A 57,671-nucleotide genomic window follows, 5' to 3' on the forward strand; every position below is an offset into this window, starting at 1 on the left:
CGCGCTTCCTGCCGCAGACCGCGCTGGTGTGGAAGGCGACCGACCAGCTCAATGCCTACGCCAGCTACGTGCGGGGCATTTCATTGGGCCAGGAAGCGCCGTTCTGGACCAGCAACGCCGATACCTTCCTGCCGTCGGTGCAGTCGCGGCAGCTGGAAGTGGGCGTGAAGTACGTGCCGGTCGAGGCGCTGACGCTGGGCGCGGCGGTGTTCCGCATTTCGCAGCCGTACCAGTACGCCCAGCCCGACAACAGCGACGCTGGCTATACCTTCGTCGAACAGGGCACGCAGGCCCACACCGGCCTGGAACTGACCGCCAACGGCCAGCTGACCGATGCGCTGCAGATCGTGGCCAGTGCCAGCGTGCTGCAGGCGCGCGCGCGCGACACCGGCACGCCGGCCTATGAAGGCCATCAGCTGGTGAACGTGCCGAAGGTGCGCGCCAGCGTGCACCTGGCCTACGCGCTGCCCTTCGTGCAGGGCCTGGAGGCGACCGGGGGCTGGCGCTATGCCGGTGCCAATGTCGCCCGTGCCGACGGCGGCGTGCGTGCACCGGACTACTCGGTGTTCGATGCCGGCCTGCGTTTCCAGCATCGCCTGCACCAGCGCGCGGTGACCTGGAACCTGTCGGTGGACAACGTGTTCAACCGCTTCTACTGGCGCGATACCGGCAGCAGCGGCGGTGACTACTACCTGTTCCCCGGCGCACCACGACAGGCGCGCCTGTCGGTGACGTTCGCGCTGTGAACGGCGCCGTGCTCGAGTGGACCGCCGCGCTGTGCAGCGTGCTTGGCGTCTGGCTGATGGCCCGGCGCCGGCTGTCGGCATGGCCGGTGGGCCTGCTGTCGGTGACCCTGTACGGGCTGGTGTTCGCCGAGGCCAAGCTGTACTCGGACACCCTGCTGCAGGTCGCCTTCGGCGGTTTCCTGGTCTACGGCTGGCTCAACTGGCGCCAGCATGCCGCCGACGAGGGCAGCATCCGTATCGTGCCGCTGGCGCGCGGCAAGCTGCTGCGCGACCTGGCCATCGGCCTGTGTGGCGGCGTGGCGCTGGGCGCGGCCATGCACACCTTCACCGATGCCGCGCTGCCGTGGCTGGACGCGATGCTGACCGCGCTGAGCCTGGTCGGCCAGTGGTGGCAGGCGCGCCGCCACGTGGCGTGCTGGTGGGTGTGGATCGCAGTGGACGTGGTCTATGTGGGCGCCTACCTGTTCAAGTCGCTGCACGTGACCGCGGCGCTGTACGTGTTCTTCCTCGGCCTGGCCGTGTTCGGCCTGCGCGCGTGGAGCGCGGCCGCGCGCGAGCCACAGGGTGCACCCGTACGTTGATGAGGAGGGCCAGGCTGTGCGCTGGCCATCCACAGTAGAGCCACGCCATGCGTGGCTGAGGGGTCATCAGTAGGCGCATCCACGCAGGGCGTGGCCCTACTTCGGTTCCAGCGCCAGGCCCAGCCGCAGCGGCTGGCGCATGTCCGGCGGTGGCGCCTGCAGGGGTGCGGCCAGCAGCGCCGCGCGCAGATCCGCGTCCACCTGCCGGTCGCCCAGGCTGTCGAATTCCAGTTTCGAGATGCGGCCATCGGCGGCGATCCACACGCTGACCGGCAACGGTGTCGGCGTGTCCGGATGCGCCTGCAGCCATTCCAGCACACGCTGGGCCTGCGGGTCCTGCTCCAGCTGCAGGCGCTGCTGCAGCTGGCCGCCCACGGCGGCGGCGTAGGCCATCCAGTGCGCAGGAGCGTCCTGCGCGGACACGCTGGCACTCCCCAGTGCCAACGCGCCGAACACCGCGGCCAGCGGGCGCCACCAGCGCCGCATGCCGCCCTTGTTCCCTGTCCTGGCCATCGCCTGCCTCCTGCGCTCCCATCCAGCGCGCCATGGTCGGCGTCGTAGATGACAGGCCGATGGCGGAGGGTAGAGTCGAGCTTGCTCGACTGCCTTGGCCTGGTTATGGCGCAGTCGAGCAAGCTCGACTCTACGGCCGCGTAACCGGCGATCAGTCGCCCAGATCGGCCAGCACCTTGCGCGCGGGCGCGAAGAAGGTCACGCCGGTGACGGCGGTGGAGAAGTCCAGGATGCGGTCGTGCAGCGGCGCGGGATTGCCGATGAACATGCGTTCCAGCATCGTCTCGATCACCCACAGGCGGCGCGTGTAGCCGATGAAGTAGGTGCCGTACTCGCCACGGCCCGGCGTGGCAAACGGCATGTTGTCGCGCAGGATCTCGTGCTCGCCGTCGGCGTCCTCGATCGTGCACAGCGTCTTGTGCGACTTCTGCGCATCGGCCGGCGCGTCGTCCAGCTCGATGTTGTCGTGCTTGGTGCGGCCGATGATCGCTTCCTGAGCTTCGGTCTTCTGCGCGCGCCACGCATCGAGGTTGTGCAGGTACTTCTGGACCACCACGTAACTGCCACCCGCGTGGTCCGGATCTTCGTCGCCGACGATGGTTGCCTCAGGCAACGACAGCCCTTCCGGGTTGGCGGTGCCGTCGACGAAGTCGAGCAGGTCACGGCCATCGAAATAGCGGAAACCGGCCACGTCATCAACGGTTTCCACCGCATCGCCGAAGGCCATCAGCAGGTTGCGCTCGAACGCCACGATCAGATCCATCGTGCGTGCGCGGATGTGGTACAGCAGGTCGCCCGGCGTGGAGACCGCAGTGTGGGCGGCTCCCTTGATCTCGCGGAACGGCTTCAGTTCGCGCGGCGGCGCGCTGCCCACCAGCGGCTGCCACACGCGATGGCCGATGGCCACGTTGCAGGTGAAGGTGCGTTCGATCTCGCGGATGGCGGTGTTCTTGATCAGGTCGTCGGTACTGGCCAGCACCTCGCGCACCTTGGCGATGGAATCGGCATCGTCCTTCACCTTCAACACCAGGAACGCGGCCGAGTGGGTCAGCGGCGCGGTGATCTGCTGCGGCTCGTTGTCGAGCGTGTGGTTGAGGGCGGTGATCGGTGCGGGCTGGGAGTTCACGGCGGTTCCTGCTGGCTTGAGGCGGGCGCATCGCGCGTGGCGATGTGCGGGCGATCATAGCGGAACCCCCCTGACAGCGACGGAGCGGTTCTCAGTTCGCCACTACGCAGAAGGGGCAGCGGGCGCGAAGGCGTCGCGCGACTATCCGCGGGTGATCTCGAACTGGTCCGGCCCCCGCCACGCGATGCGCAGCGCCATGGGCCTGCCACCACTGGCCGAGTACAAGGCCATCTTCGCCGGAAGTTACGGCAAGCCGGTGAACTGATTCTACGGCCCGGCTGCAGGCCGCTGGATCAGCCGCTCGAATACCGTACCCAGCAACTCGGCCAGCTCGTCCTCGTCGGCATTGGCAAGGGCCGGCAGCGCGATCATCTGCCGCATCACCTGGAAGCCGGAAATCATCGCCAGGATGAGCGCGGCGCGCTCGGCCCGCTGCGTGCCCTGCAGCGAGGCGGCCACGGTCTCCAGGTGATGCGCGGCGATCTTGTCGCGGCCGATTTCCGCTGCCAGTGGGCTCGATGCGGAATGGAAGGTGATCAGGAATCCATCCATGGGCGTGGCATCGGCGCGCGTCATCTTCACCAGTGCGCGCGCCAGTGCCTTGCCCGGTTCCGGCTGGTCCATGATGCCGCCGGCAATCAGGCTGCCCTGGGTCATGGTGCCTTCCACCACCTCCGCGAACAGCTGCTCCTTCGAGCCGAAGTAGCGGTTGACCATCATCGCCGTCACCCCGGCCCCGGCCGCGATGTCACGCACTCCGGCACCGTCATAGCCGGACAGGGCGAAGGCCCGGCGTGCGGACGCCAGGATCGCCTCGCGGGTCGCTTCGGCATCACGTTGGCGGGGCGTGCGGGTGGTCGGTGCGGCGGGCGTGTCCATGCGTTAAGTATACAGTTGTAGACAATGGCCGACAACGCATGTATACAGCTGTAGACATAGCCACCCACGCCGCCGGATCCGCGTTGGGATGGCCCGCCAATCCCCCCACGTATCTGGAGACTTCCCATGAAAACGACCGTCCTGGTGACCGGTGGCACCGGCTTCATCGCCCAGCACTGCATCCTGGCCTTGCTCGCGGCCGGCTACGACGTCCGCACCACGGTGCGCTCACTGTCGCGCGAAGCGGAGGTGCGCCAACAGCTGAAGGTCGGTGGCGCAGAGCCGGGCGATCGCCTCAGCGTGGTGGTGGCCGACCTCGGTCGCGACGAGGGCTGGGCCGAAGCCGTTGCCGGCTGCAGCCACGTGATGCATGGGGCATCGCCTACACCCACCGGCGAACAGACCAGCGAAGACCAGTGGGTGCGCCCGGCCGTGGATGGCAACCTGCGCGTCCTGCGCGCGGCGCGCGACGCCGGCGTACAGCGGGTGGTGCTGACCTCGGCCTTCGGCGCGATCTGCGCAGGCCACGGCGACATCGGCCGCCCGTTCAACGAGACCGACTGGAGCGATCTGTCCGCTGATGTCTGGCTCTACCAGAAGTCGAAGACGCTCTCCGAGCGTGCTGCGTGGGACTTCATCGCGCGCGAGGGCGGTGGCCTGGAGCTCTCGGTGGTGAACCCTACTGCGGTGCTCGGCCCGGTGCTGGGCAGCGACTATTCGCACTCCATCCGCCTGGTGCGCAATCTGCTCCAGGGCCAGAAGGGATCGCCGAAGATCAATTGCGGATTCGTGGACGTGCGGGACGTGGCAGACCTGCACCTGCGCGCGATGACCCATCCGGCGGCCAGCGGCGAGCGCTTCATCGCCATCGCCGGGGACAGCCTGTGGCTGGGCGAGGTGGCAAAGATCCTGAAGCAGCGCATGGGCGCCTCTGCGGGCAAGGTCAGTACCCGTGTCATTCCCAACTGGGTGATGCGCCTGGGCGCACTGAAGGACCCGGCGCTGCGTGGCTCGATCCCACTTCTGGGCCGCACCATGAACGCAACCAGCGAGAAAGCGCAGCGCATGCTGGGGTGGTCACCGCGTTCGCGCGAGGACGCCATCGTGGCGACCGCCGAAAGCCTGATCCGGCTCGGGCTGGTGCAGAGCCCCGATCACTGAGGCCGGCGATGCCGGTGAACGGGGTGGCCATAAAAGTGAAGCCCGGCGCGAGGCCGGGCTTCGGTTGGCGTGTGGGAGAGAGAGAGAGTCACACGCCAGCACAACACGCACTAACGACAGGCGTTTGTTACCAGGTGAAGCGCGGGCCCACGAACCACTCGCGGTCGCCGGCCTTGGCCAGCTTCACTTCGCCGCTCAGGCCCCAGTTCTGGTTGAACTTGGCGGTGGCACCGACGCGGCCGTAGAACTCGCCGTCCGGGTTGTAGCCGTGCTTCTTGCTGAAATCTTCGTAGCCGGCCATCACATAGCCTTCCACGTACGGGTTGAACGCAGTGCGCACGCCCACTTCGGTGGAGTAGCCGTTGAAGTCCAGCCCGCGCTTCTCGTCGTACTTCTGGTACGCAACGCGCGCCACCAGGTCGGTGTTCGGTGCGATGCCGTAGTTGTAGCCGACACCCAGGCGCCACTGGTCGACGTCATTCTTGAACTTGTCGGTCTCCTGCGCGCTGTAGTCGCCGAAGATGTGGAAGTTCGGGTGCACCGCAACGGAACCCTTCACCTTCCAGCCATCGGCGTCGCCGCCCTTGGCATCGGTGTTCACGTAGCCGCCTTCAACGTAGTTGTACGACAGGCCGTCGGTTGCCGATGCAGCGAACGGCAGAGCAGCCAGAAGACCCAGGGCAAGCAGCGAATTCTTGTTCATCGGGACACACCTTTAATTATTTTGGTTTCGTCGACCGCCTCCCGGGAGGGGGAGAGAGAGGAGGCGATCGACAGGTGTGAATTATCCGTTAGGGGGTCTAATCGACCCTGAATATTGAACTGACTGGTGTATAAATATGGTTCCCGTTCAGGGAACTCGCCATGCGCCATTGGCAGCGGTCGCACTCGCGGGCTGAACGATTCCTTCGGCCATCGCATTTCCCGCGAGTGCGTTGCCCATGCGACGAACAGCCGAGTTGCTGGATGTGCGCTTCGGCAACGCTGCAGCTCTGCCTGACGCAAGCGGGGCTGCGTGTGTCTGCCAAGCGAGGATTCCCGCTTCATGCTGATGAATTGGCGGATATGAAGAGGCGCAAGGCGATCCGCCGGCATGCATCAGTTCGCCTGATCCCGCTTGTTAATGCTGGGTCAGAAGCAGACTTCACAGCCCTTCCACGTATTCAAATTGCAGCTGAAAGCGCTTGTCAGCGCCGGGAACAAACGCCGCTATATTCCAGCTTCCCCAGACGAAGGAGGGAGTGCAATGAACCTGAACCCGCAACACATGAAGTCGGCCCGCGCACTTGCTGTCGCGCTCATCGCTACCGTGAGCCTTGGCGCCTGCGCCTCTTACAAGAACGAGTTTGCAACCATCAACTCGCGTCTCGATCAGCTCGACGTAAAGGTGCAGGGCGCTGCGCAGAGCGCGGAGTCCGCCAACCAGTCCGCACAGCAGGCCAACCAGCGCCTCGACCAGATCGAAGGCCGCGTCCAGCAGCTTGAAAGAGCACCCGCCGGCCGCAAGCCCCGCGGCTGATCGCTCCCTCACCGTTTGAATTGATCCGCTTCTGTATCGGGAACCAGTGGCCTTCGCCGGCCACTGGCATCCTTCCACCCAAGATTGCATTGCAAGGAAAGGAGCCGTCCCATTCGTACCTTCCCCTCCCCTGCACGCCGCGTCCTGGATGCCGCACTGGTCATGGCGCTGGCCGTTGCGTGCAGCGGCGTAGCCAACGCCAGGGACAAGGATGCACCTGCACCACCGGTGGCCGCCGTTGATGAACTTCCGCCTGACCAGAGCGTGTCCGAAACGGTGATCGAACTGGCCGGATGGGTGGTCGCCAGCAAGGACAACCAGGGCTATCCGTTCGCTGTCATGGACAAGGCCGCAGCGCAGGTTCTGGTCTTCAGCGGCGACGGCAAGCTGCGCGGCGCAGCACCGGCGCTGTTCGGATCGGCCATCGGTGATCACTCCGCACCCGGCGTCGCCAAGCTCGCATTGAGCGCGATTCCCGGCCACGACCGCACCACGCCTGCTGGCCGCTTCATTGGTGGCTACGGCCCCTCCGACGATGCCGGGCGCGTGTTGTGGGTGGACTACGATTCTGCCGTGTCGATGCATCCGCTGCCGCCGGGCAGCCCGAAGGAAAAGCGCGCCGAACGGTTGGCCTCGCCCACGCCGGACGACAACCGCGTCACCCACGGCTGCATCAACGTCTCGCCCGCGTTCTACGAGCAGATCGTGCAATCCACGTTCGAGAAGGGCGGCGTGTTCTACATCCTGCCGGACAAGGATTCGATCGCGAAGACGTTCCCGGAATACGCGCAGAGCAGGGGTGACGCAAAGGACGAAGACGAGAAGGGTGCGCGGCGCGCGAGCAAGTAACGCGCGCTAACGAGCGCTGTCCCTGTTCTCCATCACCTGCCCGATGCTGAGTTCATTGCCACTTGGGTCCGCCAGGCGGAAATCGCGCATGCCGTAGGGCCTGTCCCCGATCGGGACGACGATCGTGACACCCGATCCTTCAAGGGTCCGGTAATAGTCGTCGATACCGGATACGACCAGATACGCATGTGCCGCGCCGGCCGGCTTGCTCCCGGACCGTTGGGTGAGGGTGATCTCCACGCCGTCGCGGCAGACGGCAGCAATGTCGGCCGGATCACCCCACGACCACGCCAGTTCGAATCCGAGCGCGCCGCGGTAGAACGCGATCGACTCGGCAAGATGGTCTACGGACAGGATGGGAGAGATGGACTCGATCTTCATGGGCGCGGCAACCCATCCATGTTCGGGTGTTGGCCGATCATAGCGTCCGGCCGGCCTCACGGCCTGGCCCCTTGAATGGTGGACGAGCGCAGCCAGCCAGCGTTGGCATTGTCGATGGGTCGCCCCGGCCGCACTCGTCCGCCGGTTCCGGGTACGACTCCGCCGATCCGGACGCTTTTCCCGCACCTCGCACCCACGCTGGAACCTCCGCCAACACCGAGGTTCCGAGATGCCACACCGCTTTCCCAAGGTTGCCCGCTGGACGGCGGGGCTGGTCTTCGCCCTGCTCTGCGCCGCCGTGGCCGCCTATGCCTTCACCGTGCTGTACGGCCAGCCACACGCGGACAACCCGCTGCAGATGAAGTTTGCGGCGTCGGGCCTGGACGTCCCCGCCCACCTGTTCGGCGGCGGGCTGGCCTTGTTGCTGGCGCCGTTGCAGATGAACGGATGGATCCAGCAGCATGTCCCCCGCCTGCATCGGCTGAGTGGCGGCTTGTATACGGGTGGAGTACTGATTGCCGGGCCGGCCGGCTTGTCCCTGGCATTTCATGCCGAAGGTGGAGCGCCCACCGGTATCGCCTTTGCTCTGCTCGCGCTGGCGTGGCTGGCCACCACCGGCATCGGGATCGGTCACGCGCTGGCCGGCAATCTCGCCAGGCACCGGCAGTGGATGTGGCGCAGCATCGCCCTCACCGCGTCTGCGGTGACGTTCCGTTTGATCCTGGGCATCGGCCTGGGCGTGCTGCATCTGCCCTTCGTCCCTGTCTATCTGGCCGCCGCCTGGGGATGCTGGGTGTTCAACCTGGCACTCTGCGAACTTGTGCTGCGCTGGCCGCGGCGACCGCCGGCCACTGCATCGTCAGCGGCTCGGTGATTCCGGGGTGCCCGCCATCGCATGGCGCTTGCGGAAGGCGCTGGGCGTTTCACCCAGCTGGCGCTTGAACGCCGCGTTGAACGTCGATTTCGACGTGAAGCCGCAGGCATAGGCGATGTCGAGAATGGTCCGGGTGTCAGCGCCATCGGCCAGATGGGAAGCGGCGGCTTCAATCCGCTGGCGGTTGATGTATTCCCAGAAATTCCCGCCGAAGCGGCGGTTGATCACCGCCGACACCAGATATTCGGGGTAGCCGGAGCGTTTGGCCAGCTGGCCGATGGTGAGCGCCGGTTCGCGGTAGAGCTGCTGTTCGGCCATCAGCTGCGAGAGGCGCACCTCGACCTCGGCAACGCGTGCATCGTCGCTGGCCGGTACCACTTCGCGGCTGGGGGGCGCCGGTTCCGCCGCAGGCTCGACCAGCACCGCCGTCTGGGTGAGGCTGAAGTAGCCCATCAGGAATACCCACGCTGCAACGAGGCCGTAGATCAGCGGATAGTCGATCCAGGGAATCCGGACCAGCCATTGCGTGGTGGCAATGAGCCAGATGAGGATCTGCGAGACCGCCATCGCGTCGATCCAGTGCAGCGACATCCGGTCCACATCCGAACGCCGTTGCAACAGCCCACGCCGATAGCGGCCGACCCGCAGCAGACCGGCAATCACATAGGAGAGGCTGTACGCGTACAGCACGATGTTCAGCCGCATCCATTCCAGTTCCGCGATGCCCGGCAACGTTCGCGCCAGCATGCCCTCGGCCGGCACCAACCCACGCAGGAAGAAGCCCGCATGCAGGGCCAGCACGATGAAGAATCCAGACAGATGCACAGCATCACGCCAGCGCGCGGCCCTGGCCTCGGTCAGGACCCGGACGTAGACATAGAACAGGCTGCCGTACAGGAACGGAAACAGGCCGACGAACCGCAGCGCCTTGGTGGGTGCCGGGTAGGACGGATCCCAGTAGATCGCCTTCACCGCCAGATCGACGCCGATCAGCGCGATCCACATCGCCAGCACCCGGTTAGCCCCGGCATTGGCCGGCCGCCGCCACAGGGCCAGGGCAAGCAGCGCGGCCTGCGCGGCGCCAATGGCGAAGACGACGGTCCAGAAAGCCATGGAGGGAGGCCGGTCGGCAACAGGTTGGGGTGGAAGCTTAGCAGCCGGTTTCCGGGCAGAAGAACAGGACGAACGGCCTACGCCCGGCCCAGCATGACCACACTTTCTCCGCCGGCATCACCTCATTCGCAGAGCGCGCTGTCTTCCTTCAATGCGGCGTCATCCAGCGGGCGGAGCTGTTCGATCTGCTTGCGTTGTTCGGCCGTGGGCTCGCCCAGCCACCAGACCCGGCAGCGCGCGGTGAGGCGGCCGACCATCTTCGACTGATCGGGTGAGTACAGCATCGCCAGCGCGGTGCCGGGGCAGTCGTGGGCCTGGCAGGCGGTGTAGAACCACCAGGGTTCGCCCTGAAGCACCAGCAGCTCGCCAGGCCCGCTGGGGCCGCTCAACAGGCGTTCGCGCAGCGAAGGGATGTCCTTGTCGGCGGATTCGGCGGCCTGCGTGCCCTTCATCAATGCATCGAACGCGGCCAGCACCTTCGGGTCCTTGCGGCCACAATCGTCCACCGTGTTGCCGCCCACCAGGGTGAAGAAATGGGTCGCCAACGGGTTGTCCTTGCAGGTGAGCTCACGGCCGACACCGGAGTCTTCCGGCTCGCCTTCGTTGTCCCACACCGACGGATCCACTCCGTCTTCGATGGACGGTTCACTCTCGACCACGGTGGTCGTCGCTGCCGGTGTTCCAGCAGGTGCCGCGGGTGCAACCGCAGGCATCGTTTCGACGGCCTTCTCCGGCGCCTGCCCGCAGGCCGCCAGCAGCGCGATCGTCAGTGCCATCCCTGCAACTTGAATCTTCATTCCCTGTCCTTCTCTGATCTGCGACGCATGGGCCACGCCAGCGGCAGGGTGATTCTAACCAGCAGCGCGCTAGGATGCGTTCGCCGCTCCCGTCATCGCCAGGACCTGGACGCATGCGCCATACACGACTCGCCGTGATCTTCTGCAGTGCCCTACTGCTGGCAACGCCGGCCATCGCCCACGATGCTGAAGGTGCGAAGCCCGCGCCACCATTTCCCGATACAACCCTGCCGACGCCGCTGGATCGCGTGCTGCGCGACTACGAACAGGCGTGGCGCAAGGGGGATGCCAAGGCGCTCGCCCGGCTGTTCGCCGAGGATGGCTTCATCCTGCAGAGCAACCAGGCGCCGGTGCGCGGGCGCAAAGCCATCGAGGCGGCGTATTCCGGCCAGAGCGGCAGCCCGTTGCGGTTGCGCGCGTTGGCCTATGCCGTGGAAGGGAACGTTGGCTACATCATCGGTGCCTACACCTTCGGCAAAAAACTGGAGGACACCGGCAAGTTCACGCTGACGTTGAAGCGCGTGGGCGATGGGCCGTGGATGATTTTCTCGGACATGGACAACGGCAACGCGCCGCCACGGGCGCGGTGATCGGGCGTTGCAGCACATCCACGCCATGCGTGGATATGCAGCGCGCGTGATGCCAAGCAAGCTTGGCCCCACCAGGGCCTGTCTCCGCCCGGCACCCGCAGGGTACTCACTGATGAAAAAACCCCGGCGCATGGCCGGGGTTCTTCGATTCACTTGAACAGCGTGTCCGGATATTCCGGTTTCTGTTCCCGCGCCAGCAGCGCACGCAGGCCTTCTTCCGGCGTCTGTTCGCCATGCAGCACGGCACGCACGCGGTCGGAGATCGGCAGGTCGATGCCATGGCGGCGCGCCTGTCGCATCACTTCGTCGGCGGTCTGCACCGACTCGACCACCTGGCCGATCTCGCGCACGGCATCCTGCAGCGTCTGGCCACGGCCCAGGGCCAGGCCCAGGCGGCGGTTGCGCGACAGGTCGCCGGTGCAGGTCAGCACCAGATCGCCGAGGCCTGCCAGGCCCATCAGCGTTTCCGGCTTGGCGCCGATCGCAGCGGCCAGGCGCAGCATTTCGTTGAGGCCGCGGGTGATCAGGCCGGCACGGGCGTTGAGGCCCAGCTGCATGCCATCGGCCACGCCGGTAGCCACGGCCAGCACGTTCTTCATCGCGCCGCCCAGCTCGGCACCGACCATGTCGTCGCCGGTGTAGGCACGGAACGCCGGGCCGTGCATGGCCTCGGCCACCGACTGCGCGAACTCGGGAACGTCGCCGTGCACGGTGATCGCGGTCGGCAGGCCCTGGGTCACTTCCTTGGCGAACGACGGCCCGGTGACAACGGCCAGGGGCACGTCCTCACCCAGCACTTCGCGCGCCACTTCATGCAGGAAGCGGCCCGAACCGGGCTCGAAGCCCTTGGTGGCCCAGGCCACGCCAGCACCGGCCGGACGCAGCGGCGCCAGCGCGCGCACGGTTTCGCCGAACGCGTGCGACGGGGTCACCACCAGGATCCAGGCCGCGCCTTCCACCGCCGACGCCAGGTCGGTGGTGGCACGCAGGCTGTCCGGCAATGGAATGCCCGGCAGGTAACGCGGGTTCTCGTGGCGCTGGTCGATGGCTTCGACCACGGCCGCGTCGCGCCCCCACAGCACGGTCGGGTGACCGTGCCGTGCGAGCAGGCTGGCCAGCGCGGTTCCCCAGGAACCGGCGCCGAGCACGGCGATCTTGTCAGCGGTAGTGCTCATCCGTGACGTCGCAGCAGGGATCAGGCGTTGCCGGCCGGCTCGGAGTCAGCCAGCGACGGTGCGTCGCCCTGCTCCTGGCGCTGGCGCAGGGTTTCTGCGTACAGGCCTTCGAAGTTGATCGGCTGCAGGAAGAACGGCGGGAAGCCGCCGGCCTGGATCAGGTCGCTGACCAGCTGGCGCACGTACGGGAACAGGATGTTCGGGCACTGGGTGCCGAGCAGCACGTCGATCGACTGCGGGTCCAGGCCGACCAGGCCGAACACGCCGGCCTGCTTCACTTCGGCCACGTAGGCGGTGCGCTCGCCGGCCTGGCAGGTCAGGGTCACGGCCAGCACGACTTCGAAGGCGTTCTCGCCCAGGCGCTGCACCTGCTGGTTCAGGTTCAGCTGCAGCTCCGGCTGCACCTGGTCATTGAAGATGGTCGGAGCGTTCGGCGACTCGAAGGAGACGTCCTTGACGTAGATCTTCTCGACGGTGAAAGCGGGGCCGGTGGCGGCATCGACCGGCGCAGCGGCGCCGTTGGTGATCTCTTCGGACATTTCCAGTAACTCCAGATAAATGCAATGAAAACGAGGGTCGAATTACTGCGATGGGGGCGGCATCAGGCCCATACAAGGCCGGATGCGCCACCTGCGGCAATCAGTTGCGGCCCTTGACCAGCGGCAGCTCGGCCTGCTGCCAGGCGGGAATGCCGCCATCGAGCACGTAGACCTTTTCGAAACCGGCCTTCTTCAGCGCCTTGGCGGCGGTTTCCGAGGCGTTGCCGCTGCGGCATACCAGCACGACCGGCGACTGCTTGGCATTGGCCACCAGCTTGTTGTCCGGGCCGAAGGCACTGGCCTGGGCATTGCGGCTGCCGGCGATGTGGCCCTTCTCGAAGTCACCGCTGGCCGACAGGTCGACCACCACCGTGCCGCCCGCGTTCATCAGCTGGGTCAGTTCGGCGGGTTTGATGCCCTTGAAGCCCCGGAACAGGCGGCGGATCTCGGTGACGATGATGGCCACGGTCAGGCCGACCAGGGCCGCGGACAGCATCGGGTTTCGGCCTGCAAAGGCCAGCAACTCTTCGTAATTCACTCAGGTCACGGGTCGATTAAGCGGGCGCCGATTGTCGCACAAGCCGGACGCGGCCCGTCACTGCCCCTTCCACAGGTCCGGCAGGCCGGCGGACTGCCACCAGCGCTTGGCCTCCGGGTCCCAGCGCCAGCGCTCGACCACGACCACGGTGCGTTCGGCCTGGGTGTTCTGGTTGATCACCCCGATTTCGACGCGGCGCTCGACCTCGCCCCCTTCCAGCGAGGCGCTGCTGCGCTCGCGATAGGACGACACGCGCAGCTGCGCGTAGCGGTTGAGCTCGAACTCGGTCGGCGGCTTTTCCTTGCGAAGCTTGGGGTCGAGGTAGCCGATGGCATCGTCCATGCTGCCCCAGCGGATGGTCGCCCCGTAGGCGATCTGGGTCTCTTCCAGCAGCTTGCGCTGCTTGCGGCTGAGGTCGTCGGCCGAGGCCACGGCGCTGACCAGCAGCAGGGAACAGATCAGGAACTGGATGAGGCGGCGCATCGGTGGATTCCCCAGAACGTCAGCCTGCCATCCTACCCTTTGGCGAAGGCAACAAAGCGACCGCTGAACTCGGCAGCAGGCTTGCCGTCGGCACCGGGCTGGGTGGCGATGATGCTGATGCGGGCCTTGCGGCGCTGGCGGAAGGTATTCAGGAAGGCGTCCCAGCCGCTCGCTTCGGCGGCTTCGGCGTGGGCATGCAGGTCTTCGTAGACCGGTGCCAGGTAGCGCAGGTTGCTGTCGGCCACGTAGACCTCGGCATCGTGGCCGGCCAGGCGCAGGCGCAGGCTGACCAGCGCCCAGCCGGACAGGGTCAGTACCGAGGCCAGGCTGCCACCGAAGGCGTTGCCCTTGTCGTTGACGTTGGCAGCCAGCGGCGCGGTGATGCGCAGCACGCCATCGGCATAGCCGTCGAGCTGGATCTGCATGGCGCGGACCGCCGGCATGCAGTCCAGCACGTCCTGCAGGGCGGCCAACGAGGAAGTCAGGGCATCAACGGACATCGGAGCAGCGACCACGACAACGAAGGGCCCGCATAATGCAGGCAATGGCCGACCATACGATACCCACTGGCGCCGCTGGCTCCGACGCGGCCTGGACCCTGATTTCACTGCGCCCGCAAGGCCAGCATGCAGCGCTGCGCCGCGCCGTTGCTGGGCTGGGCGGGCATGTGCTGGCCCTTTCACCGTGGCGGTTGCAGCGCCTGCACGGCACGCCCGTGGTGCGCCAGCTGCAACGCACGCTGAACTGCGATCGCGTGGTGTTCACCAGCCCGGCTGCGGTTGCTGCGGCCGCTTCCCTGCTGACGCTGGCCGCAGCGCAACGCAGCCCGTGGCTGACGGTAGGCGAAGGCACTGCGCGCGCGCTGCAGGCACACGGCATTTCCGAGGTGCATGCACCGCAGCGGATGGACAGCGAAGGCTTGCTGGCGCTGCCGGTACTGGCCGACGTGCAGGGCCTGCGCATCGGCCTGGTGACCGCGCCCGGTGGCCGCGGCCTGATTGCCGCGCAGCTGCAGGCGGCCGGTGCCCGCATCGAACGCGCCGACGTCTACCAGCGGCGCCTGCTGCGCCTGGCGCCGCGCACGCTGGCGCGACTGCCGCATTCAGCCTTTCCGTGGGTGCTGGCGGTCAGCAGTGGCGAAGCGCTGCAGCATTTCTGGCAGCAGCTGCCGCCCGCATTGCAGCAGCGCCTGCAGGCGCACGCGACTGCCGTGGTGGCCAGTGATCGCCTGGGTGAACAGGCGCGGGCGCTGGGCCTGCAACACGTCGTGCGCGCGGCCGGTCCCACCACCGCACAGCTGGTAGCGGCTGCACACGCCACGCTCACCGTCCCGGCAGCGACCTGAACAGGGACGTGGGTCACGCTTGCCGCTGTCGTCGGCAACAGTGATGCTGTGCTCAACGCGGCCTGCCGGTCCCCCCACCGGCGACGGTGCCGACAAGGAAGCCTGATGAACGACACTCCGCCCGTTTCTCCACCCCGTCGCTCCGCACGCTGGCTGCTGCCGCTGGCCGGTGTGGCCGTGCTCGGCGCGGGCGGCTACGCGGGCTGGTACTTCTGGCAGCAACAGCAGAGCGAACAGGCGGCGCAGGCGCAGACCACCGCGGTGCAGCTGCAGGGCCTGGAGGCCACGCTGGATGCGCTTCGCCGCGACCAGCGAGCGACCAGCCAGCGCCTGCAGGACGCAGCCACCACCAACCGCGTGCTGCGCGACGAGATGCTCGGCCTGTCCCAACGCAGTGCACTGCTGGAAGAGAACCTTGCCAAGCTAGCCGACAGTGCCAACCAGGGCCGGCAGGCGGTGCAGCGCGACGAGGCCGAATTGCTGCTGACCCAGGCCGCGCAGCGCCTGAACTACGCCGACGATGTGGATGGCGCACGCCGCCTGTATGCCCAGGCCGCCACTGCGCTGGCCGATCTGCCCGACAGCGATGGCCTGAACCTGCGCCAGGCGCTGGTGCAGGAACGCGATGCACTGGATGCGCTCGGCGCCGGCCCGCGCGTGCAATCGTTGCAGCGCCTGGATGCATTGGCCAAGGCCCTGCAGGGGCTGCCCTCGCAGGTGACCGGCAACGCTGCGCCACCGACCGCCAGAGCCTGGTGGCAGGCCACGCTGGCACCGTTCGTGGACATCACCCCGAGCCGTCAGAACGGCCCACTGACGGCCGCCGAACGCCGCAATGCCGACGATGCGCTTCAGTTGGAACTGACCCTGGCGCGCGCCGCGATCGAGCGTGGCGACCGTGCTGGCCGTGATACCGCGTTGGTACGCGTGGAGCATTGGGCGCAGCGACGCTGGCCGGATTCACCGGCCCTGCGCGCACAACGTGCTGAACTGAAGGCCTTGCGCGAGCTTCCGCTGCAGGCCAGCAACACCGTTCTTGGCAGCACCCTGCAGCAACTGCGCACCCAGACCGACCGGAGGTAATCCCGCATGAAACCCCTGCAATCCCTGGTCGTGCTGTTGCTGGCCGTGGCCATCGGCGTAGTCGCCGCGCAATGGCTCGGCGCCGATGACCTCAACCGATTCGGCGAAGTGATCCTGCGATACGGCGGCTATGACTACCACAGCAACCTGCCGAAGGTCGCGTTGCTGGCGGTGATCGCGGTGCTGGTGCTGTGGCTGCTGTGGAGCCTGATTGCCGCGCCGTTCCGGGCGTGGGGTCGCTACCGCCGCAAGCAGGGCCGGGTGCGCCTGATCGACGGCCTGCAGGCTTACGAGCACGGCCAGTGGCAGCGTGCGGAGAAGCTGCTGGACGGCGCCGCCAAGGACCCCGAAGTGAGCGCGGTGGCGCTGGCCAACGCCGTGCGCAGTGCACAGGCACGGGCCGACGGCCCCGCCGGCGAAGCACTGCTGCAGCGTCTGGGCGAAAGCGATGCCACCCTGCAGGCGCTGCTGCGTGCCGAACAGCTGCTGGCCCGCGAGCTGCCGGTGGATGCGATCAACGCGTTGGATGTGGCGGCGATCCAACCGCTGCCGCCGCGTGGCCTGTGGCTGCGTACCGAGGCACTGGCGCAGGCCGGGCGCGCGCACGAGGCCTATGGGCAGCTGGGCGCGCTGCGGCAGAGCAAGGTGCTGCCGACCGATGCCAGCAGCGAACTGGAAGCACGCCTGGCAGCGCAGGCGCTGCTGGAAGCGGCCGACGTCAATGCGCTGGCCGCGCAGTGGGAAGCCACGCCGAAGGCACTGCGGCCGACGCCGGACGTGGTGGGTGCCTATGCCAGCCGAGCGGTGGCCCTGAACTGGGATGAGCCGGCCCTGCTGGCGCTGGAACAGGCGCTGGACCAGCGCTGGGATGATGAACTGGTGGCGCTGTATGGCCGCCTCCCGGCCGAGCGCCTGGCCACCCGACAGGCCAACCTGCAGCGCTGGCGCAACGTGCATGACGGCTCGGCCGCGCTGCGCCTGGCGCAGGGCCGCGTAGCACTGGCGCAGCAGCAGTGGGAGGCCGCCGACGCGTTCCTGCATGAGGCGATCGCCAGTGGCGCCGGGGCACCGGCATGGGAAGCGCTGGGTGAACTGTTCGCCCAGCGTGGCGAGCACGCACTGGCCGCGCAGTGCCTGGCCAATGCGCTGCGCCTGCAGCGCGGCGAGGACAGCGTGGCGCTGCTACGCGGCAGCGAAGCGCCGCCGCGTGCCACGGTGGAAGAGCAACCGATTGCGGTGCAGCCGCCGGTGTATGACGCCAATGAAGAGCGCGACGAGTTCGGTAATCCGCGGTTGCCGTAAGCATGGCTGTGGCTGAGGTGTGCCGACCAACGGTCGGCACCCACCAGAGAAAAAAACGCCGCCCGATGGGCGGCGTTTTTTGTTGTTCGATGGATGCGATCAGCGTTCGACGATCGCCACCACGCCCATGCCGCCGGCGGTGCAGATCGAGACCAGCGCGCGGCCACCGCCGCGTTCGGCCAGCTGCTTGGCGGCGGTGGCAATCACGCGTGCGCCGGTGGCGGCAAACGGGTGGCCAGTGGCCAGCGATGAACCCAGCAGGTTGATCTTGTCCGGGTCGATGCGGCCCAGCGGTGCATCCAGGCCCAGGCGGTTGCGGCAGTAGTCCTCGCTCTCCCACGCACGCAGCGTGCACAGCACCTGCGCGGCGAAGGCTTCGTGGATCTCGTAGATGTCGAAGTCCTGCAGGGTCAGGCCATTGCGCTTGAGCATCTCCGGCACGGCGATGGTCGGTGCCATCAGCAGGCCCTCGCCATGCACGAAGTCCACCGCCGCCACGTGCGCATCACGCAGGTAGGCCTGCGGCTCGTGGCCGTGCGCGCGCGCCCACTCTTCGCTGGCCAGCAGCACCGCAGCGGCACCGTCGGTCAGCGGCGTGGAGTTGGCGGCGGTCAGGGTGCCGCGGCCGGACACCTTGTCGAACGCCGGCTTCAGCGTGGCCAGCTTTTCCAGCGAGGTATCCGGGCGCAGGATGTTGTCACGCTCGACACCACGGAACGGGGCGATCAGGTCGTTGAAGAAGCCGCGCTCATAGGCCGCGGCCAGCTTCTTGTGCGAGGACACCGCCCACTCGTCCTGCGAGTCGCGCGAGATGTTCCATTCCTTGGCCATGTCCTCGCAATGGTCGCCCATGCTCTTGCCGGTGCGCGGCTCGGCCACGCCCGGGAATTCGGGCTTCAGTTCGGAGAACTTGAAGCCGGAGGCGAGCGCGCGGATCTTGTCGCCGGTGCTCTTGGCACGGTTGGCAGCCAGCAGGCGCGCGCGCAGCTTCTTGCCGTAGACGATCGGCACGTCGGAGGTGGTGTCCGAACCACCGCCGATGCCCGATTCGATCTGGCCCAGCGCGATCTTGTTGGCCACGGTGATGATGCTGTCCAGCGAGGTGCCGCAGGCGCGCTGCAGGGTGATGCCCGGGGTCAGCGGCGACAGGCCGGAGGACAGCGTGGCTTCGCGGCCCAGGTTCCAGTCGCTGGAGTGCTTGATCACCGCACCCATCGCCACTTCACCGAGCTGCTGGCCGTGCAGGCCGAAACGTTCGACCAGCGCGCCCAGCGTACGGACCGACATGCCGAGGTTGCCGACATCCGAATACGCGGTGTTCTGGCGGCAGAACGGAATGCGGACGCCACCGAGGATGGCGACGGGACGAGCGTTGGGCATGGAGATACCTGGCATGGATGAGGGTGTCTGCAACATGGCCTGCACGACGGAGCAGGCATAATGGAGCCAAGTGTAGCTGCCGCCCTGTGATGGGCCAACCGTGGAACCATGAGCAAACCCGACCCCGCGATGAATGCCCTTGGCGTGCTGGCCCTGGAACTGGCCGGCGGCGAAATCCCCCGCCAGGCGGTACTCAGCGCCGAACAGGCCGGTGAACTGGCCGAACGCGTCGGCCGCGACCTGTCCAAGCTGGTGCCGCAGGTGGCCGAGCTGGACCTGGTGTTCGCCGCCGCGCATTTCGACCCGGCCGAAGTACTGCGCCCGGGCTGGCCGATCCACCGCCGCCTGGAAGAACTGCAGATGCGTGCGCCGGGCCGCAACCAGGGCCCGCGCCTGCTGGCGTTCGGCACCGATGCCAACGGCGACGTGCCGCTGCCGTTCCAGGCCGATGCCAGCCTGGTGGGCGGCGGCCTGCGCGTGGTGCCGTTCCTGCTGACCGGCAGCGATGTGGCCACCACCAACGCGGTCGCCAATGCGCTGGAAGAAACCCTGCTGGCCAACGGCATGGCGCACGCCGATACCGCATTGATGGCGCAGAACACCTTCGGCGCCCGCATCGAGCATGCGCGCTATTTCACCGTGAACGACCTGGCTGCGATGATGTCGATGCAGTACGACAACCAGGGCCTGGCCGCGCTGTGGCCGCTGATCGAGACCGCGATCATGGCGCCGGGCGAGGACGAATGGCTCAATGCCGCGCCCGAGCCGCTGCTGCGCTACACCCATGGCGAGGCGCGCATGGCGCTGTTCGATCCGGCCGGCTGGTGCGCGCACTACAACCACAGCAACAACGACTGTGACCGCCTGAAGGGCATCTACGAGCAGTTCCTGATGCGCCAGCGGCAGATGGCCGCGGTGCTGGAAGCGCACGGCGTGCCGGTGCTGTTCGTGCACTGCGAGGCCGGGCAGGACGCGCGCGGGCTGCTGGCGCGCTGATGGGAGTGCCGGCCGCGGGCCGGCAATCGCAGATCCGAGAGTTGCCGGCCAGCGGCCGGCACTACCGCTCAGGAAAAACGCCGGCTTGCGCCGGCGTTTTCCATTTCCAGCAGGACCGCGCTTACGGCGCCTTCTGGATCACCGCACACGCCAGGCGCGCACCGGCATTGCCGGTCGGCTGGGTCTTGTAGTCGTCCGCGTCGGCGTGGACGATCAGGCCGCGGCCGATGATGTCGAAGTCATCACCCTTGCCGATGTTGACGTTGCTCGACACCGGGCCATCGATGGTGGCCACGCCCTTGTCGTCGGCCTTGATGTTGGGCATGTCGCCGCCGTGGTGCGGATCGGTGGCGACGTTGCCGTGATCCTGATGGCCCGGGTTGAAGTGGCCGCCGGCGCTCATGCCGTCCGGCGCGCTGCAGTCGCCCTTCTCGTGGATATGGAAGCCGTGCTCGCTGCCCGGCTTCAGGCCGGTGATCTGGCCGGTCACATGGACCTTGCCGTCGACCAGCTTGAAGGTGACGCTGCCCTTGGCCTCGTTGCCCTGGGTCGGCGCCAGTTCGGCGGTGGCCGAAGCATCGGCCGCGGGTGCAGCTGCCGGTGCGGGGGTTGCGGCCGGTTCGGTGGTGGCGCCCTCGGCCGGAGCGGCGGGCGGGGTTTCAGCCTGCGGCGCGGCAGGCTGCTGGCCGCAGGCCGCCAGGCCCAGCGCGGCGATGGCGGCGAACAGCGAAGTATGGATCAGACGCATGCAATCTCTCCCTGGATGAAGCCTGCAGTGATCAGCGGACAACCCGGATCACGCCACAGGCGATGCGGACGCCGGCATTGCCGGCGGGCTGGCTGCGATAGTCGTCGGCGTTGGCATGCACGACCAGTGCACGTCCGGCGATATCGGTGGCGGCGCCTCCGCCAAGGGTAACGCCCTTGAGGTGGATATCGACGTTGGCGCGGCCCTGGGCGTCGGCACGCAGGTTATCCATGTCGCCCAGGTGGTGCTTGCCGGTGCCGGCGCGGCCATGCGCAGCGCCACCGGGGTTGAAGTGGTTGCCGGCGCTGCTGGCATCCACCGCGCTGCAGTCACCGCGCTCGTGGATGTGGAAACCGGCCTGCTGCATCGGCTGCAGGCCACCGATCAGGCCGGTGATGTGGATGCCACCGGGCTCCACCATCAGCGCGATGCGGCCACTGACGATGCTGGCCGAAGCCGGCGACAGATTGGCCTCGGCCTGCTTGGCGGCACTGACCACGGTCGGCGGCGGCGGGGTGGGCTCGGCCTTCTTCGGTGCACTGCCACAGGCAGACAGCAGCGCGGCGGTGGACAACGGCAGGATGGCAAAGGACAGGCGCATCGAAGACTCCTTGCAGATAACACTAAGGACGGCATCGTCCATGAACGATCAACGGTTCGGCAAGCGGGCGCGAGGATCGCGTGCAGGGACCGTTCAATGGCCCCCGCGGCGGCGCCCGGCGCCCAGCTTGCGGGTCAGGGTATTGCGGCCGAGGCCCAGGCGGGCAGCGGCCTCGGCGCGGCGACCGTGGGTGATCTGCAGGGCGGCCTCCAGCAGGGCATGGTCGACCCGCTCGCGCACCTGCGCATGCAGCCCTTCCACGCCTTCGGCCAGCTGACGGCGCGCCCATTCGGCCAGCAGCGCTTCCCACTGCCCCGGGTCGGTCGCACTGGCACTGTTGCGGCGGCCCCGCGTGCGGTTGAGTGCGGTATCGACGTCGGCCACGCCGATGGTGTCGGCGGCGGCCAGCGCGGCCATCCGCCAGCACACGTTCTCCAGTTCGCGCACGTTGCCCGGCCAGTCGTGCTCGCGCAGCGCCTGCAGGGCGGCAGCGGTCAGGCGTTTCGGCGGTGTATCGAGCTTGCGTGCGGCGGCGGCCAGGAAGGTGCTGGCCAGCTGCGCGATGTCCTCGCGGCGCTCGCGCAGCGGCGGCAGCTGCAGGCGCACCACGTCCAGGCGGTGCAGCAGATCGGCACGGAACTTTCCTTGTGCGACCAGCCCTTCCAGGTCCTGGTGGGTGGCAGCGACCACACGTACATCCACGCGGATCAGCTCGCGGCCACCGACGCGGAAGAATTCACCCTGGGCCAGCACGCGCAGCAGGCGGGTCTGCAGCGGCAGCGGCATGTCGCCGATCTCATCGAGGAACAGCGTGCCGCCGTTGGCCTGCTCGAAGCGGCCGATGTGGCGGCGCTGTGCACCGGTGAAGGCGCCGGCTTCGTGGCCGAACAACTCGCTTTCCAGCAGTTCGGCCGGGATCGCGGCGGTATTGAGCGCGACGAACGGACCCTGCGCGCGCGGCGATTCGCGATGCAGCGCATTGGCCACCAGCTCCTTGCCAGTGCCGGTCTCGCCGGTAATCAGCACCGCCAGCGGCGCCTGTGCCAGGCGACCGATGGCGCGGAACAGCGCGCGCATCGGCGGGGTATCGCCCACCAGTTGCGGCGGCTGGTCGCTCGGCGTTTCGGCGGCGGGCGTGGGCGTTGCCATGGCCGGTGCCACCGCCGGCAGCACGCGTTGCGCCAGCGCCACCGCATCGTCCAGGTCGAATGGCTTGGACAGGAACTCATGCGCGCCACCGCGGAACGCGCCGGCGGTGCTGGCCACATCGGTGTAGGCCGACATCACCACCACCGGCAGCTGCGGCAGCGCGGCCTTGAGCTTGTCCAGCAGCACCAGGCCGTCGTCACCCGGCATGCGCACGTCGGTGAACAGCAGTGCCGGCGGCGGACCCTCGCCCAGCGCCTGCAACGCCGGGGCGGCGCTGTCGAAATCAACGACCTGGTAGCCCGCTTCGCGCAGCGCGGTGCACAGCACGAAGCGCACGGCGCGGTCATCGTCGACCACCCAGATGCGTTGTGCGGCGGTGGAGAAGTCAGACATCGCGCGGGGCCTCCTCGGCCGGGGCGGCGCCATTGCCGATCGGCAGCAGCAGGGTGAACACGGTATGGCCCGGGCGCGAGCGGTAGGTCAGCGTGCCGCGATGCTCGCGCGCCACCTGCTGGGCCAGCGCCAGGCCCAGGCCAGTGCCTTCGGCGCGGCCACTGACCAGCGGCAGGAACAGGTGTTCGGCCAGTTCCTCCGGCACGCCCCGGCCGTCGTCGGCGATCTCCAGGCGCAGCGCCAGCGTGTGCAGCTGTTCGGCGATGCGCACGCCATGCTCCACGCGGGTGCGCAGGGTGATGCTGCCGGCGCCGGCCTGGATCGCGTTGCGCACCAGGTTCCATACCGCCTGGGTGAGGCGGTCGGCGTCGCCGTGGAATTCGGGAATGCTGGGGTCGTAGTCGCGCTGCAGGCGTACCGCCCAGCCGGCCTCGTTCTCGGCCAGGCGCAGCACGCGCTCCAGCGCGGCATGGATGTTCAGTTCGGCATGCGGCGCGGCCGGGGCCGGCGACAGCAGCTGGTCGAGCAGGCCATTGAGGCGCTCGATCTCCGAGCCGATCAGCTCGATCAGCTCACGTTCGCTGGCATCGCGCTGGGCCGCGCGGCGGGCCAGCAGCTGGGCCGCGCCCTTCAAACCGGCCAGCGGGTTGCGCAGCTCGTGGGCCAGCCCCTTCAGCGCCGCGCTGAGCGCGCTGGGCAGGGCCTGGGTCGGGTCCAACCCGGGGAACTCATCGACCGGGTGCGCCTCCAGCAGCCAGCCGCCATCGTCGCGGCGGCTCATCCAGCCCTCGGCGAAGCGCGGCGCCTCGCCGGGCACGGCCAGCGCCAGCCGGTTCAGGCGCAGGCTGTCGCGCTCGTCACGGGCCAGGAAATGGGCCAGTGCCTCGCCCTGCACTTCCAGTGCGGCCAGCGGTCGACCCAGCAGGCGCCGCGCACTGACGCCCAGCCAGCGGGCGAAGGCCGGATTGCAGCCGGCAATGCAGCCATCGGCGCCGGCCCAGGCCAGCGGCGTGCCCAAGGCATCGAGGGACGGCGGGGGTGCGGGGTCGGACATTGCACCAATGTAGTGCAAAACGCGGGTCCAGCATCAGATCGCATCGAATGCGTCGCCAGCCGTCGCGCCCAGGAATTACACCTATGCTTGCCGAGGCGATACTAACGTCTTACGATACTATCGCCACACGTTACCAACATGCCGATCCAATCATTTGCCTGCAAACGTACGCAGGCACTGTTTGATGGCCATCGCGTGCAGAGATGGCGCCACATTGAAGCTGCCGCGCTGCGAAAGCTGGCCATGCTCAATGTGGCAGCCGATCTGCGGGATCTGCGTCTGCCGCCAGCGAACAGACTGGAATCGCTGCATGGGGACCGGCGCGGCCAGTACAGCATCCGCATCAATGACCGGTTCCGGCTGTGCTTTGTCTGGTCCCGGGAAGGTCCTGCCGAGGTCGAAATTGTCGATTACCACTGAAGGAGTCGTGCGAGTGCGAACCGTCCCCTATCCCGCTCCCGGCGAGATCCTGTTGCATGAATTCCTGGAGCCTTTGGGTATCACCCAATACCGGCTGGCCAAGGCAATTGGCGTCTCACAACGCCGGATCGGCGAGATTGTCTCCGGGGATCGCGCAGTCACTGCGGACACCGGGCTGCGCCTGTCCCGTTACTTCGGCGTCTCGGACAAGTTCTGGATCGGCCTGCAGGCCGACTTCGATGCCGCGATGACCAAGGAAAAGCTGGCCGACGTGCTTGCCCGGATAGAACCCTACAACGCGGCTGCCTGAGGCTTGGCCCGGGGTCAGAGCCCTTTCCCTTCGGAAAGGGAGCCGATCCCGGGCAGGCAGCGTTACACCGGGTAGCCGGTGGCTTCCCGGGCCTTCTTCCATGCGCTTTCGAATTCGCGCGCGGAGATTTCGTCGTCCTCGTCGAAATCCAGGAACGACACCGGCTGGTCGGCCAGCAGGAAGCGGTCGTCGCTGTGGGCATGCTCGTCGGCCCAGACCATCTTGGTGCCGTAGATCTCCACCTGGCGCACGATCTTCTCGCCACGGGCTTCCATCAGCACGTTGCCCTTGCCCAGGCCCGATTCGGCCCAGTGCTTGTAGTACTTCTTGGCGGCGGATTTCGCGCCGGATCTTGCGTTGTGCTTTGCGTAGGTCATTGCAGGGGTCCTGGCCGCAGGTGCGGCCGGAAAGTTCGGAATGGCGCCATTATCAGGCATCCGGGGCTCAGATCCCTGCCAACCTACTGCGGCAGCGCTACGCCCTTCGGCCACAGCATCCAGATGTTGCCCTTCTGCTTCATGTCACCGGCCAGCTTGCCGGCGGCATCGCCACTGCCCCAGTACAGGTCCGCGCGCACTTCGCCGGCAATGGCGCCGCCGGTGTCCTGCGCAGCCACCGGGCGCACCACGGGCGTGCCGTCCGGGCGGGTGGTGGACAGCCACAGCAGGCTGCCCAGCGGCACCACGGTGCGGTCCACGGCCACGCTGTAACCGGCGGTGAGCGGCACGTTCAACGAGCCACGCGGGCCTTCCGGGCTGTCCGGGTTGCGCACGAAGAACACGTAGCTGGGGTTGCTGCGCAGTAGTTCCGGCACGCGCGCGGGGTTGGCCCGGGCCCAGGCACGGATCGCGTCAATGGTGACGTCTTCCTTCTTCAACTGGCCCTGGTCGACCAGCCAGCGCCCGATCGCACGGTAGGGATGACCATTCTGTTCCGCATAGGCCAACCGTACCTGCGTGCCGTCAGCCAGGCGCACCCGGCCGGACCCCTGGATCTGCAGCAGTTGCAGGTCCATCGGATCGGTCAGCCAGGCCAAGACTGGCGCCTTGGCCCCTTTGCTGGCAATCGTGCCGGCGTCGTCATACGGCTTGAGCACCTTGCCGTCGACACGGCCGCGCAGGCGCTTGCCCTTCAACTCGGGGTAGAGGCTGTCCAGCTGCACCACGACCAGGTCATCGGGCGTGCCGTACACCGGCACCGTCGCGGTGGCCGTGCGGGTGAGGCTGCCGGCGTAGATCGGTTCGTAGTAGCCGGTGATCAGGCCATCGGCCTGGTGGCCCCCGGCGCGCAGCGCGTAGACATCGAGGTCGCGCTGCAGGAACTGGCGGATCGCGGCCGCGTCCTTGTCTGAAACCGCCGCTGCCGTGGCGCAGGGCCTGGCCCAGACGGCATCGGTCTTCAGGCGGGTGCAGCTGCTGCGCCAGGCAACGAAGCCGGCCTGCAGATCGCTGTCGGAGACCGGCGGCAGTGCGCTCCATGCGGCCTTGGCATAGGTGGCCGCTGGCGGCGTGGGCGGCGTTGGGGCGTCGGAGCCCGTGCGGGGAGCGGTGGTGGAGCAGCCGGCGAGCACGGCCGCGGCCAGCAGGACACAGTGCTTGCGCTTGAAGAAGGTGGCGGAATCGATCATGCCGCCATGGTGGCGGGCCGGCCGCTGGGCGGCAACCCAGCGCGGGGTCAAGCGTTCATGCGCCGGGTCACGGCATCTGCAGCAGCAGCGAATGCAGGATGCGGGCGTCTTCAGCATCCAGCGTCTTCGGCAGGTCGTCGCGGCCACGGAAGCGGCGATGGAACGCGGCGACGGTGGCTTCACGATTGTCCAGCGGATAGCCGAAGCGGGCCAGCGCGTTCCACGCATCGAAGCCTTCCGGTGCGGCACCATCGGCCGCGCGCGGCCAGACGCCGAAACCGGCCTCGGCCAGCTGTTGCCAGGGGAAGAAGCGGCTCGGATCCTGCTTGCGCGTCGGCGCCAGGTCGGCATGTCCGATCACCTGGCGCGACGGAATGTTGAGGCGGGTGGTGAGATCGCGCAGCAGCACGATCAGCGATTCGATCTGCGCCGCACTGAACGGGCTGCGGCCATCGTTGTCGAGCTCGATGCCGATCGAGGCTGAATTGAGATCGGTAATGGTGCCCCAGCGCCCGGCCCCTGCGTGCCAGGCGCGGCGCTCGTCGGCCACCAGCTGGTAGCGATGGCCATCGGCGCCGATCAGGTAATGCGCACTGACCGGCCCGCCGCTGTTGGCGGTACGCAACGTATGCAGGCTCTGCTGCACCGATTTCTGCTCGGTGTGGTGGATGACGATGATGACCGGCGTGCGCGCGTTCTGGTTGGGTGATGGCACCCAGGTGGCAAGCGGATTGTGCTGCACGGGCGCGGTGGCGGTGCAGGCCGCCAGGGCCAATGCCAGCAGTGTGGAAACCAGAGGGCGGGGGCTGATCATGGGCAGAGTGTAACCATGGACCGCGGCCGTCGTTCGACTGCGGATGCCTGACGACATTGCCGGTGGCTCCGCAGTCCGCGTGATGATGGCAGTGCCTGATCATGACGATGTAGCGGATCACATGAAAAGAGCGAAGCGGCACTATGGGGCAGCAGGGCTCGGCATCATCCTGCACTGGAGCGCGGACGGCTTCTGCTGCACGGTCAGATCAGCCGGAACGAGAATTACAAGCGTTCCGCGCTCACTAACCTTCTCACCTGCGTTGCCAGCAGCTCCTTACGTAGTGGTCTTTCTGTCTGCAAGCGCATCGCGACTGCGACTCCCACTGGATGCCTTGCTGCCTGATGCGGCGCCAGTAGACGGGTTTATTCCCAGCCTCCCGGTTACCGGCAGAAGTCCAGTCTTTCCGGCTGCCACCGCGCCAGCTATCAGCGCGATGTTCCCAGCGGTCATGGTAAGGGCGTAGCGAGCATCATCGCTCAACCCTGCCGCCGTGCCGAACAGATATGCGCCGCTGGTCAGGAGGCCTGCGATCTGTGCGTCAAGCAGCGCGACGTCGCGCCCTTGCCTCTTCGCAGTCGGAAGCAGATCTTCCGATCGCCAGATCTGCAAGCCCGACTTGACGCTAGCCTCGTTGTGGATTGCTTCATTGATACCCTGCGGCCTCCAGATGGATCACTCGAAGGCAGGGAAGTTCCCATCCGCGTGCTGCCGCCTGTCGATTGACAGACCGGAGCATGGGAACTCACTTGCTTTGCGGAATCGCCCAGCAACAGGGGCGGCAGCCGCGTCGGCTCCATTCTGTTGTGCGTAACTACCCCCGTTCCACCGACCTCAATCACAAAGCCGTACTGACCTTCATCAGTCGTCCAATCCGCGGCCAGATCAACATGTAGCAGGCACCCACGGCCAACCCGATGAAAAGCATGACACCAGCACGCCTGGGAGCCCACTCAAACCAAAAGGAAGGACTGGTCCAGACCATGCTCCAAGCGCCGGGAGAGAAGGCACCCTCGAACGCGAGCCACGCCAACAATGCACAGATTGGTGCAGCTACAACATGACGAGCTTTGAACCTCGGAAGAAATCTATCCACAAGCATCACCCCAGGCACACCGAAGATGAGGCCCAACACAGCGGCTATGGCACAAACCAGTGATATGAAAATTGCAGCCTGGGAAAAACTGCCTATTCGAGAACTCAGCGGAATGGCGATGAATAGAATCCCGCCAAGCACGGAACTGGCAATCACGGAAACAATCTTTGCCCCCAATTCACGCTCACTCACTGGCAGACCTCCACCATCTTTCCATCAGGACCCCGGTAGCTCATGCATTTCTGCTTTGAGGGGAAGGTACTCCAAGGCCACTGCAATTTGCCAACTTCGCTACCAATATCGCGCGTATTGGGGCTCCACACCTGTCTATCAGCCCACGAATTCGAGTTGAACATTGGACTCGAGCCCGTACCCCAGCCTCTGGTTGACACTGAGAATCCACCGAATCCATCCGGAAGCACCTGTCGGATCACAAAGCCCGGATCCAATGCATGTGCTCCAGGCACAGTGATGTTGATCAGACTACTGGTACTGGGATCGACAAGGTGCGTTACGTAACCTAGAGACAGGCCCATGATGGAAAGATAGCTCACCACGCCGTTGTCGGCCAAACCCTTGCCATCGGTACCGGGTCCTGCATACCGCCTGAGCGCGTTGTACTGGGCGACTGCATCGCCACATGAGCTTGTATAGCTCACTGCACATGCAACCGAAGTCGTCGAATACTCATGTGGCTGCTTGGTGGATCCCAATGCCCATTCATAAGCGCCAAAAATTGACTGGAAGGTAGTGCCAGGCACGCCAACAGTATATTCAAGTCCCTTCACGGAATTAATGAATTCCTTCCGATCAACACTGCCGTCAAGATACTTCGGCATTCCAGCCGACATGTTGGCCGCCAGCAGAAGGGCATACGTTTCAATGTCAGATATCGAGCCAAATGCGAGCTTCTTCGCATTGTCCTTCGCAGCATCCGCTGCATAGAGCACGTTGAAATCCCGCACTCCGTTGAATATCTCAGGAATCAACCCGTCCACGCATTCCTTCGTAGTACACGCAAGCAATCTCTCCGAGTTCGCGTTACTGCGCTCGCTCGCTTCTTTCACTACTGCGGCACGGCACGCTTCATCACTGGCGGAACACTGTTTCAACTTGTCGCCAAGCACCCGAACATCGTGTTTGCTTAGGAAGTTATTCTCAACCGAATTCTTGGCAATCCCCGCATTCAACGCGATCCCAGCCAGATCCTGTCCCGACAGCCCACCCGCCAGCGCACCCACCGCCTGTGACAGCGCCAGCACCATCTCCTTCTGCTCTGGGCTCAGCTTGGAGGGGTCTCCGCCGGTCAACGTATTGGTCAGTACCTTCGCGGCCAACTCGCCGCCGGCCGCGGACACCGCTCCGGTTCCCGCGCTGCCACCATTGGCTTCCGCCAGAAGCGCACCCAACACCGCATGCGACAGCAATTGCAGAGTCGCATTGGGATCGCTGCCGTGGCTCGGGTCCAGCCTGCTGCCGATGAAGTAAGCGGCATAGGGCGCCAGCGCATTGGACGCGACCTGGCCAGCGCCCTGTCCCGCCACACCACCCACCAGCGCCGTCGTCACCGCGTTCAGTGCACGGTTGTAGTCTCCGCCCGTGCCCCACTTCTTCGCATTGTCGTAGTCCGGGCTGTTTGCAGTCAGTACCGCATCGCGTTGTTCCGCGCTGAGCGCGTTGAACGCCTTCTTCTGTTCCGTTGACAGGCCGTCGTAGTAGGTCTGGGCTGCCTTGTTGCTCTGATAGGCCTGCACATCCGCGGCAACCTGCTTGCTGGTGGCAAGAACCGTGCTGGCCGCGTTCGCCATCGCCTGCTGGTCGGCCAACAGCTTGTTGGCATCAGGCATCTCCTCCAGCGCACGGTGTGCCGCCGCCGCATCGGTATTGACGCCCAGCTCGGCGGCTGTGGTCTTCCTGCCGCCGATGGTGATGTTGCCCTCGGTCAACGTCGCTCGCGTGCTGGAGCTGTCGCTGCCGCTTTCATGCATCGGCAGCCCACCACCCAATGAAACGCCGGTCGGCCCTTCCAGCTTGCTGGACGCGATGCTGCTGCCGATGTCCTTCAGCTGCTCACCCGCTCCCACGCCCTTGCCGGCCGGGCCGGTGCCCGCGTTGCCGAAGCCCCCACTGATGCTGCCCGACGTGGACTTGTAGTCCATGTGGTTCTGCAGGTCGGTGAACGTCAGCGAATCCGCAGTCAGTTCACTGTTGCCCGCATGGGTGCTGGCAATCGCCCCGCCCACCAGATTCACGTGACCTGCATCGACGTGGTACCCGCCATTGCCGGCAAACAGGCCGCTCTGCTGGCCAACACCCTGATAGCTGCCGTTGGCCTTGCCTGCACTGGCGTAGCCGTCGGCATTCCACGCGGTGCCGAACGACACCTGCACGCGACCGCCCACCTGGCTGTTCTTGGACATGCTCTCGGCGATGTCCTGCAGCGACTCGATCGTCAGCGTGCCGCCGGTCTTGACGTCGATGCGGTCTGCGGTCGCCGTGGCGCCGCGCAGCGTGGTATCACCCTCGGCCTTCATCGAGATGTTCTTGCCGGTCAGCGTGGTGTTCTGCCAGGTGCTGCTCTCGGCATTGGACTTGCTGCTGCCGACGCTCGCTTCGGCATAGACATACACGCCGGTCTGCGCGCCCACAGCCACACCCACGCCCACCTCAGCACCCGCATTGCGGCTCTTGCTGCGGTCGGCCACATGCGCCTGGCCCGCTTCGAGCAGGATGTCACCGGCCGAATCCAGGCTGAGCGTGTTGCCTGCACTCACATTGCCCTGCACCACATGGATGTCGCCCTGGGTGCTGGTCAGGTTGACGTTGCCGCCGCCCTGGATGGTCGAACCGCGCGAGACCTGGCTGCTGCCATCGGCACTGCTGCTGGAGGTCTTGAAGCCGACCCCGGCCTCGGCACTGAGCAGCGCACCGCCCCCGGCCTTGCCGGCCATGCTGGAGATGGCACTGGCGGCCTGATAGGCATTGGCACCAGCGGCAAGGCCCTGCATCTTCTGCAGGCGGTCGTCGGACTTGCGGGCAGCGTCAACATTGTTGAGCAGGTCGATCAACGGCGACTTCACCCGCGCGAAGGCACCGATCTTCAGGTCCTTGTCGCTCTGCGAGTAATGACCACTTTCATCGGCGGTCAGCAGTTCGATCTCGGCGGCAGTGATGTTCACGTCCTTGGCGGCCACCACATTGCTGGCGCTCTGCGTGTACTTGCCACCTGCGGTGAGGTTGACATTGCCGCCGAGGCTGCCGACGGTGCTGGCCACCTGTGAGACCTGCGCGCTGTCATCGCGATGCTGTTCGCGATGCCAGCCGGAGAACTTCTCGGTATCGGAGATCTGCACGGTGCCGATCGCCTTGCTGTCCGAACGATTCGCGTTGCTGACCGTGTCCTGCCCGCTACGGATCGTCAGGTCGCCCGCAGCGCGGATGTTGACGTCCTTCTCGGCCGCGATGTTGGCGGCGGTCAGGCTGATATCACCCTCGGTGGTGGCCATGCGCACGCCTCCACCCACCGACAGCTGGGTACCGGTGATGGTGTCGCTCTGTCCGGCGCCATCGCTGCGCGAGTTGTTGGTGCCGAACGGCAACCCGGCCGAGTTTGTGGCGATACCCCAGCCCTTGCCACGACTGTCGCTGTCACTGCGCTCGGTGTTGTGGGCCACATCGAACACGATGTCCTTGGTCGCCAGCAGCAAGGCATTGCCCTCGGCCGACATCTGCGCGCCTTGGCTGGTGATCGAGCCGCCGTCGGCGATCAGCGAGAGATTGCCGCCTGCATTGAGGTGGCTGACCCGGGCATCACTGCTGGAGTGGCTCTGGTTGCTGTTCGAGCGCTGGCTGCCGGCGGTGATTCCCGGCAGCACGGCCGCCACGCCGGCCGCCACGCCTTCGGCGGTACGCGTGATCCGGCCCATCATCGTGCCGCTGTCGGCCATGCCTTCGGTGGCCTTGTCGCGGGCGGTGCGGTACGCCTTGGCCGGGTCGTAGGTGACACCCAGCGAGAAGCCGCTGGACTTGCTCGACTGGCTGGACTGGGTGTCCACGGTATCCTGGCGGGCAATCAGGTTGATGTCCTTGCCAACCAGGGTCAGGTCCTTGCCGGCGACCACGTCGGACGCGGCGATCGTAAGCTGATTGCCTGCATTGATCAGCACGTTGCCTTCGCGCGAGGCGATGGCCGAACCGACCTGGGCGGTCGACTGTTCGGCGGTGCTGCTGCTGGTCTTCGAGCTGCCATAGCCGATCGATGCAGTGCCATTGGAGAAGCCACCGGTGAAGCCGGACTTCTTCCTGCTCTGGCTGGACTCGCTGCTGTGATGATCTTCCGCGGAGGTGATCAGCACATTGTTGCCGGCGCCGAGAACCACCGTACCGGTGGCATCGACCACCGCACCCACCGCGGTCAGGTCACGGCCGGCGGTGACGCTCACGCTCTCGCCCATCAGCCCGGTGCCGATCGCGTAGCTGTTGCTGCTCTCGGCGTGGCGAGTGGTGGTGGTGCTCGACAGGGTCTTCTTTTTCTTCTCGTAGCTGTCCAGGCTGAAGTCATGCGTCTCGTTGGCGGAGAGCAGATTGACATCACGGCCAGCCGAAACACTCAGCGTGCCATCCGAGCTGGCGACCTGGGTGGCGATCAGATTGACATCGCGGTTCGCTCTCACCAGCACGTTTTCGGCCGCCGACAGCTGGCTGCCGCGCACGGTCTCATCACTCTGGCTGATCTGCAGCGAGCTGCGCTTGCCACCGGCATTGAAGTCGCTGCTGCGGCTGTCCACCAGCACCTGGCTGTTGATGTCCCCACCGGCCTGCAGGGCCAGGCCACCGCCAGCGTTGATGCGGGTGGCGGCCAGGGTGATGTCCTTGCCTGCAGCCAGCACTACGTCGCCAGCACCTTCAATTGAAGACACCGCATGCGTGGTCTGGCTGTTGCTGGTGTGGTTGCGACTGTCGTGGTTCAGCGCGGTGCTTTGGCCCAGCGTCTGTGCGCCGAGATCCAGGTTGCCACCGGCAACGAGCTGGGTGATGCCATTCTTGCCGGCGTTACGGATCTCCGCCGCCTTGAGGCCGATGTCACCGCCGGCCACCACCGACAGCACGCCGTCGCCACTGGGGTTGGTGACATACAGGCCGGCCACGCGATCGAGCGTGGTCGTCTGCTGCGACAGGCGATCGCCCTGATCCTTCCATTCGGAGGTGGTCGAGGCGATGATGATGTTGCCCCCGGCCTTCAGTGCCAGCGCATCGGTGGCCTTCACGGTACTGCCGATGATGTCGATGTCGTGCCGCGCCGACAGGCCCACCTGCTCACCGCTGATCTGGCCACCGGCCAGGTTGCGGATGTTGCCGGCCTCGATGCTGACCAGCTGGCGGCCGGCAATCGTGCCGCTGTTGACCAGGTCACCGCGCAGCTTGACGTCCACCTCCGCGCCGGCCAGCAACGCACCATCGTTGCCGAGGTCGCCCGGCATCACCCGCAGGTAGACCTGTGGGACCAGCGCACGGACCACTGAGCCATCGGCCAGGGTGACGTCCTTTTCCACCAGCCAGACGATGTCGCTGGTCAGTCGCGCCATCTGTTCGGCGGTCAGCCCCACGCCCGGTCGCAGGCCCCATTCACTGGCGACCGTAGCGCCGGCTTCCAGCAGGGCGCGGTACTGATCCTCATCACTTGCATGGCCGGTAAGGAAGCGGCGCCCGGTGAGCTCACCGATCTGCTCGCGCACCAGCTTCTGCTCGTAGAAGCCGTCGCCCAGGCGCTTCTGCGTCTGCGAGGGTTCGAAGCCTGCGCGCTGCAGCAGGTAATCCGAACTGAGCCAATCGCGGTAGCTGGCAAAGCGTGGGTCGGTTTCCACGATGTGGTTGCCACGGTTGGCGTCCACATTGAACAGGCTGGCAGTGGGCGCACTGGCATTCGGGCTGGTGGTCACCACCACGCGCGGGTCAGAACCGGCCGTCGTGGTGGCCTGCTTGCCGTCCACGGCGCCATTGCCACCACTGCCGGCATGCTCCCCGGTGCGGACCGCGGCCGGACCGTTGGCATTGGTCTGCCCGGCCTGTGCCGCACTGATGTCCTGCGCCGTGCCGGCGCCCGCACCGGCGTTGCCAGCCTGGCCGGGGCCCTGCACGCCGGCCGTGTCCGCCCGCGTACCTTCGGCCTTGGCCACCGCCTGCTGTTGGCTGCCGCTGGCACCCTGCGCAGCGCCGGCCGTGCCGGGCCCCTGTGCGTCGACGCTACCCGCACCCTGGCCCACACTCTGGCCAGGGCCCTGCACGCTGCCAGCCCCAGGCCCCACCGAGCCTGCGCCATGGCCTGCGGTATCCAGCTGCGCCGTGCCCTTGCCGCCTCCGGCATTGGGGTTGCTGCCACCGGTGTTGTCGTTGCGCAGGTTGCCGACATCGATGGTGAGCTTGCCGCCCGCAGTGATCGCCGAGCCCAGCGCACCGGTCTTTTCGGTGATGGGGGCGGCCTTCCAGCGACTGGAGGAACCACCGTAGGTGATGGACACGTTGTCGAAGGTACTGGTGCGGGTCAGCTGTTCGGCCGCGTTGATCACTTCGGACTGATCGCGGTTCAGGCCGACGATGGCCAGGTCACGACCCGCGGCGATGTTGGCGAAGCGGTTCTCCAGCCGATCGGTGCTGATCCGCATGTTGCCGCCGGCATTGATCACGGCGTTGTCGCCCGCCGAGACCACCACGTCTTCCACCGTGGTACGGGTGGCGATGCGGGTCTTCTCGTTCCCGCTGGTCTCCTGGGGGTGGCGCTGCATGTTGATCAGCGTCGATTCCGGGTTGTCATAGTCCGGATAGGTGATGATCTGCACGCAGGTGGTGGTGCAGGTACCGTAGGCCGCGTTGTAGTTGAGGGTGTCGGTCACGTACTCCATCGGCGGCGCGCCCGCACCACGGGTGCTCAGATCACGGAATGGATCCTCTGCGCCCGCACCGAGCTGGTCGGGGTTGTTGCGGTTGTCGGCACGGGCGAAGTAGTAGATCGTGACCGTGCCATCCTGCACGTTCAGGCGTTCGCGCGAGGCGCGCGCGCCGTGCACGCCGCCACGCGCGAAGGCGTAGGCGCTGGTGTTGCTGGTCAGCCGGATGACCGCCTTGCGGATCTGCTGGCCATCCGGGGTGACATACGGCGTGTCTTCAAGGATGTCGGCCGGATTGAGATAGTAGATCTCGTACGGCTGGTAGTTCGAGGTTGCCCTGAAATCGCGGTTGTTGTTGGTGGCGTTCTTGAACCAGCCGGGCTGCTCCAGCCGGACCGGCGCATGCACGGTGGTGACCTTCTCCACGACCACGTTGTCGCGGATGTTGTTTACCGCCAGCGCGGACAGGTCCAGGTTGCCACTGATCTCGATGGTGGAACCGAGGTTGTCCACCTTCTGCGCACTACCGACTGCGCCCAGGCCATTCAGGGCGCCGCCGATGGCAGCGTCGCCATCGCTGAAGATCAGGCTCCTGCCACTGTTGGTCAGCGTGCCGACGCCCAGGTCGAGGCGCTGCCGCGCGGCGATGGTGCCGGCGCGGTCCACGCCGCCGATGTTGGCCGCCACGTTGTTGAGAGCACCTGCCTGGACGGCGACGCGGTCACCGTAGATGCGGCCACTGCCGATGTTGTCGACGCTGCCGGCTGTGATATGGGTGACGTTGCCGTCCAGCAGGCCGTAATTGACCAGTGCACTGCCGGCATCCAGGCGGGTCAGGCCGATGCTGCTGATCTCACCGGTGCTCGCATTGGTGATGTTGCCCGCATGGATGCTGACGTTGGCGCCGGCCAGCTTGCCGGTGTTGTCCAGGTTGCCCTGGACGGACAGGCTGAGCGTACCGTTGGCCACCATCTCGCCGCGATTGGTGTGGCTCTGGCCCAGTTCCAGGGTCATGTCGCCCTGCGACATCAGCCGGCCGTCACCGACGATCTCGCGGGTGCGGAGGGTCTGCTGCCTGCCGGCCACCAGCGTACCTCCGCTGTTGACCAGAGTATCGGCACGCACATCGGAGGTCAGTGCCGCCGAGATCTGGCCACCGCTGTTGTCCAGGCGCTGGTTCACCTGCAGCTGCAGGTCGTCGGCCAGCAACTGGCCGTTCTGGTTGTCCAGATTGCCGGTGGTCACCCGCAGGTTCCTGCCCTGCAAGCCCAGCGCAGGACCATTGCCCTGGCTGAGCGTGTTGCGGTTGTCGATGTAGCCTGCCTGCAGGTCAAGGCGGCCGGTCGCTGCCAGCAGGCCGCCGCTGTTGAGCAGGGCGCCCTGCAAGCCGATGTCGGCACTGCCACCGGCGGTCACGTTGCCACCGCTGTTTGCCAGCTGCTGCGCCCGCAGCAGCAGGTCGGCGGCACTCACCAGCGAGCCGCCGCCGCCGTTGTCGATGTTGATGGCCTGCACATCGGCACCGGCCTTGGCGAACACCGAGCCGCCTCGATTATCCAGATCGCCACTGCGGATCTGCAGCGTGCCGCTGCTGACGATGCCGTTGCCATTGGAGGCGGCATTGGTCAGCTGCTGTCCGGAGGTGTCGATGCTGAGCGCCGCCGCCGACTGCAGCAGGCCACCGGTGTTGTCCAGCGCACCACTGCGCAGCGTTGCATCTCCGGACAGGCTGGCAAGGATGCCGCTGCGGTTGTCCAGCGCCTGCCCGCGGGTATCCAGCTGCAGGTCGTTGGCGATGATCCGGCCACTGGTGTTGTTCAGACCGCCGGCCGAGGCCTGCAGGTGCTTGCCGGCCTGGATCAGGCCACCGCCATTGCGCAGCAGATCGGTGCTGGTCAGGCGCAGATCCTGCCCCGCAGCCACGGTACCGCCGCTGTTGTCGATGGCCTGTGCCTCGGCCAGCAGCGCGCCTCCCGCAGACAGAGTGCCCTTGTCGCTGTTGTCGAGCAGGCCGTCCACGCGAACGGTCAGTGCGCTGTTGCCATCGCTGTGCACGGTGCCGCCGCGATTGTCGAGCGTGCCCGCGCGGAGGCCTGCATCACCTGTGGTCAGGATGCGACCACCGCGATTCTCCAGCGCATGGGTGATCGCCAGGGTGCTGCTGCCGCTGCCGGCGGCTTGTATGGTGCCCAGGTTGTTGAGCAGCTGCGCGCTGCGCAGATCCAGCGAGCCGTTGCCGGCCAGCGTGCCCCCGCTGTTGTCCAGCCGGTCGCGCGCGGACACCTTCAATGTATCGGTGCCGGAGGCGATGATCGACCCGCCCGCATTGAGCAGCGTGCCGGTGTCCACGGCGATGCGGGCAGCGGCCAGCGTGCCGTCGCGCAGGTCGGTGGTTTCGCCGGTCAGCTGCAGGGCGCCATTGCTGAGCAGCTTGCCGGCCTGGCCATTCAAGGTGTGCGCGTTGATCGCCAGCGTGCCAGTGCCGGCCTGCTGCACGGTACCGCCGGCATTGCCGAACAGTGCACTGGTCAGGGTCAGGTCGCCATTGCTGGCGATCAGGCCGTTGCCGCCGTTGTCCAGCGAGGTGGTGGCCTGCACGGTACTGGCCTGCGTGCCCGTCGCCAGCAGCTTGCCGCTCTGGTTGTCGAAGCGGTCGGCGTTGACGGTGAAGTGATCGGCATTGAGCGTGGCACCGCGATGGTCCACGGTCACCGCATCCAGCTGCAATGCGCCCGCCGTGGCGATACTTCCGCCGGCTCCCTCCAGCTGGGTTGCCTGCACCTTCAGCACGCCCTTGCCTGCATGGACGATGCTGCCGGCCACGTTGAGCAGCTGCACCGCGTCCAGTCGAAGGTTGCCGGCGTTGCTGGCCAGGGTGCCACGACTGTTGTCGAAGCGGCCGGCGACGTTGATCCGCGTATCGGACGTACCTGCCGAGCTCAACGTGCCACCCACGTTGGACAGCGAACCGGCGCTGATCTGCTGTGCGCCGTTGGCGGCGAGGGTGCCGCCGTCATTGCCGAGCGCGCCGCGCACCTGCAGCGACATCGCCTGGTTGCCGGTGGCGTTCAGCGTACCGCCTGTGTTGTCCAGCTGGCCGGCCTCGATGCTGACCTGCTGCGCGGCGGTGGTGCCTGCGCTGAGATCCAGCGTCTCACCCTTCAGTTGCAGCTCGCCGTTGCTGACGATGCGCCCGCCGTGGCCCTGCAGCGTGATGGCATCGATCTGCAACAGGCCGTCACCCGCCTGCTCGATGCTGCCGCTGCGGTTGTCCAGCGCCGCCGCCGCCACCTGCATGCCCGCGCCGCTGGCGATGACACCCTTGTTGCTGTTGTCGAGCAGGCCGTCGGCCTTGACCACCAGCCGTGCGGCGCTGTGCAGCGTGCCGCCCTGGTTGTCGATGCTGCCGGAGCTGATGCCAAGCCCACCATTGGCCAGGATGCGGCCGCCGCGGTTGTTGATGTCCTGGCCGATGATCAGCTGGCTGGGCGCTGTACCCGCGGACTGCAACGTGCCGCCCGCGTTGACCAGCGCAACACTGCGCAGGTCCAGCCCGCCGTTGCTGGACACGGTACCGCCGCTGTTGTCGACGCGTTCGCGCGCGCTCAGGCGCAGCATGTCATTGCCGGTGGCGGTGAGCGTGCCGCCGGCGGTGATCAGGGAGCCGGTGTCGATCTCGATCCGCTTGGAGGAGGTGACACCTGCCCGCAGGTCGGTGGTGGTGCCCTTGAGCAACAGGCTGCCATTGCTGACCAGTGTGCCGCCGGTGCCGTTGAGCGTGCCGGCGTCGATCGACAGAACGCCTTCGCCGGCGTGCTGTACGGTGCCGCCAGCATTGCCGAACACCGCCGCCAGGATGCCGAGGTCACCGTTGCTGGCCAGCAGGCCGCCCTCGCCGTTGTCCAGCGTGCCGACCACGTCGATCCGGCTGCCCTCGGCACCGGTCGCGATGACCTTGCCGGCCCGGTTGTCGAACGACTGTACGTCCAGTGCGATGCGCTCGGCCTGCAGGGTGGCGCCGCGATGGTCCACGCTGCCCGCCTGCAGGGTGATGCCGCCTGCGCTGGCGATGCTGCCACCCTGGCCGTCCAGTTGCCCGGTGCGCAGCAGCAGGCCCTGGGTGCCGGAATGGCTGAGCGTGCCCTTCACATTGGCCATGTGGCCGGCATCGATCTTCAGCGCGGCGCCGTTGCTGGCGAGCACGCCGTTGCTGTTGTCGAACAGGCCTGCTACCTGCAGCTCGGTAGTGGCGCTGCCTGCCAAACTGAGCGTGCCACCTCGGTTGGAGAGTTCGCCGGCTTCGATGCGCTGCGCACCGTTGCTGGCGATGGTGCCCGCGTCGTTGGCCAAGCGGCCGCTTACCTGCAGTGCCAGCGTCCCGCTGCCGGTTGCGCGCAGCGCACCCGCACTGTTGTCCAGGCTGTCGGCCACGATGTCGAGCTGCTCGGCCGCCACGCTGCCGCCGCGGAGGTCCAGCGCCCCTCCCTGCAGCGCCAGTGCGCGGGCAGCACCGATGTTGCCGCCTTGGCCCGACAGCACTTCCGCCTCGATGTGCAGGTTGCCGTTGGCAGAGATCGAGCCGCTGCGGTTCTCCAGCTGTGCGGCCCGGATCGCAGAGGCCGCTTCACCCGCTGCAATCAGCGTGCCGTGGTCGTTGACGAAGCGCCCAGCACGCACGTTGATGGCGCCATTGCTGCCCAGCGTTCCGCCGGTGTTGTCGAGCAGGCTGCGGGCCTGCAGCTGCAGCGCCTGGGTGCCAAGCGCACTCAGCTTGCCGCCCGCGGTGATCACGCTGTCGCCGTCGATGCTGATGCGTTGCGCGGTCGTGGTGCCGTCGCGCAGGTCGAGGGTGTCGCCCTGCAGGTCCAGCGAACCGTTGCTGAGCAGGGTGCCACCGGCGCCGGCCAGGTCCTGCGTGGTGATGGCCAGGCTGCCGGAACCGGCCTGCTGCACGGTTCCGCCGGCATTGCCGAAGGTGCACGCGTGGATGTCGAGGTTGCCATTGCTGGCGAGGGTGCCGCCATTACCGTTGTCCAGCGCGCCCTGCACGCGCAGGGTATTGCCACCGGTACCGGTGGCGATGATGCGCCCGCCGCGGTTGTCCAACCCGGTCGCCGTGATATCCAGCTGCGCGGCAGCCAGCGACGCGCCCTGGTGGTCGACCTCGGCCGCCGTGAGCTGCAGGGCACCGGCAGTGGCGATCTGTCCCTTCGCCCCATCCAGGCGCCCGGTGTCGATGACCAGGCCGGCGCTGCCCGCATGGCTGAGGGTACCGTTGGCATTGACCAGCGCGCCGCTCTTCAGCTGCAGGTTGCCGGCATTGCTGGCGATGCTGCCACTGCTGTTGTCGAGCGTGCCGTCGACCCGGATCTGCGAAGCTGCAGTGCCGGCCGAAGTGAGCGCACCGCCACGGTTGGACAGCGTCCCCGCCTGGATCTGCTGCGCGCCATTGGCGCTGATGCTGCCACCGTCGTTGCGCAGCAGGCCCTGCACCTGCAGTTGCATCGCGTTGTTGCCCAATGCCAGCAGGCTGCCGCCGCTGGTGTCCAGGCCCGTGGCCGTGATCTTCACGTCACGGGCGCGGGTGCTGCCCTTCTGCAGGTCCAGCTGCTGTCCGCTCAACTGCAGCTGGCCGTTGCTGGCGATGCTGCCGCCAGCCCCCTGCAGGGCAGTCGCATCGATCTGCAGCGTGCCGGTGCCAGCGTGGTCGATGCTGCCGCCCTCATTCAGCAAGCCCTCGGCGTTGATCTCCAGGTCGCCGTTGGCGGACAGCAGACCGCGCTGGTTCTGCATCTGTTGGCGGGCATGGATACGGCTGGTGCCGGTACCTGCGGCGATCAGTTTGCCGCCGTCGTTGATGAGGATGCCGCCGTTGATGTCCAGCGCACCATTGGCGCCAACGGTGCCGCCGCTGTTGTCCAGGGTGCGCGATACCTGCAGCTGCAGCGCGTCGCTGCCCGTCGAGGTCAGCATGCCACCGGCGGTGGTCAGGTCGCCAGCGCGCACATCGATGCGCTGCGCGGCGGTGGTGCCGTTGCGCAGGTTCAGGGTATCGCCGTGCAGCTGCAGGGTGCCATTGCTGAGAACGGTGCCGCCCGGGCCCTGCAGGCTGGCGGTGGTGATGCGCAGGTTGCCGGTGCTCGCCTGCTGCACGGTGCCGGCGGCATTGCCGAAGGATGCTGCGTCGATCTGCAGGTCGGCATTGCTGGCCAGCAGGCCGCCGTCGCTGTTGTCCAGATGATCGCGGACGTTGAGCGTACTGGCCTGCTGCCCGGTGGACAGCACGCGCCCGCCACGGTTGTCGAAGTCCTGTGCGGTCAGCTCAAGCTGGCGGGCGACCAGCTGCGCACCGCGGTGGTCGGCGCGGCCCAGCAGCAGGTTGGCCGCACCACCGGTCGCAATGCTGCCCTGCGTGCCCTCCAGTACCTGCGCACGCAGCAGCAGTCCGTCACTGCCGGCGTGGTTGATGCTGCCCCGCGTGTTGATCACGGTGCCGACATCGAGGCCAAGTCGCGCGGCATTGCTGGAGATGCTGCCTTCGCTGTTGTCGAGCCGGCCGATCGTCCAGTTCGTTTCGGCATTGCCGCCGTGGGCAAGGCTGCCGCCGCGGTTCGACACCGATTGCGCCTGCAGTTCAAAGCCACGCGCGAACGTCATGCGTCCGCTGCTGTTGTCCAGCTGCAGCACCTGCGCGCTGGCCGCCCCCTGCACCTGCAGCGTGCCACGGGCATTGCGCAGCGCCTGTCCCTGCACCTGCAGGCTGCTCGCGCCCAACGTACCGTCGCTGTTGTCCAGGCTGTTGCGGGCGCTGAGCTGCAGATCGCCGGTGGCTTCAATGCGACCGCCGTCGTTGTCCAGTGTTCCGGCAATGTTGAGCAGGCCGGTTGCCAGCGGCGGCGTGACCGGTGCGGTACCACCGGTGCCCGGCGTACCCGTACCTGGCGTGCCGGTGCCTGGCGTGCCTGTTCCCGGAGTGCCCGTTCCCGGAGTGCCCGTTCCCGGCGTGGTACCGCTGCCGTCACCATTGCCGGTACCCGGCGACGTACTGGCCACATTGCCGATGCGGCCCTGCAGGTTGCTGAGGTCGGCGGCCTGCAGCTGAAGCACCTGCGCGCCAAGCTGTTCGATGCTGCCGCTGCGGTTGCGCAGCGCATCGGCGTTCACTTCGATGCGACGCGCGTTGAGCGTGCCGCCACTGTTGTCGACATCCTGCGGGGTCTGCAGGCGCAGCTCGCGCTCGGCACTGAGCGTGCCGGCATTGGCGATGCCACCGCTGGCATCGATGCGCAGGTCCTGCTGCGCATGCATTGCGCCGATGTTCTGCAGCCGGCCATCGGCGGTGACCACCAGCTCGCCAGCCTGTGCACCGATCCTGCCGGCATTGCGCACGCCGACGCCATGCTCGTTGCCGACCAGCCAGATGCGGTTGGCGTACATGCCACCGAGCGCGCCCACGTCCAACGCGAACACCGGTGCTGCGGTGGCAGCGGGCTGTACCTGCACGCTGCCGTGATCGGCGCTGACCACGTTGCTGCCCAGGCTGGCCTGCAGCTGGTTGGCCCAGATGCCAGCGTTGACCTGCAGGGAGCGCGTGATGATGTCGGTGTAGTCGGCGCGGCTGGTATCCAGGCCGGCGCCACCGACACCGATGCTGCCACCTTCCACGCGATAGCCCTCCAGCACGCCATTGCTGACGATCGGCGTGCCGGTGGTCAGCGTGACACGGCTGGCGTTGAGGAAGCCGGCGCCATTGACCTGGATGCCGGCCGGATTGGCGATGACCACCTGCGCCCGGGCCCCGGCCACTTCCACATAGCCGTTGAGGTGGCTGGGATTGCTGCTGTTGACCTCGTTGAGGATGACGCGTGCGGTGCCGGTCGCCAACCACGGATTGCCCTGCACCCAGCCGCCGAGCTGGGTCTGCACGTCGCCGCGCGAGTTGTTGAGGATGACACCCTGCTGGCCAACGTCGAACTGCTGGTAGGTATTGCGCGACACCCCACCCGCACTGGGCGTGGTGATGTTCACCTGCGGCGTGCCATTGGCCGAAGTGACCACGGTCGGGCGCTGGTTGGCCGGTGCGCCCGGGTCGGCGGCAATCCGGCCCGGGTCGGTCGGCGCCTGCTGTGCGGACAGCGGCTGCACCAGTCCCACCCATCCCAGCACCAGCCACAGCGCGAAGCTGATCGGCTGCAGGGTACCGACCGTCCGGCCGCCGCGGTGATCGATACCCCCCTGGGCAGCGCAGACCAGTTCGGACGCAACCTGCATGACACCCAACGTGCGGTTGAAGACCAGACGATAGACTTTGTTCACGGCGCTGATTCCTTTCGGTGCTGTTGGGTTGTGCGCGCAGCAGGCTGCGCGGTGCTGCATCGTGCCGGTCGCGCTGGATGCAGCGCGTACCGGAGATGCGCAGGCGTCAGAACGAGACGCCCAGGTTCATTCCGAACGTGGTGTAGGCGGTCTGGAAACCGCGCGGCTTGGACAACGGGCTGCCGACAAAGGCATCCCAGTTGATGTGGCGGGTACCGCCGCGAAGGCCGAGTGCGGTGCCGGTCAGCCGGTCACCCAGCAGGCGCGCGGTGGACGGACCGGCAACACGACCGTGATCGATGGCAACGTAGGCCTCAACGCCACCGCCCAGGGCGGCGCCCAGTTCATTGCGCAGCAACCAGCCACGCTCGCCGGTGAGCGACATTTCGCCGTCGAAGCCACGCACGGTGTAGCGGCCACCGATGGAGAAGCGGTCCTGCGGCACCAGCGGCGAGCGATTCCACTGCGCGCGCCAGCTGCCGGTGTAGCGCAGGCTCTGGCGGCCCCACTGCATCGGCACCACCAGCTGCGCATCGGCGGTGTAGATGCGGCCATGCGCCGTACCTTCGCCGAAGGCCTCTTCCGGCGCACGCAAAGCGTTGAAAGCGCCGGTACCCTTGCGGTACGCCAGGTTCACATCCAGTGTGGCCTTGCCGATGAAGTGGCGGTGGCCCAGGCCCAGCTCCCAGCCCGCCATACGGCGGCGCTGAACTTCGATCTCGGTATCGTTGATGAAGTTATCCGATTCGCGGTACCAGCCGCGCGCGTACATGCTGGTCTTGGCATGCGCGTTGCGGAACAGCATGCGGGCCAGGCGAAGCTCGGCGTTGCGGCTGGAGCCGCTGTAGACATAATTCTCGAACGCACCGGCAACGGTCTGCTCATAGTCGTAGCTGCTGGCGTTGGCACCCAGCAGCCACGCGCCCAGCGGCACGCTGTAGTGCGCCGACCAGCTGTCGGTGCTGCGCTCGCTGCCATTGAATGCCGACCGGCCCACGTTGACGTAGAACAGATCGCTCAGGCCGGCAGGGTTGTCCACCGATACGGTGGCGCCTGCCTGCATCTTGCCGGTGGACTGGCTGCCCGCGTCATCCAGGGTGAGGTTCACCCGCACCGGACGGACCTGCTTCCAGCTGATCAGCAGGTCGCTCTCGCCCGGTTTGGCGGCGGCGCCATCGGCCGGTGGTGCGATCTGTATGTCCACCGACGCGGTCGGCACCCGCTGCAGGTTTTCCAGCGCCTGCTCGATGTCACGCAGGTTCAGCACATCGCCGCGCGCCACCGGCATCGTGTTCCAGAGGGCGGGGGGGCGGCCTTCGCCAGCAGCGAAGCGGATGGCATTGACCCGCCCAGGCACGACGGTCAGCGTCAGGACGCCTGTCTTCAGGTCCTGCGGTGCGGCAAGAATGCGGGTGGTGACGTAGCCGCGCTCGATGATTGCGTTCTGCACGCGCTTCATCACCATGTCCACGCCGGCGGTGCCCAGGCAGCGCCCCGTGGCGGGGTCGCTGCGCGGATCGGCGGCCGCCAGCGCCCAGCGGAAGCGGTCGGCAAGATCGCCCTGCAACGCGATGGTGTGGATGGTGAAGCACGGTGACTCATCAGCCGGCAGACGGCCAAGGTCTTCGGTGGAGGGCTGCAGCCGGACATCCGGCGTGGACTCCTGCTGCTCGCGCAACGCGCGTTCGCGCTCCTGCTGTCGGAGCAACTCCTGCTCCGGCGATACCGCCTGTGCCCAGGCCGGTGCCTGCACGCCGGCGATGGCCAGTACCACGCCCACCGACAACCGCCACCGCAACGTGCTGCTGCGTACATAACGTCCCTGTTCCACGATGCTCTTTTCCCTGCAGATGGCTGCCAGACCGGCGAAGAACCGGTCGGAAGAGGCAGCACTTTAAGGGAATCGCGTTACAGGAAACAGAGCCGCCGGGCGGCGACCGCGAGGCGTTCAACGCAAAAGTGTGAAGCCCGACGAGGGGCATTCTGTTGCCGGCCCGCGCGTGCGGCTCTGCCCCGAGTGGGCCGCTGCGTCAGCAGGTGTCCGCGATGCAAGGTGATGCCGACCATCCCCCCACTGCCACGGGCAGTGGGAGGACGCCGTTGAAACCGTGAAGCCGGTCAGGCCTCGTAGGCCGATTCACCATGCGATGTGACATCCAGGCCGGTGCGCTCCGCTTCCTCGGTCACGCGCAGGCCGACCACGCTGCGCACCACCAGCAGGATCAGCGTGGTCACCACCGCCGACCACAGCACGGTGAGGCCGACGCTGACCACCTGCACCCACACCTGATGGGCAATATCCAGATCGGCCTTGGTGCCGCCCAGCGACTGCGCGCTGAACACACCGGTGAGGATGGCGCCGACGATGCCGCCGACACCGTGCACACCGAACACGTCGGCGGTGTCATCCACCTTCAGCAGGCGCTTGAGTCCGGTCACGCCCCACACGCAGACCACGCCGGCGACGAAGCCGATCACGATCGCGCCAAGCGGGCCGACCGTACCGCAGGCCGGGGTGATGCCAACCAGGCCGGCCACCGCACCCGAGGCGGCGCCCAGTGCCGACGGCTTGCCCTTGCCGATGGCTTCCACCAGCGTCCAGCCCAGCACGGCAGCGGCGGTGGCCAGCACGGTGTTGAGGAAGGCCAGCGAGGCCACGGTATCGGCCGCAGCAGCGGAGCCGGCATTGAAACCGAACCAGCCCACCCACAGCAGCATTGCGCCGATATAGGTGAACGGCACGTTGTGCGGCTTCAATGCGGTCTGGCCATAGCCCAGCCGCTTGCCGACGAACCACGCGGCCACCAGCCCGGCCACACCGGCATTGATATGGACCACGGTGCCGCCGGCGAAATCGATCGCACCCAGTTCACCGAGGTAACCGCCGCCCCAGACGATGTGCGCCATCGGGATGTAGCTGAGGGTGAACCACAGCGCCGAGAACAGCAGCACCGCGCGGAACTTGATGCGCTCGGCGAAGGCACCGACGATCAGCGCGGTGGTGATGCCGGCGAACGTCGACTGGAAGGCCACGAACAGATAGTCCGGCAGGCCCTTGATCGGCGTGTTGCCGACCGAGTCGGGGGTGAAGCCCTTGAGGAAGGCGAATTCGGTGAACGAGCCGAAGAACGGATTGCCGGCACTGAACACCGCGCTGTAGCCATACGCCACCCACAGCAGCAGCACCAGCGAGAACACCACCAGGATCTGGCTGAGCACCGACAGCACGTTCTTCGAACGCACCAGGCCGCCATAGAACAGGGCCAGGCCCGGTACCACCATCAGCAGCACCAGCAGGGTGGAAGTGAGCATCCACGCGACGTCGCCGCGGTCATAGGCGGCAGCCACTTCGGCCACCGCAGGCGCGGCGGCCGCCGCAGCCGGGTCCTGCAACGCTTCGACCGCCACGCTTTCGCTCGGCAGCGGCGAGACCTGGGCCTGGGCATGGGCACTGCCCGGCCACGCGCCGGCGGCCAACGCGCTGAGCAGCATCAACAGGCACACGATATGGAACCGGGCTTGCCACCCGGTGAGAAGGCGCATCTTCATGGGGGAATCTCCGGAAGGGGGATTACAGCGCGTCGGCACCGATCTCGCCGGTGCGGATGCGGATGACCTGTTCGACGGCGGTGACGAAGATCTTGCCGTCACCGATCTTGCCGGTACCTGCCGACGACTGGATCGCCTCGATCACCGCATCGGCACGCTCGTCGGTGACTACGGTTTCGATCTTGATCTTGGGCAGGAAGTCGACGACGTACTCGGCGCCGCGATACAGCTCGGTGTGGCCCTTCTGGCGGCCGAAGCCTTTCACTTCGGTCACGGTGATGCCCGACACGCCTGCGTCGGAGAGGGCCTCGCGGACCTCGTCGAGCTTGAACGGCCGGATGATGGCGGAGATCAGTTTCATGCGCATGTCCCGAGGGTGGATGGGGCCAGCGCGCCAGCGCGCGTTGGCATCAGGCAACCACGTGCCATCAGGATGATGGCCGTGGCTGTTGCACCGGACACGTACAGGGCCGGGACGGCCGTGCCTCTCTCCTTGCACGACCGACGCGGGAGGGAGGGCGGCCCTGGTCGCGTATCCGGTCTCTCTCTTGCCCCTGTTTCAGCGGACTGACAGTCCGCTCTACCGCAGCGGGCCAGCGGCCCGCTCTACCACGGCGGGCCGGGCCCGCCGCGCGGCTCCCCAGCCGCGAAGTCGGAAGCGATGGCGGCGGGTGGGAGGGGGAAGCCCACCGCCATCGCCACCGGTCAGCTGGCGTAGTACAGCTGGTATTCCAGCGGGTGGGTGGCCGCGCGGAACTTGGTCACTTCCTGCATCTTCAGCGCGATGTAGCCGTCGATGAAGTCATCGCTCATCACGCCGCCGGCCTTCAGGAACTCGCGGTCCTTGTCCAGCGCTTCCAGCGCCTGGTCCAGCGAGGAGCAGACCTGCGGGATCAGCTTCTCTTCTTCCGGCGGCAGGTCGTACAGGTCCTTGTCGCTCGGTGCGCCCGGGTCGATCTGGTTCTTGATGCCGTCCAGGCCGGCCATCATCAGCGCGGTGAAGGTGAGGTAGCCGGACTGGATCGGATCCGGGAAGCGCATTTCGATGCGGCGCGCCTTCGGGTTGGACACCCACGGAATGCGGCACGAGGCCGAACGGTTGCGCGCCGAGTAGGCCAGCATCACCGGCGCTTCGTAGCCCGGCACCAGGCGCTTGTAGCTGTTGGTGCCCGAGTTGGCGAAGGCATTGATGGCCTTGGCATGCTTGAAGATGCCGCCGATGTACCACAGCGCCAGCTGGCTCAGGCCGCCGTAGCCGTCACCGGAGAACAGGTTGGTGCCGCCCTTGGACAGCGACTGGTGCACGTGCATGCCGCTGCCGTTGTCGCCGACGATCGGCTTGGGCATGAAGGTGACGGTCTTGCCGTTGCGGTGCGCGACGTTCTTGATCACGTACTTCATGCGCAGCAGTTCGTCGGCCTTCTGCACCAGGGTGCTGAACTTGGTGCCGATCTCGCACTGGCCGGCGGTGGCCACTTCGTGGTGCTGCACTTCCACTTCGATGCCGACCTGTTCCAGCGTCTTGCACATTTCGGCGCGCAGGTCGTGCAGGGTGTCGGTCGGCGGAACCGGGAAGTAACCGCCCTTCACGCCGGGACGGTAGCCGCTGTTGGCGCCGTCGTACTTGGCGCCGCTGTTCCACGCCGCTTCTTCCGAGTCGACCTGGAAGAAGGTGTGGCCCATTTCATTGGCGAAGCGGACCGAGTCGAAGATGAAGAATTCCGGTTCCGGGCCGAAGAACGCGGTTTCGGCGATGCCGGAGGACTTCAGGTAGGCCTCGGCGCGCTTGGCGATGCCGCGCGGGCAGCGGCCGTACGGCTGCATGGTGGCCGGGTCGAGGATGTCGCAGCTGATCACGATGGTCGGATCGGCGTAGAACGGGTCGACGTAGGCGCTGGCGGTGTCCGGCAGCAGCACCATGTCCGACTCGGCGATGCCCTTCCAGCCGGCAATCGAGCTGCCATCGAACATCTTGCCTTCTTCGAACAGCGACGGCTCGACGATGCTGACCGGGAAGGTCACGTGCTGCTCGACACCACGCATGTCGACAAAGCGCAGGTCGACGAACTCGATCTGGTTGTCCTTGATCAGCTTCTCAACGTTTTCCACGGACATCGGTACGACCTCGGATGGGGATGAATGCCTGCTGAGGTACAGCAATGACCGTGCCAACTTTTCAACGACTGCAAGTCGTTGATTTCAAACAGGGCGCCCCGTCGCGGTGCAGAACCGTGCGCACCAAATGGGTGCGCACGCCACCAGACGCACCCGTTTGGTGCAGCGGGGATCGTCTATCCTCTCGACCTTCTTCCTTCCGCCGCGCGTGCACGCACCGTCCATGTCCGACCTGCTCTCCGCCCTGCTGCTGGGCATCCTCGAAGGCCTCACCGAATTCCTGCCGATCTCCAGCACCGGCCATCTGCTCATCGCCCAGCACTGGCTGGGGGCCCGCTCGGACTTCTTCAACATCGTCATCCAGGCCGGCGCGATCGTGGCCGTGGTCCTGGTGTTCCGCCAGCGCCTGCTGCAGCTGGCCACCGGCTTCAACCAGCGCGAGAACCGCGACTATGTGTTCAAGCTGGGCGCCGCCTTCCTGGTCACCGCCGTGGTCGGCCTGGTGGTGCGCAAGGCCGGCTGGTCACTGCCGGAGACGGTCAGCCCGGTGGCCTGGGCCCTGATCATCGGTGGCGTCTGGATGCTGCTGGTGGAGGCCTACACCGCGCGCCTGCCCGACCGCGACCAGGTGACCTGGACGGTAGCGATCGGCGTGGGCCTGGCGCAGGTGGTGGCCGGCGTGTTCCCGGGCACTTCGCGCTCGGCCTCGGCGATCTTCCTGGCCATGCTGCTGGGCCTGAGCCGCCGTGCGGCCGCCGCCGAATTCGTGTTCCTGGTCGGCATTCCCACCATGTTCGCTGCCAGCGCCTACACCTTCCTGGAAATGGCCAAGGACGGAAAGCTGGGCAGCGAGAACTGGACCGACGTGGGCGTGGCGTTCCTTGCCGCAGCCGTCACCGGCTTCGTCGTAGTGAAGTGGCTGATGGGCTACATCAAGTCGCACAGGTTCACCGCCTTCGCCATTTACCGCATCGCGCTGGGCGCGGCGCTGCTGCTGTGGTTGCCCTCCGGCAGCTGAACAGCGCCGGGGCACGCTGACCCCGTTGCCGGCCCCACCCCGTTTCCCCCACGGTTCCCCAAGGAGAATCACCATGAACCGCAAGCTCACCCTGCTCCTCCCGCTGGCCCTGATGGCCGCCTGCAGCCAGACCCCGGCCCCGGCCGGTACCGGCGGCGACGACGTGGCCCCGGCCGCGGCCAAGGCAGCGGACCAGCAGACGCTGGCGCACCTGGATGCGCAGCGCCTGCAGAGCCAGCACTGGCTGCTGCAGCAGGCCACCGCCGCCGACGGCAAGCGCATCGATGCGCTGTTCGCCCGCGAAGACAAGCCGGTCACCCTGGACTTCGCTGATGGCCGCCTGTCGGTCAGCAACGCCTGCAACCACATGGGCGGCAGCTACAGCCTGGCCGACGGCAAGCTGACCGTGGGCGCGATGGCGTCGACGATGATGGCCTGCACCGACAAGGCGCTGATGGCGCTGGACGAGGCCGTGTCGAGCCGCCTGCAGGGCGAGCTGAAGGCCGAGCAGGATGCCAATGGCGCGCTGACCCTGACCACCGCCAAGGGCGACGTGCTGGTGTTCAACCCGGAACCGACCGCTGAAACCCGCTACGGCGGCGCCGGCGAGACGGTGTTCCTGGAAGTGGCCGCCAGGACCGAGAAGTGCTCGCACCCGCTGATCCCGGACTACCAGTGCCTGCAGGTGCGCGAGGTGAAGTTCGACGACAAGGGCCTGAAGCAGGGCGAGCCGGGCAAGTTCGAGAACTTCTACGGCAACATCGAGGGCTACACCCACGAAGACGGCGTGCGCAACGTGGTGCGCGTGAAGCGCTACGAAGTGAAGAACCCGCCGGCCGATGCGCCGTCGCAGGCGTACGTGCTGGACATGGTGGTCGAGTCGGCCGTCGAGAAGAAGTAAAACCTCAGAAGGGCGGCCGAGAGGCCGCCCTTCTTCGTTCTGTAGAGTCGAGCCATGCTCGACTGCCTGTACGGTGAGTCGAGCATGGCTCGACTCTACAGACAACAGTCTCAGCCCAGTGCGGCGTTCAGCGTGTAGGTTCCGTGCAGTGCCGCTTCGGCCAGTACGTGGCCGTGCATGGCCCGATACGCGTCGGCGGCGGTGAAGCGTGCCGGCAGATCCAGCGAGGCCACGTCCAGCGCGAACACGCGGAAGAAGTAGCGGTGCACGCGCTCGTCGTTGAAGGGCGGATAGGGACCGTCGTAGCCCAGGTAATCACCGGCCATGTCCGGATTGCCGGCAAACCAGCCGGTGAAGTCATTCAGGCCCTGGCGGCTGCCGTCCGGGCCGGCCGGCGCGGGCTTGCCCTTCACCACGAAGCCGTCGCTGCAGCTGCCGGCAGCAATCTCCTGCACCGTGGCCGGGATATCGGCCATCACCCAGTGCACGAAATCGCAGCGCGGCTGGTCACGCGGCACGCTCATGTCGCTGCGGCCGACCGTCTCCGGCACGGTCGGCACGTCCGGGTCCACGCACACCAGCAGGAACGAACGGGTGCCGGCCGGCGCCCCGCTCCAGGCCAGGTGCGGGTTGCGGTCCGGGGCGAAGCCGTTGGCGTCGCCGGCGGCGAACGCGCGGTCGATCGGCGCGCCGTGGGTCAGGCTGTTGCTGCTCAGCTGCATGGGACTCTCCTCACTCTTCCGGGTAACCCAGGCGCACCGCAACCGGGGTGAGCTGGGCGAAGGCGGCGCTCATCACGTCGCGGTAGTTGCGCCAGTGGCCGGGCGCCAGGCGCGGAGCGCCCAGCTGCGCAGCCGGCGGCATCGGCCGCTCGAACAGGCGGCCCAGCAGTTCGGCCATCGCATGCGGATCATTGCCGATCTGGTCGATGCGCAGCAGCACGTGCGGATACAGGTCTTCCTCGTGCAGCGTGGCGACCTGGGTCAGCGCGCGCGTCAGCCACTCGCTGGCTTCGGCCAGCGAGGTCATCGCCAGCGGTGCAGCGGCACCGTAGGCCACCCAGTCCAGCAGCATGTCGCGCGGATCACGCAGCACCAGCAGCAGGCGCCCCTGCGGCAACTGCGGACGCAGCGCCCACAGCAGGGCGTTGTCCCACCACAGCAGCCAGTCGATCACGGTGTCGCTCTGCAGGCCACGCGCCGGCAGCTGTTCGCGCCAGCGCTGCACCAGCCGCTCCGGCGTCAGCACACCCGACGCCAGGTCCTGCAGCGTGTTGAAGTTCTGGAAGGCGTCATCCGGTGGCGTGTTGGTGTAACGATCGCTGCGCAGCACCGGGCTGGCGGCGGCCAGGCCGGTCGCCACGCGCTCCACACCCGAGCCGGGCGCGCCCCACAGGAAGATCGGTGCGGAACTGGCATCGCCATCGATGCTGCCCTTGTCCGGCCAGCTCGGCGGTGCCTTGGCCTGCGGCGGCAGCGGCAAGCGCTGCGGCGCCTGCTCGGCCTGCAGCGACATCCAGGTACGCAGCGCTTCCTGCGGCTGCCCGGCGCGATCCTGGATCTCGCCCAGCCAGGTTCGCAGGTCGGCGCGGTGGGCCTCCGGTGCCTGCTCGATCAGCGCCTGCACGCGCGCGACCGCGGCGGCCGGGTCGCGCTGCAGCAGCCCTTCGACCAGCCGGGTTTCGCCGCTGACGCGGCCCGGTTCCAGGCTGACGATGCGCTCGGCGATCGCCTCGGCCTGCGCGCGCTCGCCCACCATGTCGTGCAGGCGCAGGCGCGCTTCCAGCGCCGGCAGGTGCGCCGGCATCGCCGCCATCCAGCGCTCGACGGCCGCCACTGCGCCTGCGCTGCCCACCTGCTCGATGGCCAGCCGCGCCAGCCACACGTCGTGCAGCTGGTCATGGGCTTCCAGCACTGCATCCAGGCGTGCGCGCGCTTCATCCTCGCGGCCCAGGCGCTGCCACGACATCAGCAGCAGCTGCAGCACCTGGCGGTCTTCCGGCTGGGTGTCCAGCAACGGCAGCAGATGGTCCAGCGCCTGCAGCGGCTGGCTGTTGCGCAGCGCCAGTTCGCCGGCCAGGCGGCGCATCGCCGGCACGTCCATCTCCGGCTGCTGCAGGGCGACCTGCACGGCTTCGGCCGCAGCCGGCACGTTGCCCTGGCGCAGCGCCAGCTGCACCACCAGGCCGTGCAGCGAGGCCAATGACGGGTTCAGTTCCAGCACGCGCCGGAACGACTGCTCGGCGAATGCCAGCATGTCCTTGCCCAGATAGGCGAAGCCCAGTGCGTACAGCACGCGGGTATCGTCCGGCAGCGCCTTGCTGGCGGCCGACAGCAACGCCAGCGCGCGGTCGGCATCGCCACGGCGCAGCGCGACCATGCCATCGATGGTCAGCAGTTCCGGATGCTCCGGTTCCACGCGCCCGGCCAGGGTCGACAGGCGCTGGGCTTCGTCGAAGTCGTTGCGGCCGATCGCCAGGTGCGCCTGCATCAGGTAGGCGGAGAAGGCATTCGGATCCAGGCCGGTGGTACGCAGCAGCGCCTCGTCGGCGCCTTCGAACTGGCGCAGTGCCAGCAGCAGGCCGGCGTGCTGCAGGTGCAGCTGGGCGTCGTCCGGGGCCAGCCGCAGCGCCTGCTGCAATGCCTCCATCGCGGCTTCGGCATTGCCCTGCTGCTGCAGCGCAAGCGCCAGCCAGCGGTGGGCATCGGCCTGGCCGGGTTCGTCACGGGTCCACGCCTGGGCCAGCTGCACGGCCTGGTCGGCCTGGTTCTGGCGCAACGCTTGGATGATCTGGTCTTGCATGGCAGTCCGCTTCAAGTGCAAACCGGCATTGTAGCGGGCTGCGTGCCGCTGCCGGTTCAGGCCTGCAGGACCCGCTGCAGGCGTTGCGCAACCCAGCGCTCGGAGAAGCCATCGCCCCGCCAGTTCTCGATGAAGCCGCAGTGGCCGCCCCAGCAGGCGGTTTCCAGGTGCGCCTGGCGCGGCAGCTGCCAGTTGTTGAAGGTCGTATACGGAATGACCGGGTCATCCTGCGCCATCAGGATGTCGGCCGGCACCTGCAGCGTGGACAGGCGGTCGCCGGCAATCGAATAGCCGTCGAAGTACGCCTGCAGCGAGCCGAAGCTGGTGTGGCGCTCGACCAGCCAGGCGGTCAGTGCGCGGATGTCCAGCTTCAGCACGCGGTCGTCGCAGTCGCTCAGCTCGGGGAACAGGTCGCGCTTGCGGCGCAGCGAACCGGCCCACTTGCGGCGGAAGTACCAGTCGTACATCACCGGGCCGTTCTCGATGCTTTCCATGGTCAGTGCCGGGTCCAGCACCGGGCAGACCGAGGCCACGCGCTGCAGCGGCACGCCGGCGGCCGGCGCGCGCAGGGCCAGGCGCAGCACGAAGTTGCCACCCAGCGAGTAGCCGGCCGCCACCAGCGGCAGCTGCGGCCAGCGCTGGGCGATATCGCCCGCGGCATGCACCACTTCGTCGATCAGGTTGGAGTGGAAGATGCCGCGGTTGAGATGATGGGTGTTGCCGTGGTCGCGGAAATTCAGCCGCACCACGTCGAAGCCCTGTTCCAGCATGCGCGCGGCGGCCATGCGCATGTAGCTGGATTCGGCACTGCCTTCCCAGCCGTGCAGCAGCAACGCCATGCCTTTGGGTTCGCGGCCTTCGACATGGCTGTGCCAGCCCTGCAGGCGCACGCCATCGCCACCATCGAGGATCAGCTCCTCGCTGACCGCGCCGGTGGCCGCCAGCAGCAGCAGGCCACGCTGCAGGCGCATGCGGCTGGAGCTGAGCATCGACTGCAGGTGCGGATTGCGCAGCCAGCGCGGCGGCTGGTAGTCAGCCGCGTGCAGCGTCGGCGTGCCGGCGTCCAGTACAGGTGGCGGGATCAGGGCCACCGTGCGCTCACCCGGCGCTCATGGCCGCCACGATGCGCGCGCGCGAAGTCTCCGCGATGCGCCGACGGCCTTCCAGGTCCTGCGCACCGATCGGTGCCAGGAAATGCACTTCCGCACGTCGCGCCGGCTCACCGAGCAGGCGCAGGAAATTGGCGAAGAAGCTTTCGCCGGGGCCGAACGCGACGATGGTCTGTGCGTCGCCCTTCACGCCGTACACCAGTGCCACCGGCTGCACCGGTACGCCGGTCTCGACCGCGGCCTGGAAGATGCGGGCATGGAAGGGCCCCACTTCGTGGCCGCCGCGGGTGCGTCCTTCCGGGAACACGCCCACCGCCTTGCCTTCGCGCAGGCGATCGGCCATCACCTGCATCACCCCACCGAGCGATTCGGTGTTGCCGCGCTGGTGGAAGATGGTCTGGCCACGTGCGGCCAGCCAACCGACCAGCGGCCAGCTGGCGATCTCGCGCTTGGCGACGAAGCCCATCATGCGCTGGCTGTGCAGGATGCAGATGTCGACCCAGCTGACGTGGTTGGCGACGAACAGCACCGCGCCCGGCAGCGGCTGGCCGATCTGCGCCAGGCGGAAGCCGAAGATCCACATCAGCCCGCCCTGCCACCAGTTGACCACCTTGGCGCCGAAGGTAGCGTCGCCCATGCGCAGTTCGCCCCACGGCGGCAGCATGCCGATCAGGATGAGCGGCAGGAACACGATGATGTGGACCAACAGCAGCGGTACGCGGTACAGGTAACGGCACACACGCGCCACGCCGCCACGGGGGGCCGGAGTGGGGGAAGTCATCCGCGCACGATACCGGAGGGCCGTCATCGCTGCCAGCCGATTTAGGCCATAACACCGATCGACCGGGGCAATCGGCGGGGAACGCTGGGTTCCGCCACCGTCAACGCGCCTGCCAGGGGCTCAGCCGTGGCCGGCGGCCACCACCGCCAGGGTCAGCCGCGAGATGCATACCAGGCGGCCCTGCTCGTCCTCGATGCGGATCTCCCACAGCTGGGTGCTGCGGCCCACGTGCAGCGCGCGGGCAGTGCCGGTGACCGTGCCCGAGCGCACCGCACGCACGTGGTTGGCGTTGATCTCCAGGCCCACGCAGATCTGCTTGCCGGCCTCCACGCACAGGTTGCCGGCGCTGCTGCCCAGGGTCTCGGCCAGCACCACCGAGGCGCCGCCGTGCAGGATGCCGTAGGGCTGGCGGGTGCGTTCGTCCACCGGCATGGTGGCCTGCAGCCAGTCCTCGCCGGCCGCACTGAAGACGATGCCCAGGGATTCAATCGCCGTGCTGCGGCTGAGCGCGTTGAGCTGCTCGATGGAAACGGCTTCGCGGAATACCTGGGCCATGCGGGTACCTTCAGAGGATGGGAACGAGGCCGGCGCCGAATGCGGTCAGCATGCGCACCAGCAGCCACTTGGGGCCGACGTTGACTTCGGGGAAGTCGCCGACGGCGACGTAGCAGTTGTGGAAGGCGGGGTCCTGCCGTGGCAGCGGCTGCGGGCACTCCGGGCCGGGCTTGAATTCGTAGTCGGTGGCATAGCGCCAGGGCCAGAAATCAAGGATCGGCAGCGCTTCGGACGCCTTGCCGACGCTGTAGTTCAGGCCCGACAGCACCGGCGGCTTGGCCCGTGGCGCCACCGTCCAGGAGTTCTGCGGATGGGTATCGCGCAGGATGCTCTGGGCCAGCTGCTCGGCAAACACCGGGTCATCGATGATCACCGCGCCTTCGGTGTTGTAGTTCTCGCTGCGCGGATCGAAGTTGTGGGTGCCGACTACCCCGATGCGGCGGTCGACCACCAGCGACTTCGCATGCAGGCCCATGCGCGCGCCCTTGCGGGTGACCGGCAGTGGCTTGTTGACCGCCTTGCTGCCGAGGAACGACGGCCGCGTCTCGGTACGCAGCAGGCGCGTTTCCACCTCGCTGCCAGCGGCGCGGCGGCGTTCCCGCGCATTCTGGTAGGCGCTGCCGGTGCGCGGGTGGTTCACCACGGCCTGTTGCTTGCTGGCCGGTAGCGTGCGCCCGGTGCTGCCCCCTCCGGCGTTGCTGCCGGCGGCACTGCCGCCGATCAACGGATTGCGCCCGCCATCGTCCTCGCCGTCGGGTGCGATGATCGGATCAGGCAGCAGATTGCGGTAGTCGACCGGCGCATCCAGCGGGAACGGCTTGTATTCGAAGATGTTGAAGCCCAGTTCGCGCATGTTGCGCCGCTTGTACTTGTACGACAGCGCATACACGATCGGGTTGTCGGTGGCCGCCAGGCTGTTGCTGGACACCACCACGCGCGGGGGTTGCGGGCGCTTGCGCAGCTCGCGGAACAGTTTCTGCGCCGGCTTGGACAGCACCAGGTAGGGCGTCTGCAGGATCACTTCCTTCTGCGCGCTGGCAATCAGTGCATCCAGCTGCGGTTCGGTCACGTGCTGCCCGGCCAGCGGCGCATCGGGCTGCTCGCGGCGGTGCTTGCGCGGCAGGTCGGCCACGTAGCGCACCGAGGCCACCGGCAGCGCGGTATCGACGAAGGAACGGGTGACGAACTCGTTGTCGTTGGCCTCGGCGCTGACCCGCTGCACCCGTTCCGGGCGGCGGAAGGTGGCCGGCGGCAGGGTCGGCACGCCCTCGCGCAGCAGGGTACGGCCGACGTCGTTGAGGCGTTCGGCCGGCACACTGCGGTGGGCGCGCCAGAACGCATCGAAGTTGGCCGCCATCGCACGTGCTTCCGGGCCGGCGATCAGCACGTCGCGGTCGCGGAAGTTGTATTCGCGGTCCCAGTCGTAATAGTCGTCCTGGTAGTTGCGGCCGCCGACCAC

The 57,671-nt window shown here is 67.2% G+C and carries 47 protein-coding genes (2 of these 47 only partly in view); 15 read left to right on the top strand and 32 right to left on the bottom strand.

The window, feature by feature from the left end; genetic code table 11:
- Positions 1–746 carry the 3' end of a TonB-dependent siderophore receptor gene (locus N440_RS18670; protein WP_133936160.1) on the top strand. The gene continues 1,444 nt to the left of window position 1, outside the view, so only the last 746 of its 2,190 coding nucleotides appear in the window; its start codon lies beyond the left edge, outside the window; its stop codon occupies positions 744–746.
- An 8-nt stretch (positions 747–754) separates the two neighbouring features.
- Entirely contained in the window at positions 755–1,327 is a 573-nt protein-coding gene (gene pnuC, locus N440_RS18675; RefSeq protein ID WP_049455964.1) for a nicotinamide riboside transporter PnuC, read from the top strand.
- A 96-nt stretch (positions 1,328–1,423) separates the two neighbouring features.
- Here pnuC and N440_RS18680 read toward each other — a convergent pair whose 3' ends face one another.
- From N440_RS18680 to N440_RS18690, 3 genes are all read right to left on the bottom strand, one after another.
- Positions 1,424–1,840, bottom strand: coding sequence for a hypothetical protein (locus tag N440_RS18680; protein WP_053448474.1), 417 nt, complete (start codon positions 1,838–1,840; stop codon positions 1,424–1,426).
- 151 nt (positions 1,841–1,991) lie between these two features.
- Complete coding sequence (locus N440_RS18685) at positions 1,992–2,966, bottom strand: Dyp-type peroxidase (RefSeq protein ID WP_133936162.1); 975 nt, start codon at positions 2,964–2,966, stop codon at positions 1,992–1,994.
- Positions 2,967–3,233: 267 nt separating this feature from the next.
- A complete protein-coding gene (locus N440_RS18690) occupies positions 3,234–3,845 on the bottom strand; it encodes a TetR/AcrR family transcriptional regulator (RefSeq protein WP_133936164.1) in 612 nt (203 codons plus the stop codon).
- Positions 3,846–3,971: 126 nt separating this feature from the next.
- On the opposite strand from N440_RS18690, the gene N440_RS18695 reads away from it, so the two are divergent.
- Positions 3,972–5,006: an aldehyde reductase gene (locus N440_RS18695; RefSeq protein WP_133936166.1), complete on the top strand. Its 1,035-nt coding sequence runs from the start codon at positions 3,972–3,974 to the stop codon at positions 5,004–5,006.
- A 127-nt stretch (positions 5,007–5,133) separates the two neighbouring features.
- Here N440_RS18695 and N440_RS18700 read toward each other — a convergent pair whose 3' ends face one another.
- Positions 5,134–5,709, bottom strand: a complete 576-nt coding sequence (locus tag N440_RS18700) for an Ax21 family protein (protein WP_004153562.1) — start codon at positions 5,707–5,709, stop codon at positions 5,134–5,136.
- Between the two features lie 543 nt (positions 5,710–6,252).
- Between N440_RS18700 and N440_RS18705 the strand changes: the two genes are divergently transcribed.
- Both N440_RS18705 and N440_RS18710 read left to right on the top strand, forming a co-directional pair.
- A complete protein-coding gene (locus N440_RS18705; protein WP_004153561.1) occupies positions 6,253–6,525 on the top strand; it encodes a hypothetical protein in 273 nt (90 codons plus the stop codon).
- Positions 6,526–6,687: 162 nt separating this feature from the next.
- Positions 6,688–7,374 (top strand): L,D-transpeptidase, encoded by a 687-nt coding sequence (locus N440_RS18710; RefSeq protein ID WP_133936167.1) that lies wholly within the window; start codon positions 6,688–6,690, stop codon positions 7,372–7,374.
- A 6-nt stretch (positions 7,375–7,380) separates the two neighbouring features.
- Here N440_RS18710 and N440_RS18715 read toward each other — a convergent pair whose 3' ends face one another.
- Positions 7,381–7,755 (bottom strand): VOC family protein, encoded by a 375-nt coding sequence (locus N440_RS18715; protein WP_133936169.1) that lies wholly within the window; start codon positions 7,753–7,755, stop codon positions 7,381–7,383.
- A gap of 229 nt (positions 7,756–7,984) precedes the next feature.
- Here N440_RS18715 and N440_RS18720 point away from each other — a divergent pair, with 229 nt between their 5' ends.
- Positions 7,985–8,629 (top strand): DUF2306 domain-containing protein, encoded by a 645-nt coding sequence (locus N440_RS18720; RefSeq protein WP_133936171.1) that lies wholly within the window; start codon positions 7,985–7,987, stop codon positions 8,627–8,629.
- On the opposite strand, the gene N440_RS18725 is transcribed toward N440_RS18720, so the two are convergent.
- Together N440_RS18725 and N440_RS18730 are read right to left on the bottom strand one after the other, a co-directional pair.
- Positions 8,615–9,742 carry an AraC family transcriptional regulator gene (locus N440_RS18725; protein ID WP_133936173.1) on the bottom strand — a complete coding sequence of 376 codons (1,128 nt, stop codon included), beginning with the start codon at positions 9,740–9,742 and terminating at the stop codon, positions 8,615–8,617. The genes N440_RS18720 and N440_RS18725 overlap by 15 nt on opposite strands.
- Positions 9,743–9,864: 122 nt before the next feature.
- Positions 9,865–10,539, bottom strand: a complete 675-nt coding sequence (locus tag N440_RS18730) for an Ivy family c-type lysozyme inhibitor (RefSeq protein WP_133936175.1) — start codon at positions 10,537–10,539, stop codon at positions 9,865–9,867.
- Positions 10,540–10,652: 113 nt separating this feature from the next.
- Between N440_RS18730 and N440_RS18735 the strand changes: the two genes are divergently transcribed.
- Positions 10,653–11,129: a nuclear transport factor 2 family protein gene (locus tag N440_RS18735; protein ID WP_133936177.1), complete on the top strand. Its 477-nt coding sequence runs from the start codon at positions 10,653–10,655 to the stop codon at positions 11,127–11,129.
- Positions 11,130–11,278: 149 nt separating this feature from the next.
- Here the strand turns inward: N440_RS18735 and N440_RS18740 are convergent, their stop codons facing one another.
- From N440_RS18740 to N440_RS18760, 5 genes are all read right to left on the bottom strand, one after another.
- Positions 11,279–12,304, bottom strand: coding sequence for an NAD(P)H-dependent glycerol-3-phosphate dehydrogenase (locus tag N440_RS18740; RefSeq protein ID WP_133936179.1), 1,026 nt, complete (start codon positions 12,302–12,304; stop codon positions 11,279–11,281).
- Between the two features lie 20 nt (positions 12,305–12,324).
- Positions 12,325–12,843: a protein-export chaperone SecB gene (gene secB, locus N440_RS18745; protein WP_004153553.1), complete on the bottom strand. Its 519-nt coding sequence runs from the start codon at positions 12,841–12,843 to the stop codon at positions 12,325–12,327.
- A 100-nt stretch (positions 12,844–12,943) separates the two neighbouring features.
- Positions 12,944–13,381 (bottom strand): rhodanese-like domain-containing protein, encoded by a 438-nt coding sequence (locus N440_RS18750; RefSeq protein ID WP_004153552.1) that lies wholly within the window; start codon positions 13,379–13,381, stop codon positions 12,944–12,946.
- 57 nt (positions 13,382–13,438) lie between these two features.
- Entirely contained in the window at positions 13,439–13,864 is a 426-nt protein-coding gene (locus tag N440_RS18755; RefSeq protein ID WP_049455948.1) for a hypothetical protein, read from the bottom strand.
- 32 nt (positions 13,865–13,896) lie between these two features.
- A complete protein-coding gene (locus tag N440_RS18760) occupies positions 13,897–14,364 on the bottom strand; it encodes a YiiD C-terminal domain-containing protein (RefSeq protein WP_008266702.1) in 468 nt (155 codons plus the stop codon).
- Positions 14,365–14,399: 35 nt separating this feature from the next.
- Between N440_RS18760 and N440_RS18765 the strand changes: the two genes are divergently transcribed.
- From N440_RS18765 to N440_RS18775, 3 genes are all read left to right on the top strand, one after another.
- On the top strand, positions 14,400–15,209 hold the full coding sequence (locus tag N440_RS18765) for a uroporphyrinogen-III synthase (protein ID WP_133936181.1): 810 nt from the start codon (positions 14,400–14,402) through the stop codon (positions 15,207–15,209).
- A 105-nt stretch (positions 15,210–15,314) separates the two neighbouring features.
- Positions 15,315–16,292, top strand: coding sequence for a uroporphyrinogen-III C-methyltransferase (locus N440_RS18770; RefSeq protein ID WP_133936183.1), 978 nt, complete (start codon positions 15,315–15,317; stop codon positions 16,290–16,292).
- Between the two features lie 6 nt (positions 16,293–16,298).
- A complete protein-coding gene (locus tag N440_RS18775; protein ID WP_133936185.1) occupies positions 16,299–17,594 on the top strand; it encodes a heme biosynthesis HemY N-terminal domain-containing protein in 1,296 nt (431 codons plus the stop codon).
- Positions 17,595–17,693: 99 nt separating this feature from the next.
- On the opposite strand, the gene N440_RS18780 is transcribed toward N440_RS18775, so the two are convergent.
- On the bottom strand, positions 17,694–18,989 hold the full coding sequence (locus N440_RS18780; protein ID WP_133936187.1) for an acetyl-CoA C-acetyltransferase: 1,296 nt from the start codon (positions 18,987–18,989) through the stop codon (positions 17,694–17,696).
- Between the two features lie 93 nt (positions 18,990–19,082).
- Between N440_RS18780 and N440_RS18785 the strand changes: the two genes are divergently transcribed.
- Entirely contained in the window at positions 19,083–19,970 is an 888-nt protein-coding gene (locus tag N440_RS18785; RefSeq protein WP_133936189.1) for a hypothetical protein, read from the top strand.
- Positions 19,971–20,091: 121 nt separating this feature from the next.
- Here N440_RS18785 and N440_RS18790 read toward each other — a convergent pair whose 3' ends face one another.
- The 4 genes from N440_RS18790 to N440_RS18805 all read right to left on the bottom strand — a co-directional run bounded on the left by N440_RS18790 (position 20,092) and on the right by N440_RS18805 (position 23,915).
- A complete protein-coding gene (locus N440_RS18790; RefSeq protein WP_133936190.1) occupies positions 20,092–20,718 on the bottom strand; it encodes a superoxide dismutase family protein in 627 nt (208 codons plus the stop codon).
- Positions 20,719–20,749: 31 nt separating this feature from the next.
- Positions 20,750–21,319, bottom strand: coding sequence for a superoxide dismutase family protein (locus tag N440_RS18795; RefSeq protein ID WP_133936192.1), 570 nt, complete (start codon positions 21,317–21,319; stop codon positions 20,750–20,752).
- Positions 21,320–21,412: 93 nt separating this feature from the next.
- Positions 21,413–22,861: a nitrogen regulation protein NR(I) gene (gene ntrC / locus N440_RS18800; RefSeq protein WP_133936194.1), complete on the bottom strand. Its 1,449-nt coding sequence runs from the start codon at positions 22,859–22,861 to the stop codon at positions 21,413–21,415.
- The gene (locus tag N440_RS18805; RefSeq protein WP_008268783.1) at positions 22,854–23,915 is read right to left on the bottom strand and encodes an ATP-binding protein; all 1,062 of its coding nucleotides are present in this window, start codon (positions 23,913–23,915) and stop codon (positions 22,854–22,856) included. Before N440_RS18805 ends, ntrC begins: the two co-directional genes overlap by 8 nt.
- Before the next feature lie 138 nt (positions 23,916–24,053).
- On the opposite strand from N440_RS18805, the gene N440_RS18810 reads away from it, so the two are divergent.
- Complete coding sequence (locus N440_RS18810) at positions 24,054–24,335, top strand: type II toxin-antitoxin system RelE/ParE family toxin (protein WP_014035516.1); 282 nt, start codon at positions 24,054–24,056, stop codon at positions 24,333–24,335.
- A gap of 13 nt (positions 24,336–24,348) precedes the next feature.
- Positions 24,349–24,645, top strand: a complete 297-nt coding sequence (locus N440_RS18815) for a HigA family addiction module antitoxin (RefSeq protein WP_053448454.1) — start codon at positions 24,349–24,351, stop codon at positions 24,643–24,645.
- Between the two features lie 62 nt (positions 24,646–24,707).
- Here the strand turns inward: N440_RS18815 and N440_RS18820 are convergent, their stop codons facing one another.
- From N440_RS18820 to glnA, 9 genes are all read right to left on the bottom strand, one after another.
- Positions 24,708–25,022, bottom strand: coding sequence for a hypothetical protein (locus N440_RS18820; RefSeq protein ID WP_008268793.1), 315 nt, complete (start codon positions 25,020–25,022; stop codon positions 24,708–24,710).
- An 83-nt stretch (positions 25,023–25,105) separates the two neighbouring features.
- Entirely contained in the window at positions 25,106–26,272 is a 1,167-nt protein-coding gene (locus tag N440_RS18825) for an MltA domain-containing protein (RefSeq protein ID WP_133936196.1), read from the bottom strand.
- A gap of 67 nt (positions 26,273–26,339) precedes the next feature.
- On the bottom strand, positions 26,340–27,086 hold the full coding sequence (locus N440_RS18830; protein WP_133936198.1) for an N-acetylmuramoyl-L-alanine amidase: 747 nt from the start codon (positions 27,084–27,086) through the stop codon (positions 26,340–26,342).
- Positions 27,087–27,924: 838 nt separating this feature from the next.
- On the bottom strand, positions 27,925–28,374 hold the full coding sequence (locus N440_RS18835; protein ID WP_133936200.1) for a hypothetical protein: 450 nt from the start codon (positions 28,372–28,374) through the stop codon (positions 27,925–27,927).
- Complete coding sequence (locus N440_RS18840) at positions 28,371–43,382, bottom strand: hemagglutinin repeat-containing protein (protein ID WP_166671585.1); 15,012 nt, start codon at positions 43,380–43,382, stop codon at positions 28,371–28,373. Before N440_RS18840 ends, N440_RS18835 begins: the two co-directional genes overlap by 4 nt.
- Before the next feature lie 106 nt (positions 43,383–43,488).
- Positions 43,489–45,213 carry a ShlB/FhaC/HecB family hemolysin secretion/activation protein gene (locus tag N440_RS18845; protein ID WP_133936204.1) on the bottom strand — a complete coding sequence of 575 codons (1,725 nt, stop codon included), beginning with the start codon at positions 45,211–45,213 and terminating at the stop codon, positions 43,489–43,491.
- A gap of 287 nt (positions 45,214–45,500) precedes the next feature.
- Positions 45,501–46,931, bottom strand: coding sequence for an ammonium transporter (gene amt / locus N440_RS18850; RefSeq protein ID WP_133936206.1), 1,431 nt, complete (start codon positions 46,929–46,931; stop codon positions 45,501–45,503).
- Between the two features lie 22 nt (positions 46,932–46,953).
- Positions 46,954–47,292 carry a P-II family nitrogen regulator gene (locus tag N440_RS18855; RefSeq protein ID WP_004134334.1) on the bottom strand — a complete coding sequence of 113 codons (339 nt, stop codon included), beginning with the start codon at positions 47,290–47,292 and terminating at the stop codon, positions 46,954–46,956.
- 344 nt (positions 47,293–47,636) lie between these two features.
- Complete coding sequence (gene glnA / locus N440_RS18860; RefSeq protein WP_004153533.1) at positions 47,637–49,046, bottom strand: type I glutamate--ammonia ligase; 1,410 nt, start codon at positions 49,044–49,046, stop codon at positions 47,637–47,639.
- Positions 49,047–49,269: 223 nt separating this feature from the next.
- On the opposite strand from glnA, the gene N440_RS18865 reads away from it, so the two are divergent.
- On the top strand, positions 49,270–50,064 hold the full coding sequence (locus tag N440_RS18865; RefSeq protein ID WP_053448447.1) for an undecaprenyl-diphosphate phosphatase: 795 nt from the start codon (positions 49,270–49,272) through the stop codon (positions 50,062–50,064).
- A 73-nt stretch (positions 50,065–50,137) separates the two neighbouring features.
- Positions 50,138–50,965, top strand: coding sequence for an META and DUF4377 domain-containing protein (locus N440_RS18870; RefSeq protein ID WP_133936208.1), 828 nt, complete (start codon positions 50,138–50,140; stop codon positions 50,963–50,965).
- Positions 50,966–51,075: 110 nt separating this feature from the next.
- Here the strand turns inward: N440_RS18870 and N440_RS18875 are convergent, their stop codons facing one another.
- From N440_RS18875 to N440_RS18900, 6 genes are all read right to left on the bottom strand, one after another.
- Entirely contained in the window at positions 51,076–51,687 is a 612-nt protein-coding gene (locus N440_RS18875) for a YbhB/YbcL family Raf kinase inhibitor-like protein (RefSeq protein ID WP_133936210.1), read from the bottom strand.
- A gap of 10 nt (positions 51,688–51,697) precedes the next feature.
- Complete coding sequence (locus N440_RS18880; protein ID WP_133936212.1) at positions 51,698–53,767, bottom strand: tetratricopeptide repeat protein; 2,070 nt, start codon at positions 53,765–53,767, stop codon at positions 51,698–51,700.
- Positions 53,768–53,823: 56 nt separating this feature from the next.
- Positions 53,824–54,858 (bottom strand): alpha/beta fold hydrolase, encoded by a 1,035-nt coding sequence (locus tag N440_RS18885; RefSeq protein WP_133936214.1) that lies wholly within the window; start codon positions 54,856–54,858, stop codon positions 53,824–53,826.
- Positions 54,859–54,865: 7 nt separating this feature from the next.
- Positions 54,866–55,657 carry a lysophospholipid acyltransferase family protein gene (locus tag N440_RS18890; protein ID WP_040006737.1) on the bottom strand — a complete coding sequence of 264 codons (792 nt, stop codon included), beginning with the start codon at positions 55,655–55,657 and terminating at the stop codon, positions 54,866–54,868.
- A 120-nt stretch (positions 55,658–55,777) separates the two neighbouring features.
- Positions 55,778–56,212 carry a hotdog fold thioesterase gene (locus tag N440_RS18895; RefSeq protein WP_133936216.1) on the bottom strand — a complete coding sequence of 145 codons (435 nt, stop codon included), beginning with the start codon at positions 56,210–56,212 and terminating at the stop codon, positions 55,778–55,780.
- Between the two features lie 10 nt (positions 56,213–56,222).
- Positions 56,223–57,671 carry the 3' portion of a phospholipase D family protein gene (locus N440_RS18900; RefSeq protein WP_133936218.1) on the bottom strand. It continues 606 nt past the right edge of the window, so only the last 1,449 of its 2,055 coding nucleotides appear in the window; its start codon lies beyond the right edge, outside the window; its stop codon occupies positions 56,223–56,225.

The sequence above is a fragment of the Stenotrophomonas sp. CC22-02 genome, assembly GCF_004365115.1.
GTDB lineage: Bacteria > Pseudomonadota > Gammaproteobacteria > Xanthomonadales > Xanthomonadaceae > Stenotrophomonas > Stenotrophomonas forensis.

Coding starts and splice junctions, on each gene's coding strand:
- N440_RS18680 (WP_053448474.1), bottom strand. CDS start 1,840: ATGGCCAGGACAGGGAACAAGGGCGGCATGCGGCGCTGGTGGCGCCCG.
- N440_RS18690 (WP_133936164.1), bottom strand. CDS start 3,845: ATGGACACGCCCGCCGCACCGACCACCCGCACGCCCCGCCAACGTGAT.
- N440_RS18695 (WP_133936166.1), top strand. CDS start 3,972: ATGAAAACGACCGTCCTGGTGACCGGTGGCACCGGCTTCATCGCCCAG.
- N440_RS18700 (WP_004153562.1), bottom strand. CDS start 5,709: ATGAACAAGAATTCGCTGCTTGCCCTGGGTCTTCTGGCTGCTCTGCCG.
- N440_RS18705 (WP_004153561.1), top strand. CDS start 6,253: ATGAACCTGAACCCGCAACACATGAAGTCGGCCCGCGCACTTGCTGTC.
- N440_RS18710 (WP_133936167.1), top strand. CDS start 6,688: ATGGCGCTGGCCGTTGCGTGCAGCGGCGTAGCCAACGCCAGGGACAAG.
- N440_RS18715 (WP_133936169.1), bottom strand. CDS start 7,755: ATGAAGATCGAGTCCATCTCTCCCATCCTGTCCGTAGACCATCTTGCC.
- N440_RS18720 (WP_133936171.1), top strand. CDS start 7,985: ATGCCACACCGCTTTCCCAAGGTTGCCCGCTGGACGGCGGGGCTGGTC.
- N440_RS18725 (WP_133936173.1), bottom strand. CDS start 9,742: ATGGCTTTCTGGACCGTCGTCTTCGCCATTGGCGCCGCGCAGGCCGCG.
- N440_RS18730 (WP_133936175.1), bottom strand. CDS start 10,539: ATGAAGATTCAAGTTGCAGGGATGGCACTGACGATCGCGCTGCTGGCG.
- N440_RS18735 (WP_133936177.1), top strand. CDS start 10,653: ATGCGCCATACACGACTCGCCGTGATCTTCTGCAGTGCCCTACTGCTG.
- N440_RS18740 (WP_133936179.1), bottom strand. CDS start 12,304: ATGAGCACTACCGCTGACAAGATCGCCGTGCTCGGCGCCGGTTCCTGG.
- secB (WP_004153553.1), bottom strand. CDS start 12,843: ATGTCCGAAGAGATCACCAACGGCGCCGCTGCGCCGGTCGATGCCGCC.
- N440_RS18755 (WP_049455948.1), bottom strand. CDS start 13,864: ATGCGCCGCCTCATCCAGTTCCTGATCTGTTCCCTGCTGCTGGTCAGC.
- N440_RS18760 (WP_008266702.1), bottom strand. CDS start 14,364: ATGTCCGTTGATGCCCTGACTTCCTCGTTGGCCGCCCTGCAGGACGTG.
- N440_RS18765 (WP_133936181.1), top strand. CDS start 14,400: ATGCAGGCAATGGCCGACCATACGATACCCACTGGCGCCGCTGGCTCC.
- N440_RS18770 (WP_133936183.1), top strand. CDS start 15,315: ATGAACGACACTCCGCCCGTTTCTCCACCCCGTCGCTCCGCACGCTGG.
- N440_RS18775 (WP_133936185.1), top strand. CDS start 16,299: ATGAAACCCCTGCAATCCCTGGTCGTGCTGTTGCTGGCCGTGGCCATC.
- N440_RS18780 (WP_133936187.1), bottom strand. CDS start 18,989: ATGCCAGGTATCTCCATGCCCAACGCTCGTCCCGTCGCCATCCTCGGT.
- N440_RS18785 (WP_133936189.1), top strand. CDS start 19,083: ATGAGCAAACCCGACCCCGCGATGAATGCCCTTGGCGTGCTGGCCCTG.
- N440_RS18790 (WP_133936190.1), bottom strand. CDS start 20,718: ATGCGTCTGATCCATACTTCGCTGTTCGCCGCCATCGCCGCGCTGGGC.
- N440_RS18795 (WP_133936192.1), bottom strand. CDS start 21,319: ATGCGCCTGTCCTTTGCCATCCTGCCGTTGTCCACCGCCGCGCTGCTG.
- ntrC (WP_133936194.1), bottom strand. CDS start 22,861: ATGTCTGACTTCTCCACCGCCGCACAACGCATCTGGGTGGTCGACGAT.
- N440_RS18805 (WP_008268783.1), bottom strand. CDS start 23,915: ATGTCCGACCCCGCACCCCCGCCGTCCCTCGATGCCTTGGGCACGCCG.
- N440_RS18810 (WP_014035516.1), top strand. CDS start 24,054: ATGCCGATCCAATCATTTGCCTGCAAACGTACGCAGGCACTGTTTGAT.
- N440_RS18820 (WP_008268793.1), bottom strand. CDS start 25,022: ATGACCTACGCAAAGCACAACGCAAGATCCGGCGCGAAATCCGCCGCC.
- N440_RS18825 (WP_133936196.1), bottom strand. CDS start 26,272: ATGATCGATTCCGCCACCTTCTTCAAGCGCAAGCACTGTGTCCTGCTG.
- N440_RS18830 (WP_133936198.1), bottom strand. CDS start 27,086: ATGATCAGCCCCCGCCCTCTGGTTTCCACACTGCTGGCATTGGCCCTG.
- amt (WP_133936206.1), bottom strand. CDS start 46,931: ATGAAGATGCGCCTTCTCACCGGGTGGCAAGCCCGGTTCCATATCGTG.
- N440_RS18855 (WP_004134334.1), bottom strand. CDS start 47,292: ATGAAACTGATCTCCGCCATCATCCGGCCGTTCAAGCTCGACGAGGTC.
- glnA (WP_004153533.1), bottom strand. CDS start 49,046: ATGTCCGTGGAAAACGTTGAGAAGCTGATCAAGGACAACCAGATCGAG.
- N440_RS18865 (WP_053448447.1), top strand. CDS start 49,270: ATGTCCGACCTGCTCTCCGCCCTGCTGCTGGGCATCCTCGAAGGCCTC.
- N440_RS18870 (WP_133936208.1), top strand. CDS start 50,138: ATGAACCGCAAGCTCACCCTGCTCCTCCCGCTGGCCCTGATGGCCGCC.
- N440_RS18875 (WP_133936210.1), bottom strand. CDS start 51,687: ATGCAGCTGAGCAGCAACAGCCTGACCCACGGCGCGCCGATCGACCGC.
- N440_RS18880 (WP_133936212.1), bottom strand. CDS start 53,767: ATGCAAGACCAGATCATCCAAGCGTTGCGCCAGAACCAGGCCGACCAG.
- N440_RS18890 (WP_040006737.1), bottom strand. CDS start 55,657: ATGACTTCCCCCACTCCGGCCCCCCGTGGCGGCGTGGCGCGTGTGTGC.
- N440_RS18895 (WP_133936216.1), bottom strand. CDS start 56,212: ATGGCCCAGGTATTCCGCGAAGCCGTTTCCATCGAGCAGCTCAACGCG.